51 protein-coding genes, 1 pseudogene and 1 other annotated feature (2 of these 53 running past the window's edge) are annotated in these 57,671 nt (G+C 45.0%); of the genes and pseudogenes, 3 read left to right on the forward strand and 49 right to left on the reverse strand.

The genetic code is table 11. The features are described from left to right. The 13 genes from pknB to A8F94_RS12755 form a co-directional block, all read right to left on the reverse strand. Positions 1 to 322: the start of a Stk1 family PASTA domain-containing Ser/Thr kinase gene (gene pknB / locus A8F94_RS12695; protein WP_066200825.1), read on the reverse strand. Its footprint begins 1,658 nt before the window's first position; 322 of the gene's 1,980 nt are visible here — the first part of the coding sequence; the start codon lies at positions 320 to 322; the stop codon falls past the left edge of the window. Next, entirely contained in the window at positions 323 to 1,075 is a 753-nt protein-coding gene (locus A8F94_RS12700) for a Stp1/IreP family PP2C-type Ser/Thr phosphatase (RefSeq protein ID WP_066200827.1), read from the reverse strand. After that, on the reverse strand, positions 1,076 to 2,170 hold the full coding sequence (rlmN, locus tag A8F94_RS12705; RefSeq protein ID WP_066200830.1) for a 23S rRNA (adenine(2503)-C(2))-methyltransferase RlmN: 1,095 nt from the start codon (positions 2,168 to 2,170) through the stop codon (positions 1,076 to 1,078). It abuts the gene before it with no gap. A gap of 4 nt (positions 2,171 to 2,174) precedes the next feature. Further along, entirely contained in the window at positions 2,175 to 3,521 is a 1,347-nt protein-coding gene (gene rsmB, locus A8F94_RS12710) for a 16S rRNA (cytosine(967)-C(5))-methyltransferase RsmB (protein ID WP_066200834.1), read from the reverse strand. Positions 3,522 to 3,839: 318 nt separating this feature from the next. Next, on the reverse strand, positions 3,840 to 4,784 hold the full coding sequence (gene fmt / locus A8F94_RS12715) for a methionyl-tRNA formyltransferase (RefSeq protein WP_066200837.1): 945 nt from the start codon (positions 4,782 to 4,784) through the stop codon (positions 3,840 to 3,842). Further along, positions 4,777 to 5,265 carry a peptide deformylase gene (def, locus tag A8F94_RS12720; protein WP_066200840.1) on the reverse strand — a complete coding sequence of 163 codons (489 nt, stop codon included), beginning with the start codon at positions 5,263 to 5,265 and terminating at the stop codon, positions 4,777 to 4,779. The genes fmt and def overlap by 8 nt, the downstream gene beginning before the upstream one ends. A 391-nt stretch (positions 5,266 to 5,656) precedes the next feature. Further along, positions 5,657 to 8,071: a primosomal protein N' gene (priA, locus tag A8F94_RS12725; protein ID WP_066200843.1), complete on the reverse strand. Its 2,415-nt coding sequence runs from the start codon at positions 8,069 to 8,071 to the stop codon at positions 5,657 to 5,659. After that, complete coding sequence (gene coaBC, locus A8F94_RS12730; RefSeq protein ID WP_066200846.1) at positions 8,072 to 9,277, reverse strand: bifunctional phosphopantothenoylcysteine decarboxylase/phosphopantothenate--cysteine ligase CoaBC; 1,206 nt, start codon at positions 9,275 to 9,277, stop codon at positions 8,072 to 8,074. A 165-nt stretch (positions 9,278 to 9,442) separates the two neighbouring features. Next, a complete protein-coding gene (gene rpoZ / locus A8F94_RS12735) occupies positions 9,443 to 9,664 on the reverse strand; it encodes a DNA-directed RNA polymerase subunit omega (protein ID WP_066200848.1) in 222 nt (73 codons plus the stop codon). Then, complete coding sequence (gene gmk / locus A8F94_RS12740; RefSeq protein ID WP_066200851.1) at positions 9,665 to 10,279, reverse strand: guanylate kinase; 615 nt, start codon at positions 10,277 to 10,279, stop codon at positions 9,665 to 9,667. 11 nt (positions 10,280 to 10,290) lie between these two features. Beyond that, positions 10,291 to 10,554 carry an extracellular matrix/biofilm regulator RemA gene (gene remA / locus A8F94_RS12745; RefSeq protein WP_043933385.1) on the reverse strand — a complete coding sequence of 88 codons (264 nt, stop codon included), beginning with the start codon at positions 10,552 to 10,554 and terminating at the stop codon, positions 10,291 to 10,293. 60 nt (positions 10,555 to 10,614) lie between these two features. After that, positions 10,615 to 11,490: a YicC/YloC family endoribonuclease gene (locus A8F94_RS12750; RefSeq protein ID WP_066200853.1), complete on the reverse strand. Its 876-nt coding sequence runs from the start codon at positions 11,488 to 11,490 to the stop codon at positions 10,615 to 10,617. Positions 11,491 to 11,683: 193 nt separating this feature from the next. Next, the gene (locus A8F94_RS12755; RefSeq protein ID WP_066200856.1) at positions 11,684 to 14,365 is read right to left on the reverse strand and encodes a cation-translocating P-type ATPase; all 2,682 of its coding nucleotides are present in this window, start codon (positions 14,363 to 14,365) and stop codon (positions 11,684 to 11,686) included. Between the two features lie 447 nt (positions 14,366 to 14,812). Between A8F94_RS12755 and A8F94_RS12760 the strand changes: the two genes are divergently transcribed. Further along, the gene (locus A8F94_RS12760) at positions 14,813 to 16,525 is read left to right on the forward strand and encodes an Rqc2 family fibronectin-binding protein (protein ID WP_066200859.1); all 1,713 of its coding nucleotides are present in this window, start codon (positions 14,813 to 14,815) and stop codon (positions 16,523 to 16,525) included. A gap of 210 nt (positions 16,526 to 16,735) precedes the next feature. On the opposite strand, the gene pyrE is transcribed toward A8F94_RS12760, so the two are convergent. The 12 genes from pyrE to lspA all read right to left on the reverse strand — a co-directional run bounded on the left by pyrE (position 16,736) and on the right by lspA (position 30,089). Then, the gene (gene pyrE / locus A8F94_RS12765) at positions 16,736 to 17,371 is read right to left on the reverse strand and encodes an orotate phosphoribosyltransferase (protein ID WP_066200862.1); all 636 of its coding nucleotides are present in this window, start codon (positions 17,369 to 17,371) and stop codon (positions 16,736 to 16,738) included. Beyond that, entirely contained in the window at positions 17,368 to 18,087 is a 720-nt protein-coding gene (gene pyrF, locus A8F94_RS12770) for an orotidine-5'-phosphate decarboxylase (protein WP_066200865.1), read from the reverse strand. The genes pyrE and pyrF overlap by 4 nt, the downstream gene beginning before the upstream one ends. Then, positions 18,056 to 18,997, reverse strand: coding sequence for a dihydroorotate dehydrogenase (locus A8F94_RS12775; RefSeq protein ID WP_066200868.1), 942 nt, complete (start codon positions 18,995 to 18,997; stop codon positions 18,056 to 18,058). The genes pyrF and A8F94_RS12775 overlap by 32 nt, the downstream gene beginning before the upstream one ends. Then, positions 18,994 to 19,770, reverse strand: a complete 777-nt coding sequence (locus tag A8F94_RS12780) for a dihydroorotate dehydrogenase electron transfer subunit (protein WP_066200871.1) — start codon at positions 19,768 to 19,770, stop codon at positions 18,994 to 18,996. The genes A8F94_RS12775 and A8F94_RS12780 overlap by 4 nt, the downstream gene beginning before the upstream one ends. Further along, on the reverse strand, positions 19,767 to 22,970 hold the full coding sequence (gene carB, locus A8F94_RS12785; protein WP_066200873.1) for a carbamoyl-phosphate synthase large subunit: 3,204 nt from the start codon (positions 22,968 to 22,970) through the stop codon (positions 19,767 to 19,769). The genes A8F94_RS12780 and carB overlap by 4 nt, the downstream gene beginning before the upstream one ends. Further along, complete coding sequence (locus A8F94_RS12790; RefSeq protein WP_066200876.1) at positions 22,949 to 24,049, reverse strand: carbamoyl phosphate synthase small subunit; 1,101 nt, start codon at positions 24,047 to 24,049, stop codon at positions 22,949 to 22,951. Before A8F94_RS12790 ends, carB begins: the two co-directional genes overlap by 22 nt. Further along, positions 24,046 to 25,332 (reverse strand): dihydroorotase, encoded by a 1,287-nt coding sequence (locus A8F94_RS12795; RefSeq protein ID WP_066200879.1) that lies wholly within the window; start codon positions 25,330 to 25,332, stop codon positions 24,046 to 24,048. Before A8F94_RS12795 ends, A8F94_RS12790 begins: the two co-directional genes overlap by 4 nt. Next, a complete protein-coding gene (locus A8F94_RS12800) occupies positions 25,295 to 26,212 on the reverse strand; it encodes an aspartate carbamoyltransferase catalytic subunit (RefSeq protein ID WP_066200882.1) in 918 nt (305 codons plus the stop codon). The genes A8F94_RS12795 and A8F94_RS12800 overlap by 38 nt, the downstream gene beginning before the upstream one ends. A gap of 242 nt (positions 26,213 to 26,454) precedes the next feature. Continuing rightward, entirely contained in the window at positions 26,455 to 27,771 is a 1,317-nt protein-coding gene (locus tag A8F94_RS12805) for a solute carrier family 23 protein (RefSeq protein ID WP_066200884.1), read from the reverse strand. A 215-nt stretch (positions 27,772 to 27,986) separates the two neighbouring features. Continuing rightward, complete coding sequence (gene pyrR, locus A8F94_RS12810) at positions 27,987 to 28,526, reverse strand: bifunctional pyr operon transcriptional regulator/uracil phosphoribosyltransferase PyrR (protein ID WP_066200885.1); 540 nt, start codon at positions 28,524 to 28,526, stop codon at positions 27,987 to 27,989. A 185-nt stretch (positions 28,527 to 28,711) separates the two neighbouring features. After that, positions 28,712 to 29,623 (reverse strand): RluA family pseudouridine synthase, encoded by a 912-nt coding sequence (locus tag A8F94_RS12815; RefSeq protein ID WP_066200888.1) that lies wholly within the window; start codon positions 29,621 to 29,623, stop codon positions 28,712 to 28,714. Further along, the gene (gene lspA / locus A8F94_RS12820) at positions 29,592 to 30,089 is read right to left on the reverse strand and encodes a signal peptidase II (RefSeq protein WP_066200891.1); all 498 of its coding nucleotides are present in this window, start codon (positions 30,087 to 30,089) and stop codon (positions 29,592 to 29,594) included. Before lspA ends, A8F94_RS12815 begins: the two co-directional genes overlap by 32 nt. A 243-nt stretch (positions 30,090 to 30,332) precedes the next feature. Here lspA and A8F94_RS12825 point away from each other — a divergent pair, with 243 nt between their 5' ends. Then, complete coding sequence (locus tag A8F94_RS12825; RefSeq protein WP_066200894.1) at positions 30,333 to 30,821, forward strand: C40 family peptidase; 489 nt, start codon at positions 30,333 to 30,335, stop codon at positions 30,819 to 30,821. A 202-nt stretch (positions 30,822 to 31,023) separates the two neighbouring features. Here the strand turns inward: A8F94_RS12825 and ileS are convergent, their stop codons facing one another. The 19 genes and pseudogenes from ileS to murG all read right to left on the reverse strand — a co-directional run bounded on the left by ileS (position 31,024) and on the right by murG (position 50,919). Beyond that, positions 31,024 to 33,804: an isoleucine--tRNA ligase gene (ileS, locus tag A8F94_RS12830; protein ID WP_066200897.1), complete on the reverse strand. Its 2,781-nt coding sequence runs from the start codon at positions 33,802 to 33,804 to the stop codon at positions 31,024 to 31,026. Positions 33,805 to 34,081: 277 nt separating this feature from the next. Then, positions 34,082 to 34,312: a binding site (T-box leader), on the reverse strand. 50 nt (positions 34,313 to 34,362) lie between these two features. Continuing rightward, entirely contained in the window at positions 34,363 to 34,878 is a 516-nt protein-coding gene (locus A8F94_RS12835) for a DivIVA domain-containing protein (protein ID WP_066200899.1), read from the reverse strand. Positions 34,879 to 35,014: 136 nt separating this feature from the next. Further along, positions 35,015 to 35,788 carry a YlmH family RNA-binding protein gene (locus tag A8F94_RS12840; protein WP_066200902.1) on the reverse strand — a complete coding sequence of 258 codons (774 nt, stop codon included), beginning with the start codon at positions 35,786 to 35,788 and terminating at the stop codon, positions 35,015 to 35,017. Between the two features lie 70 nt (positions 35,789 to 35,858). Further along, positions 35,859 to 36,131: a YggT family protein gene (locus tag A8F94_RS12845; protein WP_066200905.1), complete on the reverse strand. Its 273-nt coding sequence runs from the start codon at positions 36,129 to 36,131 to the stop codon at positions 35,859 to 35,861. Positions 36,132 to 36,138: 7 nt separating this feature from the next. After that, the gene (locus A8F94_RS12850; RefSeq protein ID WP_066200908.1) at positions 36,139 to 36,576 is read right to left on the reverse strand and encodes a cell division protein SepF; all 438 of its coding nucleotides are present in this window, start codon (positions 36,574 to 36,576) and stop codon (positions 36,139 to 36,141) included. After that, positions 36,566 to 37,267: a YggS family pyridoxal phosphate-dependent enzyme gene (locus A8F94_RS12855; protein ID WP_066200911.1), complete on the reverse strand. Its 702-nt coding sequence runs from the start codon at positions 37,265 to 37,267 to the stop codon at positions 36,566 to 36,568. The genes A8F94_RS12850 and A8F94_RS12855 overlap by 11 nt, the downstream gene beginning before the upstream one ends. Further along, entirely contained in the window at positions 37,254 to 38,090 is an 837-nt protein-coding gene (pgeF, locus tag A8F94_RS12860) for a peptidoglycan editing factor PgeF (RefSeq protein ID WP_066200913.1), read from the reverse strand. The genes A8F94_RS12855 and pgeF overlap by 14 nt, the downstream gene beginning before the upstream one ends. Positions 38,091 to 38,152: 62 nt before the next feature. After that, positions 38,153 to 38,431 carry a YlmC/YmxH family sporulation protein gene (locus A8F94_RS12865; protein WP_066200916.1) on the reverse strand — a complete coding sequence of 93 codons (279 nt, stop codon included), beginning with the start codon at positions 38,429 to 38,431 and terminating at the stop codon, positions 38,153 to 38,155. Between the two features lie 1,365 nt (positions 38,432 to 39,796). Next, positions 39,797 to 40,576 carry an RNA polymerase sporulation sigma factor SigG gene (gene sigG, locus A8F94_RS12870; protein WP_066200919.1) on the reverse strand — a complete coding sequence of 260 codons (780 nt, stop codon included), beginning with the start codon at positions 40,574 to 40,576 and terminating at the stop codon, positions 39,797 to 39,799. 156 nt (positions 40,577 to 40,732) lie between these two features. Then, positions 40,733 to 41,455, reverse strand: coding sequence for an RNA polymerase sporulation sigma factor SigE (sigE, locus tag A8F94_RS12875; protein ID WP_441294193.1), 723 nt, complete (start codon positions 41,453 to 41,455; stop codon positions 40,733 to 40,735). 55 nt (positions 41,456 to 41,510) lie between these two features. Next, on the reverse strand, positions 41,511 to 42,446 hold the full coding sequence (spoIIGA, locus tag A8F94_RS12880) for a sigma-E processing peptidase SpoIIGA (RefSeq protein ID WP_066200922.1): 936 nt from the start codon (positions 42,444 to 42,446) through the stop codon (positions 41,511 to 41,513). 946 nt (positions 42,447 to 43,392) lie between these two features. Further along, positions 43,393 to 44,529 carry a cell division protein FtsZ gene (gene ftsZ / locus A8F94_RS12885; RefSeq protein ID WP_066200925.1) on the reverse strand — a complete coding sequence of 379 codons (1,137 nt, stop codon included), beginning with the start codon at positions 44,527 to 44,529 and terminating at the stop codon, positions 43,393 to 43,395. Positions 44,530 to 44,641: 112 nt separating this feature from the next. After that, a complete protein-coding gene (gene ftsA, locus A8F94_RS12890) occupies positions 44,642 to 45,934 on the reverse strand; it encodes a cell division protein FtsA (RefSeq protein WP_066200927.1) in 1,293 nt (430 codons plus the stop codon). Between the two features lie 71 nt (positions 45,935 to 46,005). After that, positions 46,006 to 46,418 (reverse strand): annotated as a pseudogene (locus A8F94_RS12895) (small basic family protein). After that, on the reverse strand, positions 46,418 to 47,158 hold the full coding sequence (locus A8F94_RS12900) for a DUF881 domain-containing protein (RefSeq protein WP_066200932.1): 741 nt from the start codon (positions 47,156 to 47,158) through the stop codon (positions 46,418 to 46,420). Before A8F94_RS12900 ends, A8F94_RS12895 begins: the two are co-directional and overlap by 1 nt. A 46-nt stretch (positions 47,159 to 47,204) precedes the next feature. Continuing rightward, positions 47,205 to 47,915 carry a DUF881 domain-containing protein gene (locus tag A8F94_RS12905; RefSeq protein WP_254660849.1) on the reverse strand — a complete coding sequence of 237 codons (711 nt, stop codon included), beginning with the start codon at positions 47,913 to 47,915 and terminating at the stop codon, positions 47,205 to 47,207. Further along, positions 47,890 to 48,681, reverse strand: a complete 792-nt coding sequence (locus A8F94_RS12910) for a cell division protein FtsQ/DivIB (protein WP_066200934.1) — start codon at positions 48,679 to 48,681, stop codon at positions 47,890 to 47,892. The genes A8F94_RS12905 and A8F94_RS12910 overlap by 26 nt, the downstream gene beginning before the upstream one ends. 156 nt (positions 48,682 to 48,837) lie before the next feature. Beyond that, complete coding sequence (gene murB / locus A8F94_RS12915) at positions 48,838 to 49,746, reverse strand: UDP-N-acetylmuramate dehydrogenase (protein ID WP_066200937.1); 909 nt, start codon at positions 49,744 to 49,746, stop codon at positions 48,838 to 48,840. A gap of 75 nt (positions 49,747 to 49,821) precedes the next feature. Next, positions 49,822 to 50,919, reverse strand: coding sequence for an undecaprenyldiphospho-muramoylpentapeptide beta-N-acetylglucosaminyltransferase (gene murG / locus A8F94_RS12920; RefSeq protein WP_066200942.1), 1,098 nt, complete (start codon positions 50,917 to 50,919; stop codon positions 49,822 to 49,824). Between the two features lie 303 nt (positions 50,920 to 51,222). Here murG and A8F94_RS25405 point away from each other — a divergent pair, with 303 nt between their 5' ends. Next, a complete protein-coding gene (locus A8F94_RS25405; protein ID WP_139070089.1) occupies positions 51,223 to 51,414 on the forward strand; it encodes a hypothetical protein in 192 nt (63 codons plus the stop codon). A gap of 550 nt (positions 51,415 to 51,964) precedes the next feature. Here A8F94_RS25405 and spoVE read toward each other — a convergent pair. The 5 genes from spoVE to A8F94_RS12945 all read right to left on the reverse strand — a co-directional run. Continuing rightward, positions 51,965 to 53,038: a stage V sporulation protein E gene (gene spoVE / locus A8F94_RS12925; protein ID WP_441294197.1), complete on the reverse strand. Its 1,074-nt coding sequence runs from the start codon at positions 53,036 to 53,038 to the stop codon at positions 51,965 to 51,967. Positions 53,039 to 53,152: 114 nt separating this feature from the next. Continuing rightward, on the reverse strand, positions 53,153 to 54,502 hold the full coding sequence (murD, locus tag A8F94_RS12930) for a UDP-N-acetylmuramoyl-L-alanine--D-glutamate ligase (RefSeq protein ID WP_066200948.1): 1,350 nt from the start codon (positions 54,500 to 54,502) through the stop codon (positions 53,153 to 53,155). Continuing rightward, complete coding sequence (gene mraY / locus A8F94_RS12935) at positions 54,502 to 55,476, reverse strand: phospho-N-acetylmuramoyl-pentapeptide-transferase (RefSeq protein ID WP_066200951.1); 975 nt, start codon at positions 55,474 to 55,476, stop codon at positions 54,502 to 54,504. Before mraY ends, murD begins: the two co-directional genes overlap by 1 nt. Before the next feature lie 182 nt (positions 55,477 to 55,658). Beyond that, positions 55,659 to 57,122 carry a UDP-N-acetylmuramoyl-L-alanyl-D-glutamate--2,6-diaminopimelate ligase gene (locus A8F94_RS12940; RefSeq protein ID WP_066200955.1) on the reverse strand — a complete coding sequence of 488 codons (1,464 nt, stop codon included), beginning with the start codon at positions 57,120 to 57,122 and terminating at the stop codon, positions 55,659 to 55,661. Between the two features lie 141 nt (positions 57,123 to 57,263). Then, positions 57,264 to 57,671: the 3' end of a stage V sporulation protein D gene (locus A8F94_RS12945; protein ID WP_066200958.1), read on the reverse strand. Its footprint extends 1,515 nt past the window's final position; 408 of the gene's 1,923 nt are visible here — the last part of the coding sequence; its start codon lies off the right edge, out of view — the gene reads right to left on this strand; the stop codon is at positions 57,264 to 57,266.

The following is a 57,671-nucleotide window of genomic DNA, read 5'->3' on the forward strand; positions in this document are numbered from 1 at the left end:
CCCTTAGCGGTGAATATTGCTGTATGTATTGTTTCAGTGTTTGCCCGTCAACATACTCCATTACAATGTAGTAGAGGTCATTTTCCTCACCGACATCATAGATGCTGACAATGTTGGGATGTACCAAGCTTGTTGCCGATTGTGCCTCACGATGGAAACGCCTGATAAATTCCTCATCGTTGGCAAAATCAAGCCTGAGCATTTTGACAGCAACATTACGGTCAAGAATCATGTCGTGGGCAAGGTAAACATTCGCCATGCCCCCTCCGCCGATTGCATCGAGTATTTTATAACGGCCGCTAATTCTTTTTCCAATCATCATCTAGTTATCACCCTCGCTGACTTCGGTAAACTCGACGATTGCCAATGTGATATTGTCTTCTCCGCCATATTCGTTTGCAAGGGAAATAAGCCTGGCCGCTTTTTCGGTAAGATCGGTTTCGCTCTTAAGGGTTTCCTCCATTTCATGCTCACTAACCTTGTTTGAAAGGCCATCCGAACAGAGCAGGAGGACATCCCCTTCCTCAAACATTATTGTGCTAATATCCATCTCTACATTTTCTTCGGTGCCAAGTGCCCGTAGTAAAACATTTTTCCGGGGATGGTTTTCGGCATCTTCTTTGGATATATGGCCGGAACGGAGCAATTCATTTACAAGTGAATGATCCTCTGTAATTTTCCTGAACCCTGTTTCGTTCAAGAGATAACAGCGGCTGTCACCTATATTGGCAATGGTTGCAAACCCATCAAGCGTAATAGCAGCAACAATTGTAGTTCCCATCCCATCACACTCGTCATTAGAACGGGCATGCGCATATAGACCGCTATTCACCAGCTTTATTTTCTCCTCAAGCCAACTCTCGGCCTGCCCAGCGGTTGTTATTCCAGAAGCTGTCTCCCACGCTTCTCTCATTCCTTCAAGCGCCATCGCACTCGCAACATCACCGGCACGGTGGCCGCCCATGCCATCTGCGACAATAGCAAGGCGGAACCCGTCTTTATTCACAAAAATGCCACCGGTATCCTCATTATGGCTGCGAATTTTCCCCTGGTCTGTCATATAGACCGCATTCATCTACTTCTTCAACTCCTCCTCGCGGGCTTTGGCCCGCAGCTGTCCGCATGCAGCATCGATATCATGCCCTTGTTCACGCCTAATGGTGACATTGATCCCTTTGTTCTTCAGCGCTTTTTCAAAGGCAAAAATCTGGTCTTTCGGAGTCCTAACGTAATTTCGTTCAGGTACATAGTTTACCGGAATTAAATTGACATGGCATTTTAATCCCTTGAGGAGGGCAGCAAGTTCCTCCGCATGCTCGACCTGATCGTTTACACCGCCGAACAGCCCGTACTCGAAGCTGATTCTTCTTCCTGTCTTATCAATATAATAACGTACAGCTTTCATTAAATCATCAAGTTTATATGCACGATTTATTGGCATTAGCCTTGACCGGAGTTCGCTGTTCGGCGCATGGAGCGAGATTGCAAAATTGATTTGCATATTTTCATCGGCAAACTGATAGATTTTTGGAATTATCCCACTCGTTGATACAGTAATATGGCGGGCTCCGATGTTCAGCGCCTTGTCATGATTAATAATCTTTAGGAATGAAAGCATGTTATCATAGTTATCAAACGGTTCTCCGATTCCCATGATGACAACTGAAGAAACCCGTTCATCCGTCTCATCAAGGGCCTGTTGGACCTTGACGACCTGGGCAACGATTTCTCCTGCTTCAAGATGGCGTTTCAAGCCGCCAAGCGTGGATGCACAGAACGTACAGCCAATCCGGCATCCGACCTGAGTTGTGACGCAGACTGAATTTCCGTAGTCATGGCGCATAAGAACGGTTTCGATTGAATAGCCATCATGAAGCTCAAACAAAAACTTAATCGTCCCATCGGCTGATGTCTGCTGGATGGCCGTTGTCAGCGTGGTTAGTTTGAAATTGTCATCAAGCTTATCTCTGAGCGTTTTTGAAAGATTGCTCATATCTTCAAAGGCAGTTATCCTCTTTTTATAAAGCCAGTCAAAAATCTGCTCGGCCCGGAAAGGCTTTTCACCATTTTCGCTTAACCATTCTTTTAATTCATGAAGCTCCAGGGAATAGATTGATCTCTTTTGCTTTTCTTCTGTTGCAGGACTCGTTGTTGTTTTTAAATTTTCCACCCTGTTACACCTTCTTTCGTAAACTTGCGATATAAAATCCATCCGAGCCAAAATCCTGTGGCAATACTTGCAGATCGAAGCCGGAAACCAACGGCTTTATGGCCTCTGGCATACGGTTACTCAGGCTCATATCTTTTTCAAATTCGGGATGCCTTGCCAGGAAAGCTTCCACACTTTCATGGTTTTCTTCTTTGTCGACCGTACATGTACTATAAACGAGAATACCGCCTGCTTTTAATAGCGGAGCTACTGAATTCAGCAAGTCCTGCTGGATTTTTGCAAGGCCAGTCACATCACTTTCTTTTTTCACATATTTCATATCCGGCTTTCTTCGCATTACTCCAAGCCCGGAACAAGGTGCATCAAGCAGGATCCGGTCGAATGATCCTTTTTCAAAATGCTCCCCTGCCTTACGGCTGTCAAGTGGCCGAGCCTCAATATTGTTTAGGCCGAGCCTCAAAGCGTTATCTTTGATAAGCTTTACTTTGTGTTCATGAAGATCGAGAGAAACGACAGAACCAGTACCACTCAACTTTTCAGCTATATGAGTTGTTTTTCCGCCGGGCGCCGCGCAGGCGTCAAGGATATGTTCATTTTCGCTGGCACCAAGCGCGTAAGCCGCAAGCATCGAGCTTTCATCCTGGATCGTCAGTAAGCCATCCTTAAACGCCTTGGAAGAGGCAAGATTTCCTTTTAATGCCCTGATTGCCTCGGGGATAATTGGACTGACTTCCACTGCATACCCTTCTTCTTCTAATAGTGTGACACATTCTTCACGCGATAGGCGCGATAGATTGACCCTCGCAGTTTGCAGCGGAGCCGTTAGGTTTATTTCACACATTTCCCGTGTCTTTTCAACGCCAAACTGTTCAATCCACCGTTTAACAAGCCAAAGTGGATGGCTCGTCTCAATAGAAAGGCGTTCTGCCGGATCCTCAATTTTATCGAGCGAAGGAACACCTTCCCGCTGAATGCTTCTCAGTACCCCATTTACCAAACCTGAAATTCCTTTATGGCCACGCCTTTTGGCGATTTCTACAGCCTCGTTGATAGCCGCATGGTCAGGAATCCGATTAAGGTAAATCATTTGATAAACCGTCAGCTTTAAAAGCAGAAGGACCCATCTTTCAATTTTTTTGCCGGATTTAAGAAAAGGTTCAAGAAAATAGTCCAATGTCATGCTACGCTGTAATGTCCCATAAGTCAATTCCGTTAAAAGGCCGACATCCTTTTGCGGAACAGCATTTTTTTCTATCACATTGTTTAAAAGCAAGTTGCTGTATGCCTGGTTTTTTTCTACTGCCTCTAAAAGGCTCAAAGCGGCCTCACGAACATTTTTGCTATACGCCATCTATTCGGGCTCGAACGTGAAAGCCCTTCTCTCCTTTCGTACATAAAGTGAAACTTCAATCAGTGGGGGGGTTCTTCATCCCCCACTGATTGTTAGTCCCGTTCTATTGCCGCTAATTCGCCAAAAACGGCGACTAAGCGGCACTACGAACCCGATTGGTTCAACTAAGCCACTATAGTTCCAGCGGCAAGTTTCACTGTATTTCACCAATCGGGCTTTTACGGGCTGTTATCCCCCATCTACGCTTCTTCGATTCCCCAAAGAGGTGGGGGGCTTACAGCCCGTTAATGCGGGATAAAGAAACTATTCCCTTAGGAATCAGCTTCCAAATTTAGTGCCAATCTGCAATTGGGAACCTGCCCCACGCAGGAATTCGGCTGCTTCCATCGCCTTTTTTCCTGAAGGCTGGAGGGTTGTAATTTTTACATTTGAGCCGCTGCCAGCCGCTACAATAATCCCATCTTCCTCAAAGCCGACCACTTCACCAGGCTCTCCTTTTTGCCCGCCAGACACTTTCTCCGCAGTCCATATTTTTACGGTTTGCCCGCCTTGGGTCGTATAGGCTACCGGCCATGGATTCATTCCGCGGATTTGGTTATAGATTTGTTCCCCTGATTTAGACCAGTCAATCAATTCCTGTTCACGTTTGATGTTAGAGGCAAAGGTAGCACGTTCATCATCCTGTTTAATCCCCTTCAATTCTCCGTTCAACAGTTTTGGCAGTGTTTCTGAAAGTAGTTTGGCACCTGCTTGGCTCAGCTTGTCATGCAGGGTCCCAACGTTATCCGTTTCCGTTATTGGCACTTCCACCTGTGTAAGGATATCGCCGGCATCTAGTTTTTCGGCCATGTACATGATTGTGATTCCGGTTTTTTCTTTACCCTGTATAATTGCATAATGAATCGGCGCCCCGCCGCGTAATTCAGGCAGCAATGAGGCATGGACATTGATACAGCCGTATTTTGGTGCCTCAAGAAGTTCTTTTGGCAAAATCTGTCCAAACGCCGCTGTTACCACCAAATCCGGTCTTAGCGCAAGTACTTTGTCTAATTCTTCTCTTACCCTTATTTTTTCAGGCTGCAGGACCGGGATATTGTGCTTTAATGCTTCAACCTTTACGGGAGGCGGTGTCAGTACCTTTTTCCTTCCTACCGGCCTGTCCGGCTGGGTAACGACACCCACTATTTCATATTCTTCTTCAAGCAGCCGCCTTAAAACCGGCACGGAAAAATCAGGAGTACCCATAAATACGATTCTAGTCATTGGCTTCCACACCCTCCAATTCATCTTCCTTAAGATAACGGCTTACTTTAGACGTAAACAAAATGCCGTCAAGGTGATCGATTTCATGCTGGATGGCCCGTGCCAGGAAGCCTTCCGCTTCAAGAACATACCATCTGCCTTTTCGATCCTGTGCCTCAATCTTTACATAATTCGGCCTCGTTACCTCACCATATAAACCGGGAAAACTGAGGCATCCCTCGACCCCTGTTTGTTCCCCTGAAGTTTCTACTATGCTAGGATTGACCATTTCAATGGTTCCGGCTTCATCATCTATATCAACGATAGCAACGCGGATTGGCTTCCCGATTTGCGGGGCTGCAAGACCGACGCCATCATATTCAATCATTGTTTCATACATATCATCAAGTAATTTCTTTAGCTTTTTATCAAAATTCTCTACTTTGCTGCACGGCTGCTCAAGAATTTCGGCAGGGTGCAGGACCATTTTGCGTATTGCCAACTATACTTCCTCCAGTTTCTAAAATGCAGCCTTATCTGATTAAATATCGATAAGGATTACTTCTTATTTTCCCCAAAATTCATTGGTTACTATCATTAATTAGCAGGGAAAAGAATTGTTTCTTTTCCCTGCTGTATATATATGGAACTTAAGTTTTCTTTAGATTTTCGCTGCACAAGGGTGAAGCTTCCATGAATAGTCATCGCAGAGACAGGCGCCTTTTGCCTGTCACGAGGCACTTCGCTTTCCGCGGGCGTCCTGGGAGCCTCCTCGTCGCTAAAGCTCCTGCGGGGTCTCCCACTGGCCTTTTCTCCCGCAGGAGTCTTCGTGCCTTCCGCTTCAATCTGATTTAGTAATTCTCTAAATGCTACATATATAGGATGAAAAATCTTTACATTAATATAAATGGATTGATATCGACCGAAACCTGCAAGCCTGACGATCCTTCTTCTTTCTGGTACTGGTCGAGTACCATTTTGAGCGTCTCGTTGAGGGCTGGCTCCCGCTTATATTTAACAAGGCATTGGTAGCGGTAACGGTCATTGATACGGGGGATTGGGGACGCAACAGGTCCCAGCACTACCGCATCGGCCGATATTCTTGCCTTAATATAAGACGTAATTTGTTCCGTCACAGAAATAGCTTTCATTAGCTGCTCGTGTGTCACTGTCACTAATGCTAAATAATAGAATGGAGGATATTTGTGCACCTTCCTAGCCATCATTTCACGTTGATAGAACAGGTCGTAATTTTGGGTACCTGCCAGCTCGATGCTGTAATGGTCAGGAGTGTAGGTCTGGATGACCACCTCGCCAGGCAATTCATGCCGTCCGGCCCGGCCGCTTACTTGTGTCAGCAGCTGGAAAGTCTTTTCCGATGACCTGAAATCCGGGAGGTGCAGCATGGTATCCGCCGACAATACACCGACCAGCGTTATATTTGGAAAATCCAGCCCTTTGGCAATCATTTGCGTCCCAAGGAGAATGTCTGCATGGCCTTCGGAAAATTCCTTCAGGAGCCGCTCGTGGGATCCTTTTCTAGTTGTCGTATCCATGTCCATTCTGACGACCCTTGCATGCGGGAGAAGCTTCCCAAGTTCCTCTTCCACTTTTTGTGTACCGGTCCCAAAATAGCGAATATGCTCGCTGTTGCATTCCGGGCATATAAGAGGTACGTGGGTTTCATAGCCGCAGTAATGGCATTTCATTTGCTGGTTCATCCTATGGTAGGTTAACGAAATATCACAATGCGGGCAACCCATTACATACCCGCAGTCCCGGCACATTACAAAGGAGGAATGCCCGCGTTTATTGAGCAAAAGGACAATTTGTTCTTTTTTCTCAATCCTGTCTTCGATTTTTTCAAAAAGCTTCCTTGAAAACATCGACCTGTTTCCCGACCTCATTTCCTCCCGCATGTCGACAATCTCGACTTCAGGCATTTCCTGCGCGTTCATACGGTATGGAAGGCTAAGAAGTGTATACACACCTTTTTGCGCTCGGGCAAACGATTCAAGTGAAGGTGTCGCGCTTCCAAGAATGATTGGGCAGGAATGCTTCTTGCCTCTCTCAATTGCCACATCCCTGGCATGATATCTCGGCATTTCCTCCTGTTTATAGCTGGTTTCATGCTCCTCATCAATAATCATGATTCCGAGGTTTTCAAACGGGGCAAAAATCGCGGAGCGGGCCCCTACAGCTACTTTTACTTCACGGCGCTGAATTTTTCTCCACTCATCATATTTTTCCCCTGCCGACAGTCCGCTGTGCAAAACCGCGACCAGATCCCCGAATCGGCCTTTAAATCTCTCGACCATTTGTGGTGTTAAGGCAATTTCAGGAACTAGTACAATTGCTTCTTTGCCCCTATTTATAACCTCCTGGATGGATTGGAGATAAATTTCTGTTTTACCGCTGCCGGTAACGCCATATAAAAGAAAAACTTCATGCCGTTCTTCCTCAATCGATGCCAGCACCGGTTTAATTGCCTCCTGCTGGTCAGCCGTCAGACTATGGGGCATTGTTTTTGCGAAATGTCTATTTTCATAGGGGTCCCGGTAAACCTCAAGCTCTTTTTCCGCAAGAAGCTCTTTATCTAGTAACGCCTTTACAGCAGAAGAGGAAAAACCGAACTCCGAGGTAAGCTTTCTTCGTTCTACAGGTTCGGGGTTATCAATAAAAAAGTCAAGAAGTTCCCGCTGTTTTACTGCTCTGGCGGGAATCCCGGCGGACTCTTTTCTTAAAGTTTCTGCAGGTTGAAGAGGATATACAAATTTAAGATGTTTTTTTCCCAACCGTCCACGGACTTCATAAAGGACCTCCACGATTCCGTCTGAAGCAAGCTTTTGCAAAGCTGGAACAAGCCCTCCTTTGACAGCATCATCCCAGCCAATTACAGCGTTTCCCTCAAAATACTGGCGAAGATTCTCCGGGATTTCTTCAACGCTTCGGCCTTGCGCCAGCTTTACCTTCTTGTCATATTTTGCTTTAAATGCCGCCGGCAGCATTGCCTGAAATGTCGATATTTTAAAGCTAAGCGTATTTTCCGTCAACCAGTTCCCAAGGTTTAGCAATTCCTTATTTAAAACAGGAATAAGATCCATTGGTTCCTGGATCTCCCTGAGCCTGTTAAATTCCGAGGAATTCTTCAAGTCCACCACAAAGCCTTGGACTTTCCTGGGCCCAAAAGGAACGATAACTCTCATACCAGGGACAATTGTGCCTACCCACTTATCAGGTATTAAATAATCGAAAGGCTTGTCTGTTTGTTTTGCAGGGACATCCACTATTACACTTGCAATATTCATTTACCGGCCTCCCCTTGCCAGAATCGAAGCTTCTTCAATAATCCTTTTGGCTACCTCCTGCTTGGGCATAAGCGGCAGACTCTCACTCGTTCCATCCCGCTTGAACAATGTCACAATATTAGTATCCGCGTTAAAGCCGGCACCAGCTGTTTTAACATTGTTGCCAACAATCATATCTGCATTTTTTACCTGAAGTTTTTTATTGGCGTATTCCTCAAGATTATCAGTTTCAGCCGCAAATCCAATTAATATCTGATGGGTTTTTAGCTTCCCAAGTTCCATAAGAATGTCCTTGGTCCGTTCAAGCTCAATCGTCTCGTCCCCCAATTGTTTTTTCACCTTGTGATCATGGGAGATTTTTGGCTTGTAATCGGCGACTGCTGCAGATTTTACTACAAAATCCGCTTCATCAAAAAACTTTAGGACTGCTTCATACATATCCTGGGCACTTTCAATTTGGATTACTTCCGCTCCCTGGGGTGGTTTCAAGGCAACTGGCCCTGTTACAAGGATGACACGGGCTCCTTGCCTGACTGCTTCTTCAGCGATGGCATAGCCCATCTTTCCGCTTGAATCATTCGTAATAAACCTGACCGGATCGATTCGTTCACGAGTCGGCCCTGCGGTGACCAGGATTGTTTTCCCTACTAGCAAACCTGGGCTGCCAGCAAAAAAGTTCATGGCAAGCTCCACGATCTTCTCGGGCTCCTCAAGCCTTCCCTTACCCACATACCCGCAGGCAAGATATCCTTCATTTGGCTCAATGAATCGGTATCCAAAATTATATAATGTTTCAATATTTCGTTTAACAGCAGGATTGTCATACATATGGACATTCATCGCGGGAGCAATCCATACCGGTGCAGTAGTAGCAAGCATAGTAGTCGTTACCATGTTATCGCCTATTCCTGCTGCGAGCTTTCCAATTGTATTAGCTGTTGCCGGTGCGCAAATGACTAAATCAGGCCAATCGGCGAGATCGATATGGGCTATCACTGCAGAATCTTTTTCATCAAATGTATCAGTATAAACATCATTTCGGGACAATGCCTGGAAGGTGAGCGGCGCTACAAATTGCATGGCAGATTCGCTCATGATGACCTTTACTTGCGCACCTGCCTGAACCAGCTTTGAAGTAAGAGCGGCAGCCTTGTATACGGCAATACCGCCGGTTACACACAATAAAACTTTTTTACCATTCAGCATTTGGTACTCCTCCGTCTCGTATCGAACATCTATACCCATTATGACGGAACGATGGCAATTTTTCACCTATCCGGCATCAAAAAGGACCCTTTATGAGTGCCTTAAAAACGAACAAGCGCCCAGGTGGCGGGCGCTTGTTAAAGGTTTTCAGTTATCGCAGGAAAATCAGGATTCTGAAGGAGTGTCAGCCTTGTTCGCAACACGAAAGGATAGCTGTCCTCCATCTATCTCTTCAAGTGCTTTTCCGACATATTTATGTGAAACATATTTATCCAGGCGCGGGTCTTCGTTTTGCTGAAGGAAACGCGCACGCTTGGCCGCAACAGATACAAGAGAGTATTTAGAATCGATTTTGTTCAATAAAGAGTCAATAGATGGATATAGCATTTATTCCGCCTCCAGTAATTTAATGTAGCGAGCTTCTACTCGTTCACGCCGGCAATGTTCGGCGGTAACAATTGCTTTGATCCGCTCGGTAGCCAATTCAACACGATCATTTTCAACCACATAATCATAAAGGTGCATCATCTCAATCTCTTCCCGGGCTGTGAGCATCCTGTTGTTAATAAGGTCCTCAGTCTCGGTTCCGCGGGTGACAATCCGATTTTTCAACTCGGACAGGCTTGGCGGCATAAGGAAAATAAACAGTCCCTCCGGAAACTTCTCCCGTACTTGTTTGGCACCTTTTACTTCAATCTCAAGAAAGACATCCTTGCCGGAATCAAGGGTTTCCCTGACATAGTCGACAGGAGTGCCATAATAATTGCCGACGTACTCGGCATATTCAAGCAGTTTGCCCTGGGCAATCAGTTCTTCAAACTCTTCCCTGGATTTGAAGAAATAATCGACACCATGGACTTCACCTTCCCGGGGCTTCCTGGTGGTCATTGAAATCGAATATTCAAACGAGGTATCAGGTTGTGAAAAAATTTCTTTTCTCACGGTTCCTTTTCCAACACCTGATGGCCCCGAAAGTACAATCAGTAATCCTTTTTCCTGCATTGTAGTACAACCTACCCTTCATCCAATATATCATCGCGGCCTGACAGCCTGCCGGCTACTGTTTCCGGCTGAACTGCAGATAGTATAACATGGTCTGAGTCCATGACAATGACCGCTCTTGTCCGTCTCCCGTAAGTGGCATCAATCAGGGAACCACGGTCGCGCGCATCCTGGATGATCCTTTTTATCGGGGCGGACTCGGGGCTGACAATCGAAATAATTCTATTGGCAGACACAATATTCCCGAATCCGATATTGATCAATTTGATTTGCATGCCGATTCTCCAGTCATCAATAATATAGTTTCGCCCTTCCTCAACCATCCTAAACCCTGACTATTCAATATTCTGGACTTGTTCCTTCAATTTCTCAATCAGGCTTTTCAGATCGACGACCCGTTTGGCGATTGCGGAATCATTGGCTTTCGAACCAATTGTATTGGCTTCACGATTCATTTCCTGGACAAGAAAATCCAGCTTCCTGCCAATTACTCCACCATTGTCAAGAATAGTTAAAAACTGGCTGATATGGCTGCCAAGTCTGGCCAGTTCTTCATGGATATCCGATTTGTCCGCAAAAACCGCAACTTCCATGAGCATCCTGGATTCGTCCACTTCGCTTCCCAACAGTTCCTCCATCCTGGCAGCAAGCCTCTCGCGGTACTGCTCGGCAACCTTCGGGGCATACTCCTCAAGTTCGGTTACAAGTGCACGGCAATGCTCCAGGTTTCCGGAGAGATCAGCCTTCAGTGCTTCACCTTCCGACATACGCATTTGTTTTAGCAATGTGCCTGCCTCATCTACTGCTGAGCGAATCAAACTGCCTATTTCATCATCTACCGATTCGCGTTCTTCAATATGTATAATTTCTTCACGGGCCAAAATGGCTTTAAAGGCCTCGGCGGGATCAAATCCGTATCTCTTTCCTGCTTCAGAAGCAAACTGGAAATACTGGTCAAGCAGCTCCCAGTTCACTTGAAGGGCTTTTTCTCCACTGTCTCCACCTTCAACAGTGACAAGGATTTCTACCCGTCCGCGCTCGATATGGCGGCCTATGGTTTTTTTTATGCTATCCTCAAGTTTCATCAAATGGCGCGGCAAACGGATGCTATATTCGCAAAATCGGTGGTTTACAGTTTTAATTTCCACATTTACAGCGAAATTCCCGGATTCCTTCCGGCTGCTCCCATACCCTGTCATGCTTACAACCATAATCGCACCAACCTCTCATGAAAAGCTTAATAAAACTGCCATCATTCGTTCTTAAAAAACTGGCCTTCACCAGTAATATTCACGGATGACCTCGAATTTTTAATACGTTAGGAAAGTTTAGATCTTATTTTCCTATTAACCAAAAGAAAAGGCAATAGAGTCTCCTCTACTACCATTTGGATTATATCATATCTTATTTTGTTTTTCTTGCCAAAAATGTCCCTGCCAGCAAAAAAGTTGGAATTGCTGACATTCCAAGGATTAAAAGCCAATCGCGGGCTTCAATTGCCAGCGTGTGGAATATCGGCTGAAAAGGCGGATAATAAATGACTACAAGCATGAGAAGTGCAGATGAAATGACAGCCCAGACAAGGTACATGTTGCCGAAAGGGTTCCTTGAAAGCACGGATATTTCACTCCGGCAGTCAAAGACATGAATCAGCTGTGCCATGACGAGTGTCGCAAAAGCAACGGTCTGTGCATATTGAAGGCGTTCCGGATTATTTTCGTAAACAACAATGAACGCTATTAAAGTAACTATTCCAATCAGGAAACCCCTTGATACAACCTTCCAGCCAAGCCCCCTGGCAAAAACACCTTCCCTTGGGCTTCTAGGCTTTCGTTTCATTACATTTTCTTCGGGCTGGTCGAGGCCAAGCGCCATGGCCGGAAGTCCATCTGTTACGAGATTGACCCATAATATTTGAATAGGGACAAGCGGCAATGGCAATGCCATAATCATTGCGAATAACATAACGAGTATTTCACCAACATTTGATGCTAACAGATACCGGATGAATTTGCGGATATTTTCATAGATATTCCGGCCTTCTTTGATAGCAGCTTTAATAGTTGCAAAATTGTCATCCAGCAGAACAAGTGCAGAAGCTTCCTTCGCAACATCCGTCCCGGATATCCCCATTGCTACTCCAATATCTGCTGCTTTAATAGCAGGGGCATCATTGACTCCATCCCCAGTCATTGCAACTATATGTCCCCGGTTCTGAAGCGCTTTGACAATTTTCAATTTATGCTCCGGTGACACCCTTGCAAAAACAGAAATATCCTCCACTACTTCTTCGAGTTCATCAACATTAAGGCCAGACAGTGTATTCCCGTCCATCACCTTGCTGTTTTTTTCTAGGATTCCAAGCTGTGACGCGATTGCGCGGGCTGTAATGACATGGTCTCCGGTAATCATCACAGTTTTGATACCCGCTTCCCGGCATTCACGGACAGCATCTTTGACCTCCGGCCTTGGCGGATCGATCATTCCCTGGATTCCAATAAAAATTAAATCTTTTTCTGCTTCCTGTTCACTAAGGATTACCCTGCCAGGTGTAATAGGTTTATAGGCTACCGCTATTGTCCTTAGCGCCTGTGATGCCAGATGTTCAACAGCTCCAAGCACATCAGCCCTCACCTTTCCGGCCATTGTTTGGACCCGCCCATCAACCAAGATTCCATTTGCTACACCAACGAGAACATCTGGTGCTCCTTTTGTGACAATAAAAGACCGGCCTTGTTTATCTTTAACTGCGATACTCATCATTTTCCGGTTTGAATCAAACGGGAATTCATTTAGAATTTGGAATTCCTCAAGAAGTTTCTTTCTGTCATAGCCAGCCTTCATTGCGCTGACGAGCAAGGCGCCTTCGGTAGGATCGCCATCAAGGACAATTTCATTATCTCTTGAAACCAGTTCAGAATGATTGCAGAGCATTCCGAACATCAGCATTTGCTGAAGAGCTTTTTCATTTTTAATGTCAATAGGCTGGCGGGTTTCACTAAAGAACCTTCCATCTGGCTGATATCCTGTACCATCAACTGTCCATGTTTTGCCTCCGCTCCATAAATGGGTGACAGTCATCTTGTTTTGTGTCATTGTCCCTGTTTTATCCGAGCAAATCACGGATGCGCAGCCGAGTGTTTCGACTGCCGGCAGCTTCCTGACGATTGCATTGGAACGAATCATCTTTTGGACCCCAAGCGACAACGCTACCGTAACAATTGCCGGGAGACCTTCTGGTATCGCCGCAACAGCCAGTGATACTCCAGCTAAAAACATTTCATATAATTCGTGGCCCTGAAGAACACCAACGCCTACAACAAGTACAGTCAGCAATAAGGCAACTGTTATTAATATCTTTCCAAGCTGTTCAAGCCTTCTTTGTAATGGGGTTTCCGCCGCCTCGGCATTTTGGAGGAGGTCTGCTATTTGCCCCATCGCGGTTTTCATCCCGGTTGCAATAACCGTTCCGACCCCGTTGCCTCTCGTTACCATTGTTCCCATGAAAGCGATATTCTCCATATCGCCGAGTCCTGGGTTTTCGGCTTGTAAAATATCTGGGTCCTTCGTCACCGGCACAGATTCGCCGGTAAGGGCGGATTCTTCTATTTCAAGGCTTTTGCACTCAATAATCCGTACATCGGCACCAATCCGATCCCCACTTGCAAATTTGACTATGTCTCCTGGCACCGCCTCGCGCGAAGGGATTTTAATCCACTTGCCATCACGTAGGACTTGGATTTGCGGGGCTGACAGCTCCTTAAGTGCCTGCAGGGATTTTTCAGCCTTTCTTTCCTGAAAGAATCCGAGAAAGCCATTTAGGATAACAATCGCTATAATCGCAATCGCATCAATGTATTCACCAAGAAGGCCGGATACGAGTGTAGCGGCTACGAGGACAAGGACCATGAAATCCTTGAACTGGCTGAGGAACAAAATTAGCGCGGATTGCTTCTCCCCTTCCTCCAGCTCATTATAGCCGTGCACCCCAATCCTCTTTTCTGCATCCTGCATCGATAATCCAGACGAATAGTCAGTATTCAGTGCCTTTTCCACTTCATTAGCGTTCATTTCATGGAACTTCATCCGGCCATCTCACTTCCCCCTTTTCAATATCAGGAATGCCGTTTTAAATCCGGGCATTCTGCTCTCACGTAAGCTTATTCAGACTCGTCCAAAAAAATGCTAAAATAGAGGAAGCCATTAAACAGAGTATTTTTAGGTTTTGCGCTATAATTCAAAGCGTAAGCGCCTTGGTCATCGCCGTAAAAACTGGAGGGGCTTCGACTGAGATAAAGGAATCACGAAGAGCGAAGCTACTACCTGCATCACATCATGAAGAAGCATCTTCGAAAAAGCTACGTGGGCTTTGCGACGAGCTGAAGATATGCTTCCCTGAATAGGCTATGGCGCAGGAGCACCTAAGCGATTCGATGATGACTTATCGTAGGGAGGAGACCTGAAGTTTTCTAGGCGATAGGCGCTGAAGCTGGACATCACTCGAAGAAATGAAAAGAAAGCGAAGGTATTATTATGTCATTTGACGGTTTGTTTACTAGGGCGATGGCCGGCGAGCTTAGTGCTGCGCTTACAGGCGGCCGAATCAACAAAATCCATCAGCCTTTTAAAAATGAAATTCTCATGGTGATCAGGGCGGGCGGCACCAATCACCGTCTCCTTTTGTCAGCCCATCCAAGCTATGCACGGGTACAGACTACTTCGGATACATTCGACAACCCATCCGAGCCGCCAATGTTTTGCATGCTGTTAAGGAAACATATAGAAGGCCATATCCTTGAAGAGGTTTATCAAGCTGGAAATGACCGGATTCTCGTTTTTGAAATTAAAGGACGAAATGAAATTGGTGATGTCAGTTATAAGCAGCTGATCGTCGAAATTATGGGCAAGCACAGCAACATCATTCTTGTTGATAAAGGCCGGGGTATGATTCTAGATTCAATTAAACACGTTTCTTTTGCGGTTAATACTCACCGAGCCGTCCTTCCCGGCCAGCCGTATATTTCACCTCCGGAACAGCATAAACAGGACCCATTTACAGCAACCGAGGATGATGTACTAAAAGCGGTTGATTTTAACAGCGGCAAGCTTGACCGCCAGCTCGTCGAGGCGTTTTCTGGGGTTTCCCCGCTTTTTGCAAAAGAAGCAGTTTTTGCATGCGGGCTGGCAAACAGGGCGACACTGCCTAAGACGTTCATCTCCATGATTGGCAGACTGAAGGATGGTGCGATTGAACCTTCCATCACGTATACAGCCAATAAAGAATCCTTTTATTTGTTCCCGCTTCACCATTTAAAAGGAGAACATAGAACGTTTAAGTCGTTAAGCGAGATGCTCGACCGTTATTATTTTGGAAAAGCCGAGCGCGACCGTGTCAAGCAGCAGTCGGGGGGACTTGAACGCTTCCTTGCCAATGAGAAGGAAAAAAATGAAAAGAAAATAGAAAAGTTGAAGGCCACTCTGAAAGATGCGGAGCGGGCAGAAGAATTCCAGAAGTTCGGGGAACTATTAACAGCCAATATGCATCTAGCCAAAAAAGGCATGAAGGAAATTGAAGTATTGGATTATTATGATGAAAATGGCGCGATGATTAAAATTCCGTTGGATCCGTTAAAATCACCGTCCGAAAACGCCCAAAGGTATTTTTCCAAGTACCAGAAGGCGAAAAATTCGGTGCTTGTTGTGTTGGAACAGATCGAAAAAGCCGAAAATGAAGTAGCTTATTTCGATACACTGATTCAGCAGCTTGAATCCGCATCTCCAAAAGATATTGAGGAAATTCGGGAGGAACTGGCTGAGGGCGGCTATATCCGCCAGCGCGCAAGGAAAAACGGCAAAAAGCCCCAAAACCTTAAGCCCGTGCTGGATAAATATATAGCGGCTGATGGGACCGAAATCCTTGTAGGAAAAAACAACAAACAAAATGATTATCTGACATCAAAACTTGCAGCCAGGGATGAAATTTGGCTTCATACAAAGGATATTCCTGGGTCCCATGTTGTCATCCGCAGCAAAGAGCCTTCCGAGGAAACCATTCAAGAAGCCGCCATGCTTGCAGCTTACTTTTCAAAAGCCCGAAGCTCAAGCTCTGTACCTGTAGACTATACAAAAGTCCGCCATGTGAAGAAGCCAAGCGGAGCCAAGCCAGGATTCGTCATATATGATAACCAAAAGACCATCTATGTGACTCCCGAGGAAGAAGCAGTACTATCGCTAAGAAAAAATTAGAGGCTGCCCCGAAAAGGTCGTTGTTGACGGCTTTTTTGGGGCAGTTTTGTGTTTTATACATTTGTTTTTGGATTGGGCATGGCTAGTGAAAAACTGCATAGCCCTTCCAAGTATGGCAATAAAGTAGTGTCCGGGAACCTAGTTTAGCTACCAAAAAACTCAAAAGGCCGGCTGCTGGCAGGAATAGATGCCAAAAGCCGGCCCGTTTATTCAGTTTACTCTTGCATGGCTCCAGCCTGCAGGGTCTTTTCTCCATTCAGAAAGAGCGTCCATATCGGATTCTGAAATATATCCCTTTTCTTTTGCAGCTTCAACAAGTTCTGGAAAGTTGGATAGAGCGGCTACCTTTAATTCCGCTTCCGATAGAAGCTGTTTCCCTTTATCCAATGCATATGTAAATATGGCCACTGCCCCAATCACTTCGGCACCTGCTGCACGTAGAGCTTCAGCAGCTGTGATGACACTGCCTCCGGTTGAGATAAGATCTTCCACAATCACTACCTTTTGTCCAGGCATAATTTTCCCTTCGATTTGATTACCTTTGCCATGGCCTTTAGCGCTGCTTCGCACATAGCACATTGGCATATCTAGTTTTGCACTTACCCATGCAGCATGCGGTATACCTGCGGTGGCTGTCCCAGCAATCACTTCTGCTTCAGGAAAATGTGCTTGAATTAACTCGCCAAGGCCATTTGCAATTTCTCTTCGCACCTCTGGATAAGACATTGTCAGCCTGTTATCACAATAGATTGGTGACCTCATTCCCGAGGACCATGTAAACGGCTCTTGTGGACGTAGGGAAACTGCGTTGATTTCCAGTAAATGTTCTGCGATTTTTTTGCTCATACAACTGCCCCCTTCCAGGCACTCAGCCAGGTTTCATATGCTTTTAGCGGATTATTGTTCCTTGTTATAGGCCTGCCAACAACAATTGCGGAAATGCCATTCTCCCGGGCAAAGGTTGGCGTCGCGACTCTCTTTTGATCTTGGACACTATCAGAAGAAAGGCGGATTCCGGGTGTTACAGTCAGGAAGCCGCTCCCAAGCTTGCTGCGAATGCCGGCCGCTTCCCAGGCCGAACAGACGACGCCATCCAGGCCAGCTTGATTAGCCAATGCGGCATAATGGTGAACCGACTCTTCAAGGCTAACTGGGATTAACTGCTCGTTCTGCATCGTTTCTTCTGTTGTGCTTGTCAGCTGCGTAACGGCAATGCACGCTGGCCGCCTGTGGCCTGCCGGAGTGCCAGCGTCAAGGCCCTCGAGAGCAGCCTCCATCATCTCACTCCCGCCGGCGGCATGGACATTCACCAAATCGCAGCCAAGCCCTCCGAGCACTTTCATGGAGCTTTTGACCGTGTTTGGGATGTCATGAAGCTTCAAATCGAGGAATATCTTATGTTCCAATTCTTTCAGTCTGTAAACAGCTGAAGGGCCTTCTTTGAAAAATAACTCCATCCCAATCTTTAGAAAGAGCTTTTCCCCACTGAATTGCTCAAGAAATCGCTCAACCTCATTCATTCCATCAAAGTCAAGCGCGATGATTAACGGGTTGTCTTGCATCGTTCCAACTCCTTCCCCGGCATTCCGAAATATGTTCATAGCCTAGCTTTTGAAGCAAAGCTGGCAATTCTTCTATAATAGTTGGGCAAACAAAAGGGTCTGTAAAATTGGCTGTACCGACCGCGACTGCACTGGCCCCGGCATAGAAGAATTCAATAACATCTTCGGCGCTTGAAATGCCCCCCATGCCGATAATCGGCAGGCGAGTCTTCTGGCTTACTTCATATATCATCCTGAGCGCTACCGGCTTGATTGCAGGGCCTGACAATCCGCCAGTTACATTAGCAAGGATTGGCTTAGCAGTCTGCAAATCTATCCGCATGCCCAGCAATGTATTGATCATTGTCAGTCCATCTGCCCCACCTGCTTCTGCAGCAAGTGCAACTTCAACGATATTCGTTACATTCGGAGACAGCTTCACATATACGGGCACTTGCGAAACCTCTTTTACCTTCCGGGTCAGCTTTCTCAAAACCTCGGAATCTGTCCCGAAGGCAATGCCGCCTTCTTTTACATTAGGACAGGACACGTTCAGCTCCAGTGCGTGAATATTTTCAGCTCTTGAGATCCTTTCAGCTACAAGGACGTAATCGTCTTCGGTCGCCCCGGCCACATTTGCAATGATTGGCACATCAAACTGTTCAAGGAAAGGCAGCTCCTCGGACATGATGGTTTCAACGCCGGGATTTTGAAGCCCTATGGCGTTCAGCATTCCCATTGGCGTCTCCGCTACCCTTGGAGTCGGATTGCCAAAGCGAGGCTCTGCTGTCGCAGCCTTAATCATGATGGCGCCCAGCTGATTCAAATCATAAAGATTGCTATATTCACGCCCGAATCCAAAGCAGCCTGATGCCGGCATGACGGGATTTTTTAAAGACAGCCCCGGTATTGAAATGTCAAGCATACTCATAAGACAACCTCCCCTGCACGAAATACTGGCCCATCGCTGCATACCTTTTTATAGGCGGTCCCGGAAAAATCTCCAGGAACCTCACAGACGCAGGCAAAGCAAGCCCCGATGCCGCAACCCATCCGCTCTTCAAGGGAAAGAAACACATTTTTCTCAGAAGAATACCCCTCCAGTGCTTTTAGCATAGGCTTAGGGCCGCATGCATACAACGTATCGAAATCAAGTCTTTTTTCTTCAATCACATCCGTGACAAAGCCCTTTTCCCCATAGCTGCCGTCCGCAGTTGCAATATACGTTTCTCCGAGACTGGCAAACTCTTCTTCGTAAAAAACTGCTTCCTCTGTTTGGTATCCGAGCACATGGATGACTTTAACACCATTTGCAGCTAGCTGGCGCGAAAGCTCATAAAGGGGAGGAACTCCGACTCCTCCGCCTACAAGCAATGCGGTACTCCCCGGAAGGGCTTCCTTAACAGGAAAACCATTCCCTAGCGGGCCGAGTACATCGATCACTGCTCCAGGAGCTTCGCCAGACAAGAGCATTGTCCCCTGTCCGGACCTCCTAAAAATCACTGTAAACTCGTTATTTTCCTTGTCTATCGAACAAAGGCTGATCGGTCTGCGCAAAAGCGGCCCATGCCCTCCTCCTACTTTAATATGGACAAATTGTCCTGGATGGGCGGTACTGGCAAACCTGGCTTTGACCGTCATTTTATAGATGTTGGCTGCAATTTCCTCGCTGCTGATTATCCTGCATAGTTCTTTTGTTATCAAACCAATACTTCCTCCTTGCCAGCGGAAATAGCTTCCGCAGAAAAATTCATTGATTCAATGACACGGAGGATTGCCCCGGCTGTATCAAGTGAGGTTAAACACGGAATCCCGTTCTCAACTGCTTCGCGCCGAATCCTGAAGCCGTCACGTTCAGGCTGCTTGCCCATTGTCAATGTATTGACGATAAACTGGACATCACCCTTTTGGATAATATCGATGAGAGTCGGGCCTTTGGAGCCAATCTTTTCTACCACCTCAACAGGTATCCCTTCACGGGCAATTACAGCAGCGGTTCCGCTTGTGGCTTTGACTCGGTATCCTTCAGCCGCAAACCGTTTTGCAAGCCTCGCTGCCTCCTGTTTATCTTTGTCGGCAACCGTCATCAGCACTGTACCGAACTGCCTGATCGAAATGCCTGAAGCAACAAGACCCTTATATAAAGCTTTTTCGAGCGTAAAATCCTTGCCCATTACTTCCCCTGTTGATTTCATTTCAGGTCCAAGTGAGATATCCACACTACTTAATTTTGCAAAAGAGAAGACTGGAACCTTCACGTACACTTCATCCCGTTCAGGAGTCAGCCCGCTGGTGTAGCCCTGCTCGCGAAGCGAAATGCCGAGCATTGCCTTTGTTGCCATTTTGGCCATTGGCATGTTTGTTATCTTGCTCAAAAAAGGAACCGTCCTGCTTGAACGCGGATTCACTTCCAGCACATAAACTCCACTGTCAGCGAGCACAAACTGAATGTTCAGAAGCCCGACAATGTTAAGTCCTCTTGCCAGCCGTTCCGTATAATCGGCTAGAATACGCTTATTTTCCTCTGTAAGAGATTGAGGCGGATAGACGGCTATTGAATCCCCTGAGTGGACACCAGCTCGTTCGATGTGCTCCATGATGCCTGGAATCACCACGTCAGTTCCATCCGATATAGCATCCACTTCGATTTCCTTACCGGTTATATAGCGGTCTATCAGGACTGGGTGGCCGGTATTGATTTTAACGGCGTTTTCCATGTAATGAATGAGTTCCTCTTCGCGGCCGACAATTTCCATTGCACGGCCTCCGAGGACGTAAGAAGGCCTGACGAGTACCGGATAGCCAATCTCAGCAGCAATCGTAATTGCTTCGCCAACAGACATTGCAGTCCTTCCCAGTGGCATCGGAATTCCAAGCTTCTGGAGTGCCTGCTCAAATTTATCCCTGTCCTCGGCACGGTCGAGATCCTCTAAAGAAGTACCGAGCAGCCTGACTCCCCGAGCAGCAAGCCCTGACGCCAAATTAATCGCAGTCTGGCCGCCAAACTGAACGACAACCCCAATCGGATCCTCCAGCTCAATAATATGCATAACATCCTCAATCGTAAGCGGCTCAAAATAAAGCTTGTCGGATATGCTGAAATCAGTTGAAACCGTCTCAGGATTACTATTAATAATGATGGCTTCATAGCCAGCTTCCCGGATGGCTTTAACTGAGTGCACGGTAGCATAATCGAATTCAATACCCTGGCCGATCCGGATTGGGCCAGATCCTAGCACAAGAACGCTCTTCCTTCCGCTTTTAACAGATTCATTTTCCTCTTCATACGTCCCATAAAAGTAAGGAGTGTCGGATTCAAATTCGGACGCGCATGTATCAACCATTTTGTAAACCGGGATGATGCCTCTATGCTTCCGCCAATCTGTTACCTCACCCTCATCACAGTTCCATGCCTTTGAAATTACAAGGTCGGTGAAGCCGCGTTTTTTCGCTTCGCGGCAAATCTCCTCATCGAATGGACGGTTTGCAAGCTTTTCTTCCAGCTCAATAACTCCTTTAAATTTATGTAGGAAGAAAAGGTCTATCTTGCTCCATTCATGGATGGTTTCAATTCCAACTCCGCGCCGAAGTGCCTCAGAAAGATAGAAAAGCCTTTCGTCGCCTGCCTTGCGAATTCGTTTTTCAATTAGCTCATCAGATAGGTTTTCCGCACCTGGAAGCTCGAAATGATATACATTAGCTTCAAGTGAGCGAATAGCCTTCAGCAGCGATTCTTCAAATGTCCTGCCAATTGCCATTACCTCTCCGGTCGCCTTCATTTGTGTACCCAGCTTGCGGTTGCCATTTTCAAATTTGTCAAATGGCCATCTTGGTATTTTTGTGACGATATAGTCGAGAGCAGGCTCGAAGCTGGCATATGTTTTTCCTGTGACAGGATTAAGCATTTCATCGAGCGTGAGACCGACAGCAATTTTTGCTGCAAGCTTTGCAATTGGGTAACCGGTTGCTTTAGAAGCAAGCGCGGATGACCGGCTTACTCTTGGATTTACTTCGATAATGTAGTATTCGAAGCTATCTGGATCGAGGGCAAGCTGGACATTGCAGCCCCCTTCAATCCCGAGTGCCCTGATGATTTTCAGCGAAACATTTCTTAAAAGCTGGTATTCACGGTCGCTTAACGTCTGGCTTGGTGCGACAACGATTGAATCACCAGTATGGATTCCAACCGGGTCGATATTTTCCATGTTGCAGACGACTATCGCTGTGTCATTGGCGTCCCTCATTACTTCGTATTCGATTTCCTTATATCCGGCTATGCTTTTTTCGAGGAGGCACTGGCTGACAGGGCTATTTTTCAAACCGCTTGTGACGATTTCCTCCAACTCCTGTTCATTGGAGCAGATGCCTCCTCCTGTCCCGCCAAGCGTGAATGCAGGGCGGACAATAACTGGGAAGCCAATTTCCTCAACAAACGACCTGGCTTCTTCAAATGTATGTATAATCGCGCTTTCCGGAACCGGTTCATTCAGCTCATTCATCAGGTTTCGGAATAATTCCCTGTCTTCTGCTTTGTTAATGGCATCAAGCTTTGTGCCAAGAATCTCTGTTCCACACTCTTCAAGAACTCCGGACTTTGCAAGCTCAACAGCCAGGTTAAGCCCTGTTTGTCCTCCCAAAGTTGCAAGAAGGGCATCGGGACGCTCTTTTCTGATGATCCTTGACACAAACTCAACGGTCAACGGTTCTATATAGACTTTGTCGGCAATTTCAGTATCTGTCATAATTGTCGCCGGATTGGAATTCACAAGAATGACCTTATAACCTTCTTCTTTTAGGGCAAGGCAAGCCTGCGTGCCAGCATAATCGAACTCTGCAGCCTGGCCGATGACAATTGGGCCTGAACCGATAACTAGGATGGTGTTTATATCATGACGCTTTGGCATACTGCTCCCCCTTTATGTACTTCAATCATTTTCATAAATCGGTCAAATAATCCGTTTGCATCCTCCGGACCTGGTGATGCTTCCGGATGATACTGGACCGTAAAGGCAGGCAAACTTTTATGCCGAAGACCTTCAACGCTTCTATCATTTAAGGCGATATGGGTAATATCCAACTCCGTTCCTTCGAGAGAGTCTGGATTTACTGAATAACCATGATTTTGCGACGTAATCGAAATCCTGCCGGTTGCAAGCTCCTTTACCGGGTGGTTCGAACCTCTGTGGCCAAATGGCATTTTTTCAGTATCCGCCCCGCACGCTAGTGCAAACAGCTGATGGCCAAGGCAAATCCCGAAGATAGGAACTAGCCCAAGGACACCCTTTAGCATCTCAATTGCTTCAGGCACATCCTTCGGGTCGCCAGGTCCATTTGACAGCATGACCCCATCCGGCTTCAGCTGCATGATTTCCTCGGCAGTCGTATTATAAGGAACGACAGTCACATCACAGCCTCGGCCGTTCAGTTCCCTTAGAATTCCGTGTTTCATGCCAAAATCGACGAGGACAACCCGGTTTCCCCTGCCTGGGCTTGGATATGGATTTTTAGTTGACACGGTTTTCACCTGGTCCTTCGGAAGCTGCTCCGTCCTTAATTCTGAAGCAACTTCAACCGGGTTCACGTCCATTGAACAAATAGCTCCCTTCATTGTTCCATGCTGGCGAATTGCCCGGGTCAGCCTTCTCGTATCAATTCCCTTCAGGCCAGGTATCTTCTTCATTTTCAGGTATTCATCCAATGTCATTTCGTTTCGCCAGTTTGAAGGCATATCTGCCGTTTCCTTGACAATCAAAGCACTGATTGCTGGATTGATCGATTCAAAGTCATCTCGATTGATTCCGTAATTTCCTGCAAGCGGATAGGTTAGGACGACAAGCTGCATGCAATAGCTTGGGTCGGAAAGGATTTCCTGATAGCCGGTCATCCCCGTGTTGAAGACAACTTCTCCCTTCGTTTGAGCAAGATGCCCAAACACTTCTCCTTCAAAAACACTTCCGTCTTCCAATATCAGTTGCCGTTTCATGCTTGAACACGCTCCTTTTCCCAGGCTATCTTTCCGTCTGCAATTGTCATGGCTGGCCACCCCTTGCACTTCCAGCCAGCAAACGGCGTATTTTTACCTTTCGATAAAAATTCCTCCGGATTTATTTCCTTCGCTTCATGTAAATCCAGGAGGACGATATCCGCTGGTTGACCTTCTTCAAGCCTTCCGTACGGCAACCCAAACGCTTTTGCTGGTTTAATCGTCATAAGCTCGATTAACTGCTGGAGGGACATACTTCCTTTTTCAACGAAATGGCTATATAAAAGCGGGAACGCCGTTTCAAGGCCGGTGATTCCGAAAGGTGCTAACTCCATTCCTTCTGCTTTTTCTTCAAGTGTATGGGGTGCATGGTCGGTTGCAATAAAATCAATTGTCCCATCCATTAATCCCTCAATAAGCGCATCACGATCTTGATTTTCCCTAAGCGGCGGATTCATTTTAAAATTGGTATCAAGCCCCGGAATATCATCCTGGCTTAATAGTAAATGATGAGGTGTCACCTCGGCAGTCACTTTAATTCCTGCTCGTTTTGCATCTCTGACAGCCCTGACAGATTCCTTTGTACTGATGTGGCAAACATGATAGTGACAGCCTGCTGCCTCGGCAAGCAGCACATCCCTCGCTATATGGACACTTTCACAGACAGACGGAATTCCCCTTAATCCGTTATCTTTGGAAAAAGATCCTTCATGGACACACCCATTGTTGATTAACGTTTCTTCTTCACAATGGGCAACCACTGTCATATCGAGAGCAGCAGCACGTTTCATCGCCTCAAGCATCATTGCTGCCGATTGGACACCAACCCCGTCATCGGTAAAAGCAAATGCACCCGCCTCCTTAAGTGCTTTAAAGTCTGTCAACTGCTCACCAAGCTGGCGAGTAGTAATAGCTGCATAAGGAAGAACTCTCACAGAAGCGGTTTCTGAAATTCGATCGTTAAGCCACTCCAATTGCTCCTTTGAATCGGGAACAGGCTTTGTATTCGGCATTGCTGCAATCGTTGTGAAACCGCCTTTTGCCGCGGCCTTCGTCCCTGTTTTAATAGTTTCCTTTTTTTCACCACCTGGCTCCCTTAGGTGGACATGGAGGTCAATGAGGCCTGGGGCAGCGACAAGCCCTTTTGCGTCAATGACTCTATCAGCATCCCAATCTAGCTTGGGACCGATTTCATGGATTATTCCGTTTACAATGTAAATATCTTTGCTTCCGTCAGTTTCGTTTTCAAAGAACAGCTGCGTGTTTTTTATTAAAAGTTTCATATTTCCAGCCTCCCTTTCGCAATTCCAATCCTCTTTTTAATACCGCCATCCGTACATAAACGCCATTTTCCATTTGTTTAAAAATTCGCGATCGTTCACATTCAACTAGGCTTCCAGCAATCTCAACATCCCTGTTGACAGGCGCAGGATGCATGATAATGGCCTCTGGCTTCATTGCTCTTTCGCGCTCTACCGTCATGCCAAATCGGTGATGATATTGTTCAAAATCGCAATATTTGTATTCGTGCCTTTCATGCTGAATTCGAAGAAGCATGACAACATCGGCTTCTCTGACTGCTTTGTCCACTGGTACATAGGGTAGTTTCGGCTCAAACCACTCTTCAGGGCCTGAGAAAACAACCTCTGCTCCAAGCCTGATTAACACTTCAGCATTTGAGTGGGCGACCCGGCTATGGCGGATATCCCCGATAATTGCAACCTTTAATCCTCTGAACCTTCCAAACTCCTGATGGATGGTCATTAAATCTAGAAGCGACTGAGTCGGATGGTCCCCACAGCCATCTCCACCATTCATAATCGGTATATTAATGCCTCTAAGTCCGCGATAGTACCTATCCGATGGATGCCTGATTACCACCGCATCTACACCTATTGCTTCCAGGGTTTTTACTGTATCGTAGAGGCCCTCCCCTTTTTGGGCACTGGAGGTATTAACATCAAACGGAATGATTTCAAGCCCAAGTTTTTTTTCAGCCATCTCAAAGCTGCATTTTGTGCGCGTGCTAGGTTCAAAGAACAGGTTTGAAACATACATTTGCTTGGACGGCCTCCAATTTGCTCCTTTTGAAAACTGAGCGGCGTCGTCAAGAATCTGGTTAATTTCATCCACTTTCAAATCAGCTAAGGTCAATAAATTCATAATTAATTCCTCCTCGTAGTTTTTCACCAACTAAGTTTAATGTTCTAAATGGTTTTAAGAAAAAACACTGTTACGAGTTGCACCTTACCGAAAATTGCGTCTTCAATTCATAGTCTATTCCTACACAAAAAGCGCCCGGGCAAAAGCCAGGGCGCATTAAAGCAGGCCGGTTCGACGGTTAAAAAACCCTCCATTCGACTGGTGCACCCTTTCCGGCCTCTCTGTGCCTGTTTTAAAAGGTGTTATATTATTTGTCTTTTATCTTCTTCATGTTGTTCATCAAACATGTCATTTTCCGCAGGGTTCCTGCCAGGAAGAACAATGTTCAGGATAATACCCAGGATGGCTGCCAAAGCCATGCCCTGAATCTGAAAGCCTTCGGTAAACTTAATGAATGCCCCGCCAATACCTACTATCAGAATAACCGATGAAATGGCTAGATTGCGGTTGTTTCCAAAATCGATTTTGCTGTCAACTAGCATCCTCAAGCCCGAGGAAGCGATGATACCGAACAGCAGTATAGATACTCCCCCCATTACAGCAGGTGGAATTGAGCCGATTAAAGCTGTGATGGTACCAATGAATCCAAACACAATCGCTGCTACTGCAGCACCGGCAATGACATACACACTGTAAACCTTCGTGATTGCCAGTACCCCGATATTTTCACCATAGGTCGTTTTTGGAGGGCCGCCAATCAACGCTGAAATCATTGTCGCCGTCCCATCGCCAAGGATGGAGCGATGCAAGCCTGGATCCTTGATATAATTACGCCCTACAACCTTGCTCAGGACAAGCTGGTGCCCGATGTGTTCAGATAACGTTACAACTGCAACTGGCACCATCAAAGCGACAAGGTCCCAAGAGAAATTCACATTGTAATGGACGAACGGAAAAACAAATTCCGGCATTTCAAAAAAGTCAGCCTCAATCACTTTTGAGAAATCGACAATTCCCACTGCCAACGAGTACAGGTAGCCGACAACAATACCAGCAAGGATTGGGATGATGCTTAACATCCCTCTTGCAAATACTGAAAAAGCAATTGTTGCTGCCAAAGTTACAAGCGCAGCTGAAAAATGAGTAAGGCTGTAACCTTCTGGTCCGTTTGCTGTGTTCATCGCCATGCCCACTGCGGTGCCAGAAAGCGAGAGGCCAATGACTATGATAACCGGGCCAACGACGATTGGCGGCAGAAGCTTCATAATCCAGCGGTGTCCAGCTTTCTTAATAACCAGGGCGACAATTCCATAGACCAACCCGGCCATAAAACTCCCAATCATTGCGCCACCAGGTCCTCCAGTTGCTTTCGCAGCTATAACTGGGACAATAAATGCGAAGGAAGATCCAAGATACGCAGGCACCTGCCATCTGGTGATTGCCATGAAGGCCAACGTTCCGAGCCCGCTTGAAATCAGGGCGATTGCAGGACTTAAATCAACCAGGTACGGTACTAGAATCGTTGCGCCAAACATAGCAAACAAGTGCTGAAGGCTTAGGGTAATGAGCTGAATCAAGCTTGGTTTTTCATTAACATCTAAAACTGGTTTGTTGTTCATAATTCTCCTCCAATGGTAGCATTGTGCCAGGGTACGCACCTTTCTTTTTATCCAAAAAAAAACCTCCGTGCAGAGATTTGCGCAGGGAGGTAGTAAATGCGGCAGAATACAGTTGTATCCTGTTTTGGGCAGAGCATACTGGCCCTTTTGTCCGGCATTTTCCCCTTGGCAGGCTCTCTGGACTGCTTTTAAAAGGGTTATTTTTTTCTCACTATTTATTCATGGATGCTTACTTGATCTTGGCCATCAATTTCTGACAACTCAACTTTGATTCGTTCAGAGCTGGAAGTTGGAATGTTTTTCCCAACATAATCAGCACGGATGGGCAGCTCGCGATGGCCCCTATCCACCAGAACAGCAAGCTGGATTTGCGCCGGGCGCCCAAGGTCCATGACTGCGTCCATTCCAGCCCGGACTGTCCGGCCCGTAAAAAGGACATCATCTACCATGATCACCTTCTTATCGGTTACACCGGAAGGAATATCCGATCCCTTGACGAGCGGTTCCTGGTCTTCGGTCTTCTTGGTGAGATCATCCCGGTATAAGGTTATATCCAGCTCACCAAAAGCTATGTCTTTTCCTTCAATCTGCTGAATTTTCTCAGCCAGCCTTTCGGCGAGGTAGATGCCCCTTGTTCTTATGCCCACAAGGACACAATCCTCAATGCCTTTGTTCTTCTCGATAATTTGATGCGCAATCCTTGTAAGCGCCCTTCGAATCGCTTGTTCATCCAAAACAACTGCCTTTTGGCCCATGTCTCTTCCTTCCTTTTTTAAAGAAGTGTAATAAAAAACCTCCCAGCAGACGCGGGAGGTGGGAAAATCGGTTACTAGAATACACCTTTGGCAGGTGATGAGTTCCGTATCCTTTCCAGCCTCACAGGACTGCTTTTAAAGGGCTTATTAAGTTAAAATCATAGTAACTCAACTTATAGAGGTTGTCAATTGTTTTTGCGAAGTTCGTCCAAGATTTTGTCGAAATACGTCGGCAAGGGTGCCTCGAACTCATGGTATTCACCTGTCCGAGGATGCTTGAAACCAAGTATTCCAGCGTGCAGGGCCTGACCGCCAATATCCATCGTTTTCTTGGGTCCATATTTTGGATCGCCTACAAGCGGATAACCAATATACTTCATATGCACACGAATTTGATGTGTCCTCCCTGTTTCAAGCTGGCACTCAATAAATGTGAAATCCCCAAGTCTCTCCAGGACATTGAAATGGGTAACTGCATGCTTGCCTCCATCGACAACCGTCATGCTCTGCCTGTCTTTTGGATCTCTTCCTAACGGCGCATCAACCGTTCCATGATCATGGGGAATAGTCCCATGGACAATCGCTTTGTATTTCCTTGTGACAGTCTTCTCAACAAGCTGATTAACAAGGCTTTCATGGGCCATATCGTTCTTTGCAACCATCAGGAGCCCTGAAGTATCCTTATCAATTCTGTGAACGATGCCAGGCCTTAGGACACCATTAATTCCAGATAAATCCTTGCAATGATGCATCAGCCCGTTCACAAGCGTTCCGGTCAGATGGCCAGGTGCCGGATGCACCACCATCCCTTTCGGCTTGTTCACAACAAGAACATCGCTATCTTCAAAATAAATATCGAGTTCCATAGGTTCCGGCAAAGCATCAAGTTCTTCCGGGTCCGGAATCGACACTTCAACAATGTCATTCTGTGCGCATTTATAATTTGTTTTGACCGGCTTGCCATTTACGAGCACATTTCCATCCTTGATCCATGCCTGTACCTGGGTCCTTGACCATTCCTCATTAAGGGATGCTACTACCTTATCGATTCTGTCACCCTTCTGTTCATTCAGGATGGTGTGTTCCATCTTTTCCATAAGATTTCTCCTTCTTCAATTCCCGCTCTTCTTTTATCATTTGTATCATCAAAAGAAATACACCAATAACCAGGGCGGAATCCGCAATGTTAAAGACTGGGAAATTGTAGTTAAATATGAATGTGTGGATGAAATCGACTACCTCCTGCCGGTGTACGCGGTCGATAAAGTTACCGATTGCCCCGCCCAGCATAAAACCGAGTGAAACTCCAAGAAGAGGCTTACCTTTTGTCCACTTTTGGATATAATACACAATTCCAATTATGACAATGACAGTTATTATATAAAAAAGCCACATCTGCCCCTGCAAAATGCCCCAGGCAGCTCCTTTGTTACGGTGTGAAGTAATATAAAGAAAGTCCTCTATAATTGGGATACTGTCACCGATATTCATGTATTTCACAATCAGCCATTTCGTAATTTGGTCCAGCAGGATAATGAAAGCAGCAATTAAGTAATAAAACACCAAGTAAACCCTCCACATCTTCTCGATGACTTCTTATGCATTTTAGCATAAACCTGTAACTGTGCACAAAAAAATATATAATTGTGTCACTTTAGCTTTCGATTAACTTCTTTTTGCGAAAATATGTAATTTCCTGCCTCACACTATGTCGAACACTTCTTGTTAAGAAATTGAAACGTATTTTTCCTTCACCACGACTATAGTGGTGTGTCAAACAAAATCACTTTGATGGGGGTCATCAACATGGCAGTTCGGTTACACGTTTCAAAAGGTTTCATAGTATGGGGAGTTATTTTTGCACTGGTTCTTTCACTATTCGCTGGAGTTTTCACGAAAAAAGCAGAGGCTTCCGTTTCCTGGGGCCAAGAAGTGACCGAGGTGGCGAAGCGCTATAGTGGTACACCATACAAATGGGGCGGTACAACAGCAAAAGGCTTCGATGCTTCTGGTTTCACTCAATTCGTTTACAAAAAGTCAGCCGCAAAAATTACTCTTCCTCGCTCTTCAAAGGATCAATATAAGGTTGGCAAAGCTGTCGCTAAAAAGAATCTTAAAGAAGGCGATCTTGTTTTCTTCAATACTGATGGCAAAGGTGTTTCCTTTGCAGGTATTTATTTAGGCAAAAATAAATTCATCGCGGTTACAGTGAATAAGGGAGTTTCAATCCAATCAATGGATACGAAGTACTGGAAGGACCGGTATGTAGGTGCAAAGCGGGTATTAAAGCAATAATTCTTAAAAAGGACTTCGAATGGATTTAAAGGTTTGCCTGATAGCTCGCCCCTATTAGGCAATACCATTAAATCGGGCCTTTGCCAACTAGCCCATTCCTATTGGTCAAGGCTCAATATAAGAGTGCAAAATCAAGCAGGCAACACCATTTTTCCGGATAGGAAAAGCCCAGGGCAGTATATTGCCCTGGGCGATTTTTTAGTTATTCTTGTGCACCTGCGTCTGAATAGGAGTCCTTCACAACGCTTGCGCAACGCGGGCAAAGGGTTGGATGTTCCGGATCTTTTCCAACCTCTGGAGTGACAACCCAGCAGCGGTCACATGTTTCACCTTCTGCTTTTGTAATGACAATTGCTGCATGTTCAAGCTTGATTGCATTTTCTGGTGCTTGGTCATAAGTACCTGCAACTTCAAATCCTGACACAATGAACAATTGTTTAACATCCTCTTTAATTGAATTTAGCAAAGACTGGGTCTTTTCGTTCACATAAAGAGTCACTTTCGCTGTCAAAGATTTACCAATTACCTTTTCATTCCGCGCTTCTTCCAATGCCTTTAATACATCATCACGAAGCTTCATGAATTCGGTCCATTTTTTCTCAAGTTGGTCCGCGTTTGGCAGCTGTTTGTATTCCGGCATGTCTGTCAGCTGTACGCTTTCCTCTTTAACGCCCGGGATAAAAGTCCAAACTTCGTCAGCAGTATGAGAAAGAATTGGGGAAACAAGTTGAGCCAATGAAACAAGCGATTGATACAGAACAGTTTGAATAGCACGGCGTTCTTTATTATCTGCAGCTTCGATGTACAAGACATCTTTCGCAAAATCAAGATAGAACGCACTCAAGTCAAGCGTACAGAAGTTGTTCACCGCATGGTAGATTGAGGAATATTCATAGCGTTCATATGAATCCCTAACTTGCTTAATCAGTTTGTTAAGCTTTACAAGCATGAACTGGTCTACTTCACGCAGTTCTTCAAACCCAAGGGAATCTTTATCAGGGTTAAAGTCAGCAAGGTTGCCCAACAGGAACCTGAATGTATTCCTAATCTTCCGGTAAACCTCAGAAACTTGTTTCAGGATAGCATCGGAAACACGAACATCGGATTGGTAATCTACCGATGAAACCCAGAGGCGAAGAATATCAGCACCCATTTGGTTCATTACCTTTGCCGGAATCACGACATTTCCTAGTGATTTACTCATTTTCCTGCCTTCGCCGTCGAGAATAAATCCATGGCTTAGCACTCCCTTATAAGGAGCCTTGCCAGTCACTGCCACAGCAGTTGACAAAGAAGAGTTGAACCAGCCGCGGTATTGGTCCGAGCCTTCAAGATAAAGGTCTGCCGGACGCTGCAGGTCCTCTCTTTCCTCCAGTACGGCCTGATGGGAAGAACCGGAGTCAAACCAGACATCCATAATATCGGTTTCTTTCGTAAATGTGCCGTTTGGCGAACCAGGATGAGTAAAGCCTTTTGGAAGCAAATCTTTTGCTTCTCTTTCAAACCAGATATTTGAACCATGTTCACGGAACAAATTGGATACATGGTTGATTGTTTCATCCGTGATAATAGGTTCACCGTTCTCTGCATAAAATACCGGGATTGGAACCCCCCATACACGCTGGCGGGAAATACACCAGTCACCGCGGTCACGCACCATATTGAACAGACGTGTTTCACCCCAGGCTGGAACCCATTTCGTTTCTTTAATTGCCTCAAGCAGATCTTGACGGAAATCCTTAATAGAGGCAAACCATTGGGCTGTTGCCCGGAAAATAACCGGCTTCTTCGTTCTCCAGTCATGCGGATAAGAGTGGGTGATGAATGATAGCTTCAACAAGGCCCCAGCTTCATTAAGAGCCTCTGTAATTGGCTTATTCGCTGTATCGTAAAATAAACCTTCAAAGCCTTCCGCTTCTTTTGTCATTACCCCTTTATCATCAACAGGGCTAAGAACATCGAGCCCATATTTCTGGCCAACCTGGAAGTCATCTTCCCCGTGGCCAGGCGCAGTATGGACGCACCCTGTACCAGCATCTGTCGTGACGTGTTCGCCAAGCATCACAAGGGAATCACGTTTGTAAAGTGGATGGGCTGCGACAACATATTCAAGCTCGCTTCCTTTAACCTTTTTGGTCACTTCGTAAGTTTCCCAGCCAATTTCCTCCGCAACAGACTCGAGAAGTGCTTCTGCAACAAGGTAACTGCCTTCGCCTGCCGAAACAACAACATAGGTTAGTTCAGGATGAACGGAAATTCCAAGATTGGCAGGAATCGTCCATGGAGTTGTTGTCCAAATTACAATGCTTGTTTCTGCATCGAGGACACCTTTGCCATCCTTTACTTTAAAGCCAACATAAATCGATGGGGACTTTTTATCCTTGTACTCGATTTCAGCTTCAGCAAGTGCGGATTCACTTGATGGAGACCAGTAAACAGGCTTTAGTCCTTTATAAATATAGCCTTTCTTTGCCATCTCGCCAAACACCTTGATTTGCTGTGCTTCATACTCTGGCTTTAGTGTGATATAAGGGTTTTCCCAGTCACCCCTAACACCAAGCCGTTTAAATTGTGTTCTCTGGCTGTCGATTTGCTCGAGCGCATACTCTGTACAAAGCTTGCGGAACTCGGCAACTGTCATTTCCTTGCGTTTTACACCTTTATTTGTAAGCGCCTGCTCGATTGGAAGGCCATGAGTGTCCCAACCTGGGACATATGGAGCATTATAGCCTGTCATCGACTTGTGGCGGACAATGATGTCCTTCAGGATTTTATTGAGGGCATGCCCAATGTGGATATCGCCATTCGCATATGGAGGCCCGTCATGAAGGACATACATTGGACGTCCTTTCGTCCGTTCCTGGACCTTGCGGTAGATGTCCATTTCGTTCCATTTTTCCTGGATTTCAGGCTCCCGCTTCGGAAGGTTTCCGCGCATTGGGAATTCAGTCTTCGGCATTAACAATGTGTCTTTGTAATCCATTTTCTTTTTCCTCCTGAATATAACTTAAGCAACTAGTAACCAATTATCGGCGCTGCCGCTCGTGCTTTTTGGACACGCTGTCTTCTAAAAGTTTGTTGTTTTAACTAGTAGTTGATTTCTGCTCCACTAAGGGAAGCTCCTGGGAATTATCATCTCAGGGACAGAAAGGAAAGCTCCCTTCGCCCCTTTCGTTCCAATCAACTTGCTAGGTGTTATTCTTATAGCAACAAGTTTATAAAAACAGCTTTTGAAAAAACAAAAAAACCTCCTCATCCCAAATAGGGACGAGAAGGTTTGGTTATTCCCGCGGTACCACCCTGATAGGCAGTCTGAACTGCCCGCTCAACATCCGTAACGTGGATGGGACGCCTGTGCTTAATCGGCATATGCTTTTCGGCACGGGGCTCGAGGGTGATGTTCAATTATTCCTGCTTTTGCCGGTTCCCACCGTACCCGGCTCTCTGAAAAAAGCTGATGAATAATTTACTGTCCCTGTCATAGCCTGTTAAAAATGAGATAGAGTTTATTATGAAATTATATGCGAAATAGTGCTAAACGTCAAGCGAGGGAATCTTCTTCCTGGCTTGCCTTAAGCTCGGAAGCATCAACCTTGTATTCAAGGAGGTGATCCCAGTCGTCGTTGTTAATCATATCGAGCTGGGCTTCAATCAACATTTTAAAACGCGTTCGGAAAACCTTGGACTGCTTTTTCAAATCTTCAATCTCAAGGGCGATTTTGCGAGCTTTTGAAAGCGATTCATTGACAATTCTGTCAGCGTTCTTTTCGGCTTCCTTAATAATCAGCTTCGCTTCCTTTTGGGCGATCCGTTTAACTTCTTCTGCAGCTTCCTGGGCAACAATGATAGATTTGTTAAGGGTTTCTTCGATGTTGGTAAAATGGCCAAGCCTGTCATTCATATCGTTCAGGCGTTCTTCCAGTTCTTTTTTTTCTCTAAGGACAAGTTCATAATCTTTGATTACCTGGTCAAGGAATTCATTTACTTCATCCTCATCGTACCCTCGGAATCCTTTATTGAATTCCTTATTATGAATATCCAACGGCGTTAATGGCATGACGCCACCTCCCTAATTGAGTTTCTTTATCTGCCAGTCAGGCGCCTTTAGCCCGAAAAGAGCTTTATCCCACACTTTATATGTACTACAATTTGTAATTCGACAGGAACAGGCAATTTCCTGCATTGAAAAAGAATTATTTTTGTTTCCCCGCGGTTATTCGCCATTTGTCTTTTTTGGTCTTGCCTTCAATTGCCTGAATTCGTGCTCTTCCGTATCCCCTTGCGGAAATTATGTCACCTTCGCCACACTCGAAAGCTGGGTTTTCGGTAACAGCCCAGTTGACTTTGACCAATCCTTGCTGGATTAAAACCTGGGATTTTTGCCGGGAAATATGATGGATGGCAGCAAGGACAGCATCAAGCCTTAATGAACTGACTGTCAGCGAATCCTCCGTCCATGTTTCGGAAGGAATGATTGCATCATCCAGTTTTACCTCGGATACACTTACCGATGCACGTCCTACTGATTCCAACTGCATGGTTATATAAGATGCAACTTCTGATGCGCAAAGAAATTGGACTCTGTCCCCTGAAGTGAGGATATCGCCGAATTTTTCACGCTTCAGCCCGAGTGACATTAAACTCCCCAGTACCTGAGGGTGTTCAATCGACACGAATTTGACAGGGTATTTTATCTCCATCAGGCTGACTTGAAAGTCATCAGGCTCTGCAACAGCATAATCCGGTAATAGCAGTGCCCTTTTTCTTTCCGCAGAGTCGACGCCTCCATACAGTTCAACACGGACATCGCCACTTTCACCGATTATTAATTTTAGAATATGCTGTTCCCTTGGATCAAGAAAATGGGTAAGCCTCAGGGCATATGTGCTTTCGACTGTGTCCTTCCAATTAAGGACCTGGTCAATGAATTCACGTTCTCCCGGCCTGAAATGCTGATAGATGTTCATTCTGGACTCCTAATTTAGTATATCTGCAATTAAAAAGGACTGGCTTAATCAAGCCAGTACAATTTCTTTTTTAAAAATTCGTTACTAACCAACGATACACAGTACCTAATCCAGAGGTCGCGAGCCTTAGCGTAATGATTGCGACAATCGGAGAAATATCAATCATGCCTAGAGGCGGGATGAACCTCCTGAAAGGCTCTAGGAATGGTTCACAAATCCTCGACAGGAATTGGCCAATCGCTGACTCACGAGCATTCGGAAACCATGACATTAAAATATAGATAATCAATGCCCAATAATAGAGATTGATTACATTCACAAGAATTCTAAATACAAATTCCATTTACTACTTACCACCTCGAATCCTGAAAGTCATTTTCTTGCATCAGTTCGGAAATATTGCCAGAAACCTCAACATTGTCCGGTGTACATAGGAAAATGCTCAAACCAATCTTTTGAATATCGCCGCCGATTGCATAGACTGTCCCACTCAGGAAATCGACAATCCGCTTTGCCTGGTCGTGGTCGATCCTTTGCAGGTTTACAACAACAGCACGCCTATTCTTAAGATGGTCGGCAATTTCCTGGGCCTCCGAGTACATTCTCGGTTCAATCAATACAACCTTTGACGATTTTTGGACGCTTTGAAGAGAAACGACATTTTGGGCCTTTACAGCATGCTGCTGCTTTTGGGGCTTCAGTGGTTCAGGCTCTTCAATATATTCCTCTTCCTCATCGTATTGGTCATCCAATAAAAAGAATGTCTTGAATTTAGATTTAATGCTCATTTACCCGCACCTCCGTATCGTTTTTCCCTACGAGCGCTGTCCCAATCCTGATCATGGTTGCCCCTTCTTCAACAGCGATTTCATAATCATTTGACATTCCCATCGATAATTCCCTGCAAGGCGCGAACGGGAGTCCCAGCTCCTGGACACGGCCGCGCAATTCCCTTAGCTTCCTGAAACAGTCTCTAAGTACTTGTTCATCGTCTGTATAAGGAGCCATTGTCATTAGACCTTCGACAATTACCTTATCAAAGTTGCCTAGCCCTGATATAAACTCAATCGCTTCTTCAGGATTCAGGCCGTGCTTGCTTTCTTCGCCCGAAACATTGACCTGTACCAGGCATTTTACAGGTCCTGAAGCACGTTTGTTAATTTCTTCAGCTAATGAAAGCCTGTCCAGCGAGTGGATATAATCCACTTTGCCAATTACAGCCTTTACTTTTCTTGTTTGCAGTGTACCAATAAAATGGAACGACGCCCTGTCTTCAAGCTTTTCCCATTTGGCGATAAGCCCGGCATCCCGATTTTCACCAATATCGGCCACACCTGCTTCCACAGCTTCGATTGCTCTCTCTATACTAACATATTTCGTTACAGCTATGATTCTCACTTCCCCGGGATCCCTGGCGGCCCTTTGACAAGCCTCTGCTATTCTAGTTTGTATTTCCCTGAGGTTTTCAATTACTTCCACGCTCGGCACCCTTTCTCCAGCCAATAAAACCCATCATTCTCCCTGTTTTGCCACGGTCACGGCGATGGGAGTAAAAGGTTTCAGACTCACAGCTGGAACAATAATTGCTAATCTCAATATTTTCCCCCGGAATGCCGCACTCAATGAGCAGCAGCCGGTTCATTTCTTTCAGGTCCAGACTATATTGACCTTCACTAATCTGATTATATGGTTTTTTTTCGACATGTTCTAGTCTCTTCTTAACAAAAGATAAAACATAATCATCTACAATATAACATTTTTCGCATATGGATGGGCCAATTACCGCATAGATTTTTGAAAGTGGTATTCCTTCTGCTTTCCAACCCTTTACCATTTGAGGCCCTATACCCTCGACCGTTCCTTTCCAACCTGCATGGGCAATCCCAATTTTCCCCGTTTCAGGCGCCAAAAAATAGACTGGAACACAATCTGCAAAGCAGAGCGTAAGGAGAAGACCGGGTTCATTTGTATAAAAGCCATCTGTATCCTTTACCGAAGTAGAGTATTCTCCCGCTCCTTTCCCCATATGGAAACGAGATGCATTCACGATATTCGCGCCATGAGTTTGTTCTGCGCCAACCCAGGCATCCAGCGGAAAGCCAATCATGCTGGCAATGATCTCTCTATTTCTTTTCACATCGTTCGGATCATCACCAACATGATAGCCTGTGTTTAAACTCATAAATGGCGGTTTGCTTACCCCGCCATTTTTTGAGGAGAAACCGGCTACCAGGCCGGGAAATCTCTCCATCCATTGCTCAATCATAAAAAGTGTTCCGTTATTAGTATGAAATGGTTCCATGGTGACTCCCTTGTTTTTTCTCTATCTTATCACAAGGTGTGCTTTTTACGGAACTGAAGAACTCAACTAACAGTGCTTTCTTCCTCTTCAATGGGCTTTGGATGCAGTCCTCCGGCCCTGACAAGGATAACATCCTGGCCAATCTTCAAAATATTGGCCCAGGGAATGATCATATCCTCATCTTTTCCAAACAGCCCTAAAACCTTGCCCGTCCCCCCAATCACCACCGATTGGATTTTGCCGGAATTCAGGTTGATATCAATATCAGTAATATTGCCCAGTTTCTTGCCATCTGCGACATTGATGACATCCTTCATCTGAAAATCGGATATACGTATCATCATTACCCACTCCTGTCCTGTTCTAGTATGAATATATGTCAGGCGGGCTTGTCTATTGATGATTATTATAAAAAGATTACCATGCAAAGCTTTTTACATGAGAGCACTGTACTCTGCCAAAGTATCCAGGTTGAGACTACATTGGGAACTTTCCATTTTTCATACTCACACTTTATTGCAAATGACTCTTCACGAATAGCCAGTTTTCACTAGTACCACTCAGAGAATCACTAGGCAATCATCGAAAAAAACTAGTAGTACTCTGAGTAGTACTACAAATGACTACCTTTTCGAACCACACTTTATTACTAATGACTCTTCACGAATAGCTGATTTTCACTAGTACTAATCAGAGAATCACTAGGTAATCACCGAAAAAAACTAGTAGTACTCTGAGTAGTACTACAAAGGACTACCTTTTCGAACCACACTTTATCACTAATGAATCTTCACGAATAGCTGATTTTCACTAGTACTAATCAGAGAATCACTAGGTAATCACCGAAAAAAACTAGTAGTACTCTGAGTAGTACTACAAAGGACTACCTTTTCGAACCACACTTTATTACTAATGATTCTTCACGAATAGCTGATTTTCACTAGTACTAATCAGAGAATCACTAGGTAATCACCGAAAAAAACTAGTAGTACTCTGAGTAGTACTACAAAGGACTACCTTTTCGAACCACACTTTATTACTAATGATTCTTCACGAATAGCTGATTTTCACTAGTACTAATCAGAGAATCACTAGGTAATCACCGAAAAAAACTAGTAGTACTCTGAGTAGTACTACAAAGGACTACCTTTTCGAACCACACTTTATTACTAATGATTCTTCACGAATAGCTGATTTTCACTAGTACTAATCAGAGAATCACTAGGTAATCACCGAAAAAAACTAGTAGTACTCTGAGTAGTACTACAAAGGACTACCTTTTCGAACCACACTTTATTACTAATGATTCTTCACGAATAGCTGATTTTCACTAGTACTAATCAGAGAATCACTAGGTAATCACCGAAAAAAACTAGTAGTACTCTGAGTAGTACTACAAAGGACTACCTTTTCGAACCACACTTTATTACTAATGATTCTTCACGAATAGCTGATTTTCACTAGTACTAATCAGAGAATCACTAGGTAATCGGTGAAAATATAGTAGTACTGCTACTGGAAACAAGGGTTAGTTGTTCTTCCTCGGAGGTACATCCGCTGTTGCATACTTCATACGGAAAGATTCAGGCTTCCTGTACTGCTTACTTGCTTTTATTTTTAGCCATGAAGGTTGTTTACAATTCAAACTAATTATGTCTGGTTGCAGATTTCTCCAAAAAACAGTAAAAGCTGCCCGTTAAGGCAGCTTAGCTTTGAATATTCTTATTCATTTGTTTGATTGCTGCTTTTTCAAGCCTGGAGACTTGCGCCTGCGATATGCCAATTTCCTCTGCTACTTCCATCTGCGTCTTCCCCTGGAAAAAACGTTTCCTCAAGATCAGCTTCTCCCTTTCGTTCAGGCGCCGCATTCCTTCCTTTAAGGCAATTTCCTCAATCCATTGTGTGTCCTTGTTCCGCTCATCACTGAGCTGGTCCATTACATAGATAGGATCTCCCCCATCATTGTATATCGGCTCGAACAATGAAACTGGATCCTGGATAGCATCCAAAGCAAAGACAATTTCTTCATGAGGAACTTCCAGAACTCTTGCAATTTCTTCTGCTGTCGGTTCCCTGGAGGTTTCACTCATCAATCGTTCCCTTACTTGGAGGGCTTTATAGGCAATATCCCTCAACGATCTTGAAACACGGATAGGGTTATTGTCGCGCAAATATCGGCGAATTTCCCCAATAATCATAGGTACGGCATAAGTGGAAAACTTAACATTTTGACCTAAATCAAAATTATCAATTGATTTCATCAGGCCTATACAGCCTACTTGAAACAAATCGTCAACGAATTCACCACGGTTGTTGAAACGCTGGATGACACTTAGCACAAGCCGCAAATTCCCGTTGACCAGCTTCTCTCTGGCGGTTACATCACCTTCCTGCATTTCCTTGAAAAGCAAACGCATCTCTTCGTTTTTTAATACCGGAAGTTTTGACGTATCCACACCGCATATTTCAACTTTATTCCGAGTCAATGCCTTTTCCCTCCTTATAGGAGCTGCTGTTCAAAAAACAGTATCTCCGCGGAAGGGAAAAATATGCAGTGACTCAGTGCCCCCTTAATGACTCTGGTACAAACAAGCCATATTCTATAAGGGTTTACTTGAAAAAGATTTTTTTTCGTAAAGATTTTAAACCATTTTATTGAATTCTTTTCTAAGTCTTTTAATAATTCGTTTTTCGAGCCTTGAAATATACGACTGGGATATTCCGAGCATGTCGGCGACGTCCTTTTGGGTTTTTTCTTCACCGTTCACAAGTCCAAAGCGAAGTTCCATGATTTGTTTCTCCCTGTCAGACAATTGATGCAGAGCCTTGGTTAAAAGCTTTCGGTCTACATTTGCCTCTAAGTCTTTCGTAATGATGTCTTCATCTGTCCCTAAGACATCCGACAGAAGAAGCTCATTCCCATCCCAATCAATATTCAGCGGTTCATCGAATGAAACCTCTGAACGAATTTTATTGTTTCTCCTAAGAAACATTAAAATTTCATTCTCGATACAACGGGAAGCGTATGTAGCCAGCTTAATTTTTTTCTCGGGATTAAATGTGTTTACAGCTTTTATCAAGCCGATTGTCCCAATAGAAATCAAGTCTTCAATGTTGATTCCGGTATTTTCAAACTTCCTTGCAATGTATACAACCAGGCGTAAATTCCGTTCAATCAGCATCGACCTCGCTGTTTTATCTCCGCCAGGGAGCTTTTTAAGAAGCACTTCCTCCTCTTCCTTGCTAAGTGGCGGTGGCAGTGCTTCACTGCCTCCTATATAATAAACCTCATCCTTCTTGAAACCGAGCTTTATTAGCAGTCGCGTCCAGTAATAGGAAATGCGGAACTTCCATTTATTCAACATGTTTTCCTCCTTCTAAATTATGTATCAGTGAGTATATTAGTATTAACGTATTAACTTAACTTGCAACACCCGGGCCGTTATCTGAAATGCCGGATAAAAGTTTTGGATGGACAATGCATTCGAATGATCCATCTGCGGAAAGCTGTTGGAATGTGAATGAAACGAGGGCTTTTGTTGTTTTATATGACTGCCCATTTGCTAGAATTGAAACTTGGTCTGGCTTGACGGCGACTACAAGCTGATGCTCTTGCCCAACGACCGAGTATGGAACAATCCTAAGCTTGCCTTCCCACTCTTCAGGGATGGCTTTTTCACCGTTAATCAATTCATCAGGAGAAGCTGCAAACCTCTCGAACACTTCGGGAAATTCGTCCTTTCTATTTTTAATCGATGCAAACATGACAGGCAGTCGTGATAAAGGATCATATAGCTGGTTCCCGCTATCAACCATTCCTGTAAAGCGGTAGCTTTGTTCATTCATGGTAATGTCTACAGTTACCAGCTGTTCATATTTGATTTTTGCCATTTCAATACTTTCAACCCGATTTCTTGAAAAATGCCAGGCCACAGGAAATCCGATAATAACAAACAGCCAACTAACCGGATCTCCAAGTCCGCTTGATGCAGAAGCGAGGAACGCCGATGCGGGTCCGTCTGCAGTTTGAAAATAATAATGGGCACCCATTAATGCTCCCCCGATTAAAAATGTCGAAAAGTATAATGCCAAGAGCGCAGAAATGAAAAAAGCAAACCGCCTATAACCAAAAGTTGCCAGAACCATCAGAATTGAAGTGGCCAGTTTTGCAAGAGGATGAGTAGCATAGTAACCAATCGGCGTGAAATGAAGCAGAATAATTAAGGATCCAATGAAGCCCCCTGCTGCCACCCGCCAAATGCGCACCTGTTTCTTAATAACGAGTGCGGAGAGACTAAGTAATAGGCAATCGAATAAAAAATTCAATGCCCAAATAACATCTAAATAAACAGCCACACGCTCCTCCTTTCCAGGACCCCCAACATTTCAGGGTAACCGTGTTCTGTTTACGAAAAAGTATAGCCTATGTAAGAGATGGAAGTGTGTCACTTTCTGTACGAGAAATAAAGGAAATTTCAGACGATGAATGCGGTTTTTGTCAGAACCCGCAATAGAGCCGGTTCTCATTTTCCAATAAGGTTATACTCTTTTCACCTTCTGGCATCTTGTAATAGTAAAAAAGAGGCCGTCCATTTAGGACAGCCTCTAAAGATTATTTTCGAATTATGCAAGCCTTTGAATCAAGCAACCTATTTGGAGAGGTCCAAAGCACCAGACATTTGTAATCGTTATAAAGACCATCGCCATGAAGAGTCGTAACACCAACCGCAAATGTTCCACAAGGATTGTTCTCACGGGCACAGAGGACAAATGAGCCATTTAATGGTAATGATAAAAAGCCAGCTACAGTCCCTAGTTCTGGCTACAGTTCTCTCGGATTAAGGGCGGCTAAGGTTTTACCATCAAAACAAAGTCTTCCTATATCTGAGTTGAGCAGCCTCTTCCACATTTCTTTCTGCTTCGGCGAGAGATAAGCCGTTTTCCACTCACCTTTTATCCTGCCAGGACGCTACATAACTTTCCTGCAAAAGCATCCCCGGGGAGAATGCGTACGTATTTCGAAGAGTCTACGCCTCCAAACAGGACCCTGAACAGAGGTAATCTAAAAGCCTTCATCTTGTTAGATCTAGTTGCCGCCGCTTTCCCCAAACATGAAAACGGCATGCCCAGTGGGCCATGCCGTTTTTAGCAATAATAAATTATCCCGCAGTTACGGGCTGTAAGACCCCACCTCAAAGCCTTAGAGAAATCGAAGAAACGGTGGGAGCAACAGTACGTAAAAGCCCGATTGGTTTAACTAACAATCAGTGGGGATGAACCCCCCACTAATTGAAGTTTCTCTTTATCTTCTTCTGTTACGGTTGCGAAGGAAAGTTGGGATATCAAGAGCATCTTCCTGGGAAACGGATGAAGGCCTGACTGGTTCCTGGACAGGTTCCTCACGCTTTGGCTCACGTTTAACAGTGCCCATTGGGGCCTTTGGCTGTCCAAAAGCTGGACGTGCCGTCGGACGCTGCTGGATTGCTTCCTCATTGAATCCTGTTGCAATGACAGTAACAAGAATTTCATCCTTCAGGTTTTCATTGATAACGGATCCGAAAATCATATTCACTTCCTGGTCAGAAGCAGAAGCGACAATGTCGGCAGCCTCCTGTACCTCATAAAGGCTCAGGTTCGTTCCGCCAGTGATATTCATAAGAACACCTTGTGCCCCGTCAATTGAAGTTTCCAAGAGTGGCGAGCTGATTGCCTTCTTGGCTGCCTCGGCTGCACGGTTTTCTCCGGAAGCAACACCGATACCCATCAACGCTGAACCTTTGCTTGACATAATGGTCTTAACATCCGCAAAGTCCAGGTTGATAAGCCCTGGTACAGCAATCAAATCAGAAATCCCCTGAACACCCTGCCTCAATACATTATCTGCTTCACGGAATGCTTCAAGCATTGGAGTACTCTTATCAACAATCTCAAGAAGCCTGTCATTCGGAATGACAATAAGTGTGTCTACAGCTTCTTTCATTCCGGCAATACCCATTTGTGCCTGGCCCTGGCGCTTTTTGCCCTCAAATGTAAAAGGCCTTGTCACAACCCCAACTGTCAAAGCTCCCAACTCGCGGGCTACTTGAGCAATAACTGGAGCCGCTCCTGTACCAGTGCCGCCACCCATTCCCGCTGTAACGAAAACCATGTCGGCACCGCGAAGAGCTTCCTGGATTTGTTCTTTGCTTTCTTCAGCAGCTTTCTTACCAACTTCAGGATTTGCACCAGCGCCAAGTCCCCGAGTCAACTTAGCGCCTATTTGCATTTTTACTTCTGCTTTTGAAAGATTCAAAGCTTGTGCATCAGTGTTGACTGCAATGAACTCGACTCCCTGGACACCGTGCTCAATCATCCTGTTTACCGCGTTATTCCCGCCGCCTCCAACGCCAATTACCTTTATGGTTGCTAGCTGGTCTAAATTTGTATCAAACTCCAACATGCCATATCCTCCTAATTCGTCCTATTTCCGTATTCTCGGGCTTGTCCACCCATTCATGGTCCGATAGGCCAGTTGCCTATCTCAGGAGATTCTCCATCAATCTTAGCCCGCCTTATTCAAAAAAGTAACCCAGGAACTTTTTTACTTTTGAAGTCACTTTTTCTTCAGGCTGCTGCTTTTCCTGCTTTGGTTTCGGCTGCTGGTGTTTAACTTGCCTTTTCTCTTTTTGCTCGGAAACCTGTGGAATGGTGACCGATTGGACTGTGTACCCATCCAGCCGGCTATTTCTGCTGGCGTATTTAATCAGCCCGACACCACTGGTATATTGCGGTTCCCTTACACCAATATAATCCGGCACAGCCTTCCTTACTCGATTTTGAAAAACAATCTGGGCAAGATCCAGGATACCTTCCATGTTGGAGACACCGCCTGTCAGTACATAGCCGCCCGGCAAATCCCGGATTCCCAACCTTTTAAGTTCATTAAGTACCAGGTCAAATATCTCTTCAAGCCTCGCCTCTATAATTTCAGAAATTTCAAGCTGTGTAAACTGTTGGTGCTGATCGCTTCCGATAACCGGGACACTGAACACCTCTTCAGCTGAAGCATCCTCATAAAAAGCGTGTCCAAACTTAAGCTTTATTTTCTCGGCATCATCTGTCGAAGTCCTGAGGACAATGGATAAATCTTTTGTAATGTGTTCTCCTCCCAGAGGGATAACGCTGGTAGCCTGTAGGTATCCATCTTCAAAAACCGCTATCGTTGTGGTTCCTCCGCCTATATCAATAAGGGCAGTGCCAAGATTCTTTTCGTCCTTGGACAATGAGAACATTCCGGCAGCCAGAGGCTGGAGTGTTATATCCAGTACTTCCAGATTCGCTCGTTCAACACACCTTAAAACATTATGTAGAATAGTCTTGTACCCGGTGATGATTGTACCTTCCATTTCAAGCCTTACACCCATCATATTAATCGGGTCTGTAATTTCATCCTGGCCATCCACTATGTATTGCCTAGGGACAACATCGATGATTTCCCGTTCTGGCGGGATCGAAATGACCTTCGCAGCATCCTCGACCCTGTAAATATCCTCACGGGTGATTTCTTTATTCTCACTGGATACAGCCACGACGCCATGGCATGGCTGGAGCATTACGTGGTTACCGGTAATCCCGACAATAACCTGGCGAATCTCCATCCCTATCATTCTCTCAGCCTGCTCAACTGCTTTATTGATAGAATGAACTGTTTCTTCTATATCAACAATGGAACCCTTTCTGAGCCCAGCTGATTTTACGTTTCCAACTCCGATAATATTTAATGAGTCATTGACTTTTTCACCAATGATCACTTTAACACTGGATGTACCGATGTCAAGACTGACAAATATTTCATTGCTGTTCATCCTATGGCACCTCCTTCAAGAAACCATTCTATTTCTATTAATATAGTGTTCATAAAATTGTAAATATATATTTATATTATAAAAATATTCGTCAGAGCGATATGATTCCCTCTAAAAAAAATCAACTTTTTTCTGTTTTTTCGCGAGCTGTTGACCATTTTGTCAATAATAACCTCCGGATCACGGCTATATTTTGGAATAACCTGACCCCGAACGCAAATACAGCGGCTAAATACAAGTCTACACCAAGATGGACTCCTAGAAAAGCTAAACTTGCCGCAAGGATAATGTTAAAAAAGAACCCTGAGACAAAAACCTTTTCATCGTAGATATTTTGCAGGTGCGCCCTTACACCCCCAAAAAGGGTATCCAGCGCGGCCAGGACAGCTATTGATAAATAATTTGAGTACTCGTCCGGAATCCGGATGTCGGTCATGAGACCAAGAATAACCCCAATGACTAGGGCCAGCAGCGGAAGCCACATTACGGTTTGCCTCCTTCACCGGAGCCGGCCGGCTTAATATTCGTTAGTTTTATATTACTATCATAAGCTTCTATAGTTAGATCCTGACTGGGCTCTGATACGGTCAGCCTTAGGCTTTCAATAAAAAATTCTTCGGAGATTTGAGATGCTTTCATTTTGTTGGATATTTTCTCAGCATCCATGACATTCTCGGCGATGACTTTTATTTCAATTGGCAGGCCACGAAGGCTGTGGCCATCTATCCTTGTCTCCCCGGCGATTTCACGGATTACCGTGGAATTGATTATCCGCTGGCCGTCTATGGAAATATGCTTTGCCTCGTACATGTTTAATTCATTCGTAAGCCGCTTTAACAAATCAGGTGTAACCGAAGTACTGATAGGGCTCCCCAGGATAATTTCTTCAAAAACAGGTTCTATGGATATAATAATACCTGGTCCAGTTACCTCCGTCATCCCAGCTGCCTCTTTTAATTCCTCCAGAGTTTCGGTCAGGACCTGTCCCTTTCCCTGCTGCCTCATCGTTTCATATGCTGCAAGTTTATCTTCTATAGACCGGATTTCGCCAAGCAACTCGGATTGCAGCTTCTTTTCCTTAAGCAAATCTTCCCTTAGCTGCCAAATATCACGGGTATCCCTTTCTACCGGCTCCTTTATTGTCTGGAATTGAACCGCTAGCATAAACCCAATGATGGCTGTGATAATTGCAAAGTTGGTGTTTTTTATTTTCGGCTTGTCCACGTAATCTTCCCCTGCCTTTTTCTGTGGACATCTTACGGATTAAAAATTAACCTCCCAATACCGGATTAAGGGAAATTAAATCGTTACTCTCCAATGTGAACACAATATTGTCGTTAACTAATTGGTCCCTTACCCCCCCGGTCATATTCAATGCTGCTTTCAGCACTTCAGGGTCGCCTATTGCACTCACAACAAAGGGCGCGGGATGCTGCTTGCCATCAACGGTAATGACAGGGCCATTACAAACAATATAAGAACGGCTGGTCAGCCTTTGCCCATTTATGGCAACTGCCGAAGCACCCGAAACATACAGTTCATTTACAACTTTGAAAACATGGTATTCATGGACAAGATAATCATTAATGTTTGGTTGTTTCGAATTGTATTCTCCATCAGCAAGCGTAACCTCTACGCCTGGCCCCTGCACCTTTACATGGCCTAGAAACATTCTGTACTTCTCAGCCTCTTCAGCTATTTTGGAAAATGTTTGCTCCTCTTTCGAGAGAGCTTTTTCGTATTCAAGCACTTGTGCCTGCTTGCTATTAAACTCCTTCTGAAGTTCCCGATTTGTCTCCTCAAGGGAAATGAGCTGATTCCTCAGGTCCAATGTCCGTTCATATAATTTTCCTGTAACGGCTGGATTTCGCTCTTCATTCTCGACTCGTGTCAAATGATAGGAAAAGGCCATCATGTACCCAAGCACAAGGCAGACAAGCGATAAAACCACTTGATTACCCTTCACCTTCAGCTTCTTCAACACCTTCGTCCCCTTCTTCTTTTTCGTATGCCCTAAAAAATGATCCAACCTCAAGGTCGATGACTCCCTTAACTTTCGGATCAAGCTGGCTGGCAATCGACGGATAATGAATCATCTTATCGGCGAATGTCCTTAGCGAAGCACTTACTTCAAACCCATCATTCATAAACAGAGAAATGTGGAATTTGTCCGTTTTTTGAGGAGTATAATGAATTTCCGAAATGGTGTTATATACTTCCGCCGGCAGGCTTACAAGCGCCTTGCACATTTCATCGAGGATTTTTCCATCTTTAAATCCGGCAAGAACAGGGGCATTTACTGTCAGTGGCGCTTCCTCCGCGCCTTTGAGCACGGTGCCGTTTTCCATAACAGGATAGAAGGTTGAATCTTTGACGATATAGGCAATCCGCCTATGTTCCCTAACATTTACCATAACAGTATTAGGAAGCTTGAGGCTCACTTCCGCCTCCTTTAGTTCAGGAAGCTTCATCAATTTCTGTTCAATTGATTGTTTGTCCACTTTCCAAATATTCGTTTTGGTGGAGATTTCAGTAGCCAGGGCAAGCTCCTTGTCTGTATAGGCTTCATTACCGCGGAATTCAATAGTTTTTACATGGCTGAGGGGAGACTGAATATAAATGACGCACAAAATAAGGAGAAAAAACATGAACAGCAATAGTATAAGCCTTCTGTTTGCTTTTTTCCGCCTTTGTTCCTTCAGCTTAGGAATCCGGTCCTCTAGAGTAAGTACCTTTCCCTTTTGCATCAATCCACCTCCACCCTGGCTAGAAGCCCATTCACCGGACTTAATCGAAAACAACGGCACGATCATTCATGCCGTCGTTCATGGTAAACAGCTTAATTCCTGATTTCAATGGAAATATTATAGCATACAATATGCACCCGCAAGTGATATTTACAGTTATTTTCTGCCGATTATCTCAACTTCGGTTTCCATTTTAACGTCATATAATCCCACGATGACATCCTTGACATGTTGAATTAAGGCAAGGACATCTTCTGCTGTTGCATTGCCATCATTGACAATGAAATTACCATGCATTTCGGATATTTTTGCTCCGCCAATTCGATGGCCTTTAAGGCCCGCAACCTCAATAAGCCTGCCGGCATAATTCGGAAGCGGATTACGGAAGATGCTTCCCGCGCACGGATAATTCCATGGCTGCGTTTCCTTCCGATAATCTTTATTCTTTTGCAGTTCTTTTACAATTGTATCTTTTTCGCCTGGTTCAAGCTGAAAGACTGCTTCAACAACGATTCCTGGCCGTTTCTTTTGCAATATGGAAGAACGGTAAGAGAATTCAAGTTCCGCGTTAGAAAGCCATTCCATACTTCCATCCTCAAACAAGATATGTGCTTTTTTGAGAATTTTACTAACATCAGAACCATGAGCTCCCGCATTCATGTATACAGCTCCGCCAACCGAACCGGGAATGCCCCCGGCAAACTCCAGGCCCTTCAAACCTTTCCTGCTAATTGATGTTGCCATTGAAACAATTGACTGCCCTCCGCCAGCAGTAATTTCAGTTCCATTTATTTCAAGCTTATCAAGTCCGGCGCCAAGTTTGATAACGACTCCTTCAATTCCTTTGTCCGATACCAATAGATTTGAACCTCTGCCGATTGCTCTCCATGGAACATTGCATTTCCGTACTATTTCCATAGTCTTTAGTAAATTTTCAATAGACGAAGGCTCGACAAACAAATCTGCCGGTCCTCCAATTTTTATCGTTGTATGAGCCGCCAATTGCTCCATTTCTTTTATCTTTCCAACTTTGGCGGTTTCCAATTCCCTTTTCAGCTCATCCATAATATCCTCCCTATCTTTCAAATAGAGTTATTTCATTTTATGCATTGTTGGTTATTGGGTTACAGCCTATATTCCTTACTTTTGGGATACTAGCTCCAACATAGTTTTGTAGAGCCTTGAAGCTGCATCGGGAACTCCGAGCTCCTTGGCTTCCCTGCCCATTTCTGCTAGCTTTTCTTTATTCAAAATAATGCCATCAATAGTTGAGACAAGCTTCTTCCCTGAAAGTGCAGTTTCAACAAGAAGTTTGGCTGCACCTTTCGTACTGAGGGCCAATGCATTTTTTTCCTGATGATTTTCTGTTACATATGGGCTCGGGATCAAAACTGAAGGAATGCCAAGTGAAGTCAATTCTGCCAGAGTAGTTGCACCAGCCCTGGATACCACTAAATCAACACCCGCCAGCACCTCAGGCATATTGTGGATGAATGGCTTAATAATCACATTATCAGGGCTCCCCAACAATTCCGCCTCTTTCCGCACATCCTCATAATGAACATCACCCGTTACGTACAGAACCTGGTACGGCTTGGATGCAAATTCCCCCAAGGATTGGACGACAGCTTCATTGATTGGACGCGCACCTCTGCTACCGCCAAAAATAAGCACTGCCGGCATTCCGATTTTCAACCCTGTTGATAGCCGGCCCTTGATGCCGTCGCGTCCCAGAACCTCGGATGCCCTTGGGTTACCGGTAAACACCACCTTTTCCTTCGGGAAAAAGCTGGCTGCTTCTTCAAAACATATTGCAACTTTATTGACATACCTGCTCAGAAATTTATTAGTCAGCCCAGGTATGCTGTTCTGTTCATGGATGACAGTCGGAATGTTCAATTTTGCCGCTGCATACACGACAGGTCCACAAACATATCCCCCAGTTCCAATTACGACATCTGGCTTGAATTCTTTTAAAAGTGCCTTGCTTTTTCGAACACCCGCAAGGAATCTCCAGATAGTTTTAATATTTTCAAAGGACAGCTTCCTTCTAAAGCCAGTAATATGTATTGAAGCAAAAGGAATGTTCTCCCTCGGTACCAAATTGCTTTCAAGCCCTTTCTCAGTGCCAATATACAAGAATTCAGCAGTGGGATCCTTCTTTTGTATTTCACGAACCAGTGCAAGTGCCGGATAAATATGTCCTCCGGTACCACCGCCGCTAATGGCGATTCTCATCTTTCCACCTCTTTTATGTATCTTTGAATCCAAGCAGAATGCTTTAAAAAAGCACCCACTCCTTTTACCCCATTCTACTACACTTTAAACAAGGAAACATCGAAAAACACCCATGTTTCATTGGAACCGTTGTAGAATTTTTCCTAATGCTCTCTGAAGTTCTGCTTCCCTTCCAACAGTCCTTTTAACAAGCAGGGGTAAAAAAGATTTATTAGTATTTTTTATACTGTACATGTCTGTTGATTTGCCCTCCACAAAGGGAAGCTTCATAGGTATTCATTGCAGAGACAAAGGAAAGCTCCCGTGAATAATCTTCGCATAAACAGGCGTTTTTCTGTCGCGAGGTGGTTTTTGCTCGAGCTGTTCTTTGATTTTCGAACCGAGGTCGTTGATAGTGGTACATCAACACCAAAACGGCTGGTAAACCGAAAAAAGGTCGTTGAGAGGGTTGTATCAACCACCAAAACGGCTGGTGAACTGAAAAAAGGTCGTTGAGAGGGTTGTATCAACGACCAAAACAGACTGGGAACTACAAAAAGGTCGTTGATAAGGTAGTATCAACGCCCAAAACAGCTCTAGAACTGCAAAATGGTCGTTGAGAGAGTTGTATCAACGCCTAAAACAGACCGGGAACCGAAAAAAGGTCGTTGATAGGGTTGTTGTATCAACGACCAGAATATTCTTCCCGTAATCTGAACTGCACCGGCTTGTTTACTACTTGTTTAATAAAAGCCAAAGTAAACAGATTTCTTCCCGATGCTTACCGGAGCATTTGGACATTTTTTATTTAAACTTTAAACCCTGTTGGTTGGACAAGAAGTTTGCGGGCTCATTCGAAAATGTAAAAAATGCATTTTCAAAAAATCATACTCATGTCCTGCAGGCGGAGGGGGACAGGCAAAAATATATGGCCTCGCAATGTTTATTCCAAAAAACCTCCATTAGCGAAGCGGAAATCAACAGCTACAAAAAGCAACAATCTATTAGACAACAGCCATTGGCAATCAACTATTAAATAAAAAAGACCCTGTAAAGGATCTCAGTTTTAGAGTTTGACATAGCGGCTAATGTTCAATAGCACACCTATTGCCATGAGCATCAAGGTCAGCGAAGAACCGCCATAGCTTAGAAACGGCAGTGTAATGCCGGTGACTGGCATAAGCCCGGTTACGACACCAATGTTAATCATTACCTGAATCGCAACCATGGCAATGATGCCCACTGCCAGGAAACTGCCGTATAAATCCGGTGCTCCTAGTGCAATTCGAATGCCCCGCCATAATAGAAGCGCAAACAGAATTAAGATAAACGAGCCGCCGATAAAACCCAATTCCTCAGCTAATATTGCAAAAATAAAATCCGTCTGCGGCTCAGGCAAATAGAAAAACTTTTGCCTGCTTTCCCCAAGTCCAAGGCCGAACAAGCCGCCGGGTCCAATCGCGTACAGTGACTGAATCATTTGGAAACCAGCACCGAGCGGATCAGACCAGGGATCCAGGAACGAGGTAATTCTCTTAATCCTGTATGGGGCCGAAATAACCAAAGCCGCGAAGCCTGCAATCCCCAACAATCCCAAACCGGCAAAATGCAAGATACGGCCGCCTGCAACGAAGATCATGACGACACATGTCCCTACCATTACTGTACCTGTCCCAAGGTCAGGCTGCAGCATAATCATGCCGAAAGCTAGAAAAACCAGCGCAAGGGAAGGGACAAGTCCTTTTCGGAAAGATGTTATTAATTTTTGTTTTTCAGATAAATATTTTGCCAGGAAGGCAATCATCGCAAGTTTCATAAATTCGGAAGGCTGTATCGAAAAGGCTCCGACTCCAATCCAGCTGCGTGACCCGTTCCGTTCAACACCGATGCCAGGTATTAAAACCAGGATGAGCAAAACAAAACAAGTGATGACCGCAACCTTCGCCCAGCCGCGCCACGTCAGGTAATTCACATTCATAATGAAGAACATGGCGGCAATTCCAACCCCGGCAAAAAGCAACTGCCTTTTTGCAAAGAAGAATGAATCGCCGAAATTAAATTCTGCCTGGATTGCACTGGCACTGTACACCATCATAAGGCCTATGGCAAGCATTGTGAATGTGGTCACCATCAGGATCATATCAGGAGTATTTTTTTTAACTGGCACTGCCCTACACCTCTGCCCTATGTATTGGGCTATCCGGTAGCGCCGGGTCTTGAGACATTGCCGGCCACTGAAAAAGACAAGCCCTTACTAAAGCTTATGCACGGCCTCAATAAACATGTCGCCTCTGACTTCAAAAGTTTTGTACTGGTCCCAGCTTGCACACGCTGGCGACAATAATATTACATCGCCCGGCTCGGAAAGCTGGAATGCCACCGGAACTGCACCCTCAACATTATCGGCACGGACAACAGTTTTTATTCCGGCTTTTATAGCTGCATGTTCGAGTTTATCGGCTGTCTGGCCAAACGTGACCAACGCCCGGACATTCCCTAGTGAAGGAAGCAATTCATCAAACTCATTGCCTCTGTCAAGCCCGCCAGCGAGCAGGATGACTGGTCCTTCAAAGGCTTCAAGCGCCTTCGTTGTGGCAAGAATGTTTGTCGCTTTTGAGTCATTATAAATTTTCCTGCCATTCTTTTCGGCTACAAACTGAAGGCGGTGCCTGACACCTGTGAATGTTGTCAGTACCTTACGGATAGCATCGTTGCTCGTTCCGGAAAGCTTCGCGGCAGCAATCGCCGAGAGGATATTCTCAAGATTGTGGGCGCCGGGGAGGACAACCTCTTCTCGAAGAATGATTTTTTCTCCCTCGAAGCACAGCCAGCCTTCACTTTCATAGGCTCCTTCGCCAAGATCCCTTGTAGACGAAAAAGGGACAAGGTTTGCACCTGAAAGCCTTGCGATTGCCGCAACCTCTTCCTGGTCAGCATTGTAGATGAAATAATCTGTTTCATTCTGGTTTTTCGTGATATTCGCCTTTGCCGATACATATTCCGCTTTCGTTCCATGATAATCCAAATGCGCTTCATAGAGATTGGTCAAAACGGCGATTTTTGGCTTAAATGTATCAATCCCCATCAACTGAAAGGAAGAAAGCTCAATTACAATTGTATTCGTGCTGCCTGCTTCCTGGGCTACGCCTGAAGCAACCGTACCGATATTTCCGGCGATTAACGGCTCTCGATTGCCTTCGTTCAACATTTCATAGATTAATGTAGTCGTTGTTGTTTTCCCATTGGTGCCCGTTATCCCAACGAACGGAGCTTCCGATATTTGATAGGCCAATTCAACTTCAGTAATAACCGGGATTCCCATTTCAACAGCTTTTTTCACAAGTGGATTTGAATAAGGAATTCCAGGATTTTTAACAACAAGTTCAAACCCTTCATCCATCAATTCCGCAGGATGGCTGCCGCAAATTACTTTAATCCCCTGTTCAAGAAGGCCCCTGGCTTCGATATTTTCAGAGAGCGGCTTGAAATCATTGACTGTTACAAAAGCGCCAAGCCGGTGCAGCAGGTCGGCTGCACTGACTCCGCTTTTTGCTAGGCCAAGCACCAATATTTTTTTATGTTTATAGGTTTCAATCTTTTTCACTATAACCACACCTCAATGTAAATTCCAAGTACCGCAAAAAGCAGCCCTACCGACCAAAACGTTACAACGACACGCCATTCAGACCAGCCCGATAATTCGTAATGGTGATGTAGGGGACTCATCTTGAATATCCTTTTGCCTGTTGTTTTAAACGAGATGACCTGGAGGATGACAGAGAGTGTCTCAATGACAAATACGCCGCCTATTATCAGAAGCAGCAGCTCCAGCCCGGTCAGGATGGAAATTGCTGCTATTGCCCCGCCAAGCGCGAGTGAACCTGTATCACCCATGAATACCTTGGCTGGATGTGCGTTAAAGACAAGGAATCCAAGAACCGCGCCAACCACTGCCACAGAAAAAATCGCCAGCTCAAATTGTGATTGATTCCAGGCTAGGACGGCAAATGCACCAAAAGCAATCGCAGCCGTTCCGGATACTAAACCGTCAAGCCCGTCAGTCAAATTGACTGCATTCGAGAATCCGACCATCCAGAAAATAACGAAAACAAGATAAAACCAGCCCAAATGGAGTGTTATATCTGTAAACGGAATAGTCAAATCGGATGGAAGCCCGTTCTGGCGGTATACTAGATAAAAAACAACCGAAATAATGATTTGACCTAACAGCTTCTGCTTGGACGTCAAACCGAGATTCCTTTTCATTGCCACCTTAATGAAGTCATCGAGAAATCCTAAAAGGCCAAAACCCGCTGTAGCAATAATAAGCATGTATGTGTGTGCGGTTGGTTCCGCAAATTTAGCTGTCATAACAAGAGTGGTTACGATAATGGACAACAGGATCATAATCCCGCCCATTGTTGGAGTGCCCGATTTTTTCTGATGCGATTTCGGCCCTTCCTCCCTGATGCTCTGTCCGAATTTCAACCTCCGCAAGAATGGGATGAAAATAGGCGAAAGCAAAACAGTTACCAAAAAGCCCATCAAAATTGTGAAAAAGATTACTTGTTCAAGCATTGAAAGCCCTCCTTCCAGTGAACACGGCAAACAGAAACGCCGCCCACCACAGGTTTATCATATGTTTCAGTCCAGCTTGGAAGAAGGATTTTTTGTAAAAAAACATCTTGTAAACTATTCATATCACTGACTATATCTCCAATTATAAAAATTTATTTTTTGCGCATTTCATATGACGAAGATTAATTCTTTTTTGTCACAGCTTCCCTGGCAATTCGCCTGTCATCGAAATCGTGCTTAACACCCTTTATCTCCTGATAGGTTTCATGGCCTTTGCCGGCAATCAGAATGATGTCACCAGTCCTGGCAGCATTTACTGCATATTCAATCGCTTCTCTTCTATCGGCAATAACTTTGTATTCCCGGCCGACAACACCCTGTTCCATATCGCGGAGAATTTCAAGCGGGTCCTCACTGCGCGGGTTGTCGGATGTAAGAATTGGATCCGTAGCGTAGTCACAGGCAATCTTCGCCATTAACGGGCGCTTTCCTTTATCCCTGTCCCCACCGCATCCGGCCAGCACAAAGACCCTTTGCTCCGAAAATTCCCGGATTGTCTTCAATACATTTTCCAGGCTGTCAGGTGTATGGGCATAATCGACGATAATCGTAAAATCCTGGCCTGCATCCACAAGTTCGAATCTACCCGGAACACCTTTAATACTTTCAATGGATTTAATTGCATCTTCCAAGCAGATCCCTGAGCAAAGTGCCGCTCCGATGGCTGCAAGTGAATTGTAAACATTGAATTTACCGATTTGTTTCATGGAAATGGTATACGTCTTGCCCGCTGCTTCAAGGATAAAGGAAGTTCCGTTTGGCAAAAGGGCTATGTCCCTCGCGCGCAGGTCTGCCTGTTGGTCTATCCCATATGTAATAACATGTGCTGCAGTTGCGCGGCTGAAATCAGCTGACGCCGGGTCATCTGCATTAAGGATGGCAAACTTGGGGGTCGTATCCGAAAACGTATTGCCAAGCTGTGAAAACAGCAGGCTTTTCGCATTCTTATAGCTTTCCATCGTTTTGTGGTAATCAAGATGATCCTGTGTAAGGTTCGTAAATACAGCAACATCAAAATCCGCACCGTGGACCCTGCCCAAATCGAGAGCATGTGATGAGACTTCCATAACAGCATGCTGTATTCCTTCATCCGCCATTTTACGAAATGTTTTTTGAAGGGCAAGACTTTCTGGCGTTGTATTTTTCGCCTCATATACATCTGCGCCGATTCTTGTATACATTGTGCCAATCAGGCCGGTTTTTTTTCCGGCATCTGAAAATATTTTTTCAATTAAATGGCTCGTTGTAGTTTTTCCGTTCGTTCCAGTAATACCAGTCAAATGGAACTGATGGCTTGGACGGCCGTAAAAGGCATCTGACAGCACAGCCATTGCACGTGATGAATCTGGTACCACAACCAATGGCACATCTACATCAAGGCGTCTTTCTGCAATAATGGCCGCGGCTCCATTTTTAACTGCTGATTTTGCATAATCATGCCCATCAACAGTGTAGCCTTTAATGCAAATAAACAGGCTTCCCCTACTAACTTTTCTGTTATCATTTTCAATAGAAGTAATTTCCGGATTCTCTCCCTCATATGGACGGAACATATGGAGATGCCCTAGAAGTTCTTGCAGTTTCATTTTTTCAAATCCTCTCCCAGCTAACAATCGAATATTATTTTACATGATTCATCTCTATTTAGCCATTAATCATTAGAATTAATCATTGGAAGTTTATGTGCTCATAAACGCCAAGAAGGCGGGGGAATCCCCGCCGCCTATTCATTCAGCTTTTCCTCCGAAATATAGGATAATTGTCGAACCCTCTTTCACTCTGGTGCCTGCCTGGGGCAATTGTTTTACAACCACATCGCCTTCCCCTTTTGCTTCAATCTTAAGATTGACCATCTGTTCAGAAATTTCTTTCTTTGTGAGACCTTCAAGCTCCGGCATCGAAATCATCGGTACATCTGTCCAAGTCATTTTCTTTTCGATTTGGTTTTTGCTTGGAGGGACGCCAAGGGCACGCAGAGAATCTTTCATGATATTGCCGACAATTGGCGCGGAAACCACTCCGCCAAACTGGACTGTTCCTTTCGGGTTATCAACTGCAACATAGACAACAATCTGTGGGTTATCCGCAGGAGCGAAGCCAATAAAAGAAACAATATGGTTGTTTTCCAGATAGCG

The sequence above is a fragment of the Bacillus sp. FJAT-27225 genome (assembly GCF_001685025.1).
Lineage (GTDB): Bacteria > Bacillota > Bacilli > Bacillales > Cytobacillaceae > Bacillus_D.

Coding starts and splice junctions, on each gene's coding strand:
- A8F94_RS12795 (WP_066200879.1), bottom strand. CDS start 25,332: ATGAAACTTTTAATAAAAAACACGCAGCTGTTCTTTGAAAACGAAACT.
- rpoZ (WP_066200848.1), bottom strand. CDS start 9,664: ATGCTATATCCATCTATTGACTCTTTATTGAACAAAATCGATTCTAAA.
- fmt (WP_066200837.1), bottom strand. CDS start 4,784: ATGACTAGAATCGTATTTATGGGTACTCCTGATTTTTCCGTGCCGGTT.
- pyrF (WP_066200865.1), bottom strand. CDS start 18,087: ATGCAAGACAACCCGTTAATCATCGCGCTTGACTTTGATGGAATGAAT.
- gmk (WP_066200851.1), bottom strand. CDS start 10,279: ATGCAGGAAAAAGGATTACTGATTGTACTTTCGGGGCCATCAGGTGTT.
- ftsZ (WP_066200925.1), bottom strand. CDS start 44,529: ATGTTGGAGTTTGATACAAATTTAGACCAGCTAGCAACCATAAAGGTA.
- sigE (WP_441294193.1), bottom strand. CDS start 41,455: ATGTTGAATAAATGGAAGTTCCGCATTTCCTATTACTGGACGCGACTG.
- pyrR (WP_066200885.1), bottom strand. CDS start 28,526: ATGGGCCAAAAGGCAGTTGTTTTGGATGAACAAGCGATTCGAAGGGCG.
- rsmB (WP_066200834.1), bottom strand. CDS start 3,521: ATGGCGTATAGCAAAAATGTTCGTGAGGCCGCTTTGAGCCTTTTAGAG.
- A8F94_RS12910 (WP_066200934.1), bottom strand. CDS start 48,681: ATGCAAAAGGGAAAGGTACTTACTCTAGAGGACCGGATTCCTAAGCTG.
- priA (WP_066200843.1), bottom strand. CDS start 8,071: ATGAATATTGCAAGTGTAATAGTGGATGTCCCTGCAAAACAAACAGAC.
- A8F94_RS12700 (WP_066200827.1), bottom strand. CDS start 1,075: ATGAATGCGGTCTATATGACAGACCAGGGGAAAATTCGCAGCCATAAT.
- mraY (WP_066200951.1), bottom strand. CDS start 55,476: ATGCTTGAACAAGTAATCTTTTTCACAATTTTGATGGGCTTTTTGGTA.
- A8F94_RS12750 (WP_066200853.1), bottom strand. CDS start 11,490: ATGGTTGTAAGCATGACAGGGTATGGGAGCAGCCGGAAGGAATCCGGG.
- pgeF (WP_066200913.1), bottom strand. CDS start 38,090: ATGGAACCATTTCATACTAATAACGGAACACTTTTTATGATTGAGCAA.
- remA (WP_043933385.1), bottom strand. CDS start 10,554: ATGCAAATCAAATTGATCAATATCGGATTCGGGAATATTGTGTCTGCC.
- A8F94_RS12835 (WP_066200899.1), bottom strand. CDS start 34,878: ATGCCATTAACGCCGTTGGATATTCATAATAAGGAATTCAATAAAGGA.
- A8F94_RS12815 (WP_066200888.1), bottom strand. CDS start 29,623: ATGGAAAAGATGGAACACACCATCCTGAATGAACAGAAGGGTGACAGA.
- A8F94_RS12850 (WP_066200908.1), bottom strand. CDS start 36,576: ATGAGCATTAAATCTAAATTCAAGACATTCTTTTTATTGGATGACCAA.
- ftsA (WP_066200927.1), bottom strand. CDS start 45,934: ATGAACAGCAATGAAATATTTGTCAGTCTTGACATCGGTACATCCAGT.
- A8F94_RS12790 (WP_066200876.1), bottom strand. CDS start 24,049: ATGAAACGGCAACTGATATTGGAAGACGGAAGTGTTTTTGAAGGAGAA.
- A8F94_RS12845 (WP_066200905.1), bottom strand. CDS start 36,131: ATGGAATTTGTATTTAGAATTCTTGTGAATGTAATCAATCTCTATTAT.
- A8F94_RS12775 (WP_066200868.1), bottom strand. CDS start 18,997: ATGAGTATGCTTGACATTTCAATACCGGGGCTGTCTTTAAAAAATCCC.
- A8F94_RS12760 (WP_066200859.1), top strand. CDS start 14,813: ATGTCATTTGACGGTTTGTTTACTAGGGCGATGGCCGGCGAGCTTAGT.
- murG (WP_066200942.1), bottom strand. CDS start 50,919: ATGAGAATCGCCATTAGCGGCGGTGGTACCGGAGGACATATTTATCCG.
- spoVE (WP_441294197.1), bottom strand. CDS start 53,038: ATGATCCTGATGGTGACCACATTCACAATGCTTGCCATAGGCCTTATG.
- A8F94_RS12800 (WP_066200882.1), bottom strand. CDS start 26,212: ATGAATTTATTGACCTTAGCTGATTTGAAAGTGGATGAAATTAACCAG.
- A8F94_RS12755 (WP_066200856.1), bottom strand. CDS start 14,365: ATGAAGTTCCATGAAATGAACGCTAATGAAGTGGAAAAGGCACTGAAT.
- coaBC (WP_066200846.1), bottom strand. CDS start 9,277: ATGCTGAATGGTAAAAAAGTTTTATTGTGTGTAACCGGCGGTATTGCC.
- ileS (WP_066200897.1), bottom strand. CDS start 33,804: ATGGATTACAAAGACACATTGTTAATGCCGAAGACTGAATTCCCAATG.
- A8F94_RS12805 (WP_066200884.1), bottom strand. CDS start 27,771: ATGAACAACAAACCAGTTTTAGATGTTAATGAAAAACCAAGCTTGATT.
- A8F94_RS12840 (WP_066200902.1), bottom strand. CDS start 35,788: ATGAACATCTATCAGCATTTCAGGCCGGGAGAACGTGAATTCATTGAC.
- A8F94_RS12940 (WP_066200955.1), bottom strand. CDS start 57,122: ATGAAACTGCAAGAACTTCTAGGGCATCTCCATATGTTCCGTCCATAT.
- pyrE (WP_066200862.1), bottom strand. CDS start 17,371: ATGAGCAAAAAAATCGCAGAACATTTACTGGAAATCAACGCAGTTTCC.
- murB (WP_066200937.1), bottom strand. CDS start 49,746: ATGGATGAGCTGAAAAGGGAATTGGAAACCGCCAAAGTTGGAAAGATA.
- A8F94_RS12825 (WP_066200894.1), top strand. CDS start 30,333: ATGGCAGTTCGGTTACACGTTTCAAAAGGTTTCATAGTATGGGGAGTT.
- carB (WP_066200873.1), bottom strand. CDS start 22,970: ATGCCAAAGCGTCATGATATAAACACCATCCTAGTTATCGGTTCAGGC.
- A8F94_RS12865 (WP_066200916.1), bottom strand. CDS start 38,431: ATGATACGTATATCCGATTTTCAGATGAAGGATGTCATCAATGTCGCA.